Consider the following 56365-nt stretch of genomic DNA (forward strand, 5'->3'; position numbering starts at 1 on the left):
GGGATTGGGGAAGGCCCCGCAGGGACCGCCCCCGCCCCCCCCCCACTAGCCCCCCGCCCCCGCAAAATGCTCCCGCACCAAGGACTGGACGACGGCCAGGTCACGGGCCACCAACGCCTCCAGGAGAGCCGTATGCTCCGCCGCGTCGGCGACGAGGTCGGCGCGGCGCCCGGAGACGGGCCCGCTGACCAGCGGCCACTGCGACCGCCGGTGCAGATCGTCCGCCACCTGCACCAGCTGCTGGTTCCCGGAGAGGCCAAGGACGGCCCGGTGAAAGGCCCGGTCCGACTCCGCGTAGCGCGCAAGGTCTCCACCCGCCGCCGCCACCACGCTCGCCTCAGCCAGCGGCCGCAGCTCACACCACCGCGCGGCAGGCACCGTACGGGCAAGCCGCAGCATCACGGGCACCTCGATCAGCGCCCGCACCTCCGCGAGCTCCCCCAGCTCCCGGGCGCTCCGCTCGGTCACCCGGAAGCCACGGTTCGGCACGACCTCGATCGCGCCCTCGATGGCGAGCTGCTGCATCGCCTCGCGCACGGGAGTGGCGGAGACCCCGAAGCGCTCGCCGAGCACGGGCGCGGAGTACACCTCGCCGGGCGCGAGATCACCGCCGACCAGCGCGGCGCGCAACGCGTCGAGCACCTGACCGCGGACCGAGCTCCGCTGCACCGGCCTGCGCGGCGCGGGCGGCGCAGGCGGCGCGACCTGCGCGGACGGCTCGGACTCAGCCTCCGCGTGCGTGTGCTCACCGCGCGCCGAGCCCGACCGCGGCTGCTCCGGCACACGGACGGCAAGGCGGTACGCGTCATGCGCTCTGGCCTGCTCCACGAGGTCCACCCATAGTCCGCTCGGTCCGAAAGGTACGAGAGGCACCATAGGCGGACAGCACCGCAGTTGAAACCTCGATCACTTCGGGTAAGGTAAGGCTAACCTGTAATCGATCGTGATTCGGTGGTCCCCGTATGCACGTTCCCGCCTTGGCGAAGCGCGCCCCGAGCGCCCTCGCGGACGCCTACGCCCGCCTCACCGAGGTGTTCCCAGGACTGCGCGTGACCGAGCTCGGCAACGAGGAGCAGGCCCCACAGGGCGACGGCTGGGTCACCGCCGCCCGGCTCGCGGAGGGCGGGGCCGACCTCGACGCGTTTCTGGCGTGGGACGAGGCGCAGGTACTGAAGGACTACGGGCAGGCCGGGCGCCCCGACGTCATCGCAAGCTTCGGACTGCACCGGTACGCCTGGCCGGCCACGCTCCTGATCACCGTTCCGTGGTTCCTGCACCGCCGCGTCCCCCGCTACCCCGTACAGAACGTCGCCTTCCAGCGCACCCTGGGCCGGATGGCCGTCCGCGACGCGGGCTTCGCCTGCCTGCCGGGCGATCCGGCCGCGGCGCTGCCCGGCGCCCGTGTCGTACCCGACGAGGAAGCCCTGCGCGTCGAGGTGCGGGCGGCCGTCGCCGAGCACCTGGGACCGCTGCTCGACGCCTTCGGGCCCCGGATGCGGCGCCGCTCGCGCGCCCTGTGGAGCGTCGCCACGGACGAGATCGTCGAAGGTCTCTGGTACATCGCCCACCTCCTGGGCGAGGAGCAGCGCGCCACACAGGATCTTGAGCTGCTGCTGCCCGGCGCCACCAAGCCGTACGTCGGGACGGCCGGGTTCCGGGAGCTGACGGGGCCGAACGGCGAGTCCCTGCCGACCCGCGACCGCGCGAGCTGCTGCATGTTCTACACGCTGCGTCCCGAGGACACCTGTGTGACCTGCCCGCGCACCTGCGACACGGAGCGCGTCGCACGGCTCAGTGCCGCGGCCTGACCGCCCCCCAGCGCCCCACAGCGCCCCCACGGTCTCCAAAACCTCAGCCGCTTCCCCCTGAACCACCCTTTCGTGTCCGTTTAATCGAACTCAACTCGCCTTCCTGGCCGCTGAGTTCGAGCAAAACGGCGCGCGCCGCACCCCTTTGCACCCCCCAACGCGTTCTCTTGCCCCGAAACCCCTCTGAGGGCCACCGGGATTGGGTCACTATGGCGCCCGAACGCCCTACCGCGACGCAAGGACCCCAGATGAGACTGACCGACATATCGCTGGACTGGCTGCTTCCTGGCTGCGTCCTGCTCCTGGGCATGCTGGTCGCGGTGGCGGTACTCGCACGCGGCAAGCGGGCCGGACAGAAGGCCGCCGGCGCCTCCAGCGACGAATCGTGGGAGCGCAGCGAGGAGCGCCGCAGGCGCAAGGAAGCGATCTATGGATCGGCTTCGTACGTACTGCTTTTCTGCTGTGCGGCGGTCGCCGCCGCACTCTCCTTCCACGGCCTTGTCGGCTTCGGCCGGCAGAACCTGAACCTGTCCGGCGGCTGGGAGTACCTGGTCCCGTTCGGGCTCGACGGGGCGGCGATGTTCTGCTCCGTGCTCGCCGTGCGCGAGGCGAGCCACGGGGACGCGGCGCTCGGCTCGCGGCTCCTCGTGTGGACGTTCGCGGGCGCGGCCGCCTGGTTCAACTGGGTGCACGCGCCCAGGGGCCTCGGCCACGCGGGCGCCCCGCAGTTCTTCGCGGGGATGTCGCTCTCGGCGGCGGTGCTCTTCGACCGCGCACTGAAGCAGACCCGCCGTGCCGCGCTGCGTGAACAGGGCCTGGTGCCGCGGCCGTTGCCGCAGATCCGCATCGTGCGCTGGTTGCGCGCGCCCCGCGAGACCTTCGGCGCCTGGTCGCTGATGCTCCTCGAAGGCGTACGCACCCTGGACGAGGCGGTCGAGGAGGTCCGTGAGGACCGGCGCGAGAAGGAGCAGACCCGGACCCGCAGGCGGGACCGGGAGAAGCTGGAGCGCGCGCAGCTCAAGGCGATCAGCCGGGGCCACCGCGCCCTGCCGGGACGCGGCGGACGCCAGGTCGACATGCAGGCCGTGGCACCGGCCGCAGGGTCCGCGCAGGTCGGCGCGGACCCTGCCATAGCGCCGCAGGAACAGCTGGCGCTGCGCTCCCGCCCCTCCCTCCAGGCCGTCAGGAGTGGCCCTGACGCCGCCACGCCGGTGACCGTCGACCTCACGGCCGAGGACGACACACAGACGCTGCCGAGGCTCGACTCCCTGGAGCAGAAGCTCAAGGACCTTGAGCAGCAGTTCGGTTGATGCAGGGCGGGTAACGGTCGGCGGTCCGGGTCACACCGGGCCGCCGTCCAGTTCGAACCACACCACCTTCCCCACCCCGTGCGCCCGCACGCCCCAGGCGTCGGCGAGGGACTGCACGAGGACCAGGCCTCTGCCGTGCGTACCGTCGTCGGCGTTCGGTACCCGCAGCTTGGGGCGGCGCCCCACGAAGTCCCTGACCTCGACCCGCAGGCGGCCCGGCCCGACGGTCGCCGTCAGGATCGCGTCGTGATCGGTGTGCACCAGTGCGTTCGTGACCAGTTCGCTGGTCAGCAGCTCGGCTATCTCGGATCTTCCCGGTTTGCCCCAGGAGCGCAGGAGTTCACGCAGCGCCCCGCGTACCTCGGGAACCGCCCGTAGGTCTGATCGCCCCAATCTGCGCCGGAGTTGAGCCCGGTCGGACTCCCCGACCATGTCGTCGGTCGGCTCGTCCCGTGCCTTCGGCGAAGCAGCCCCGGATCGACGGGGACCACCCCCTCGTACCTGCCTTGTCATGACCCCCGCCCACAAAATGAGTCCTGTTCCTCCTTGCTCGAACGCGCTCACGGAATGCATGCCCCACCCGGTTGGCGGCACTCATGTCCATTCATCAATCAAAGGAACGGGTGCGCCCTGGCCCCACGGGGAAGTGAAGCGGTGGATCGTTCCCGCATGATCCCGGGAGATCCCGCGTGAGTCCGTCCGAGCCTGCCGAGGAGCCGCCGTGCACGACGACCGACTGCTGGTTGAGGGCCGCCTGGAGCGCGCCCTGCGGCAGTTCATCCGCCCCGCCCAGTACACGGACCGTGTGCCGCTCGCCCTCTCGGTCTGGCACGCCCCGGGCGAGCCGGTGCCCGTCGCCGAGGCGCTGAAGGCGTCGTACACGCCTTTCGAGACCGGGACGGAGTGGGGAAGTCCCTGGTCAACCAGTTGGTTCCGGCTGCGGGGGCAGGTGCCCGACGCATGGCGCGGGCGGCGCGTCGAGGTGGTCGTCGACCCCGGGTTCACCGGTGACGGGCCCGGTTTCCAGGCCGAGGGTCTGGTGTACGACGCTTCGGGTGTTCCTCTGAAGGGTGTTCACCCACGCAACCGGCACATCCCCGTGGCGGCCCCCGCGCAGGGGGGTGAACCGGTGCATCTGCTCCTGGAGGCGGCGGCCAATCCGGCCGTTCTGCGTGACTTCGAGCCGACGCCGCTCGGCGACGTACTGACCGCGGGCGATCGGCCCATCTACCGATTCGCCTCTGCCGATCTCGCCGTACTGAACGAGGAGGCCTGGCGGCTCACCCTGGACATCGAGGTCCTCTCGGAGCTGATGTACGAGCTGGATGCGGCCCGGCCGCGCCGCCACGAGATCCTGCGGGCGCTGGAGCGGGCGCTCGACGCGCTCGATCTGCACGATGTGCCGGGCACGGCCGCCGCCGCCCGCGCCGAGCTCGCCGGGGTCCTCGCGAGCCCCGCCCACGCAAGCGCGCACCGCGTGTCCGCCGCCGGGCACGCGCACATCGACTCGGCCTGGCTGTGGCCGCTGCGCGAGACGGTGCGCAAGGCGTCCCGCACTTTCGCCAATGTGACGGCGCTGGCCGAGGAGTATCCGGAGCTGGTCTTCGCCTGCTCGCAGGCCCAGCAGTACGCCTGGGTGAAGGAGCATCAGCCGCACATCTGGGAGCGCATCAAGAAGGCGGTGACGGACGGGACTTGGGCGCCGGTGGGCTCGATGTGGGTCGAGTCGGACGCCAACATGCCGGGCGGTGAGGCCCTCGCGCGGCAGATCACGCACGGGATGCGGTTCTTCCGCGAGGAGCTCGGCGTCGAGACGGAGGAGATCTGGCTGCCGGACTCCTTCGGATACACCGCCGCCTTCCCGCAGTTGGCGAAGCTGGCGGGCGTCCGCTGGTTCCTCACGCAGAAGCTGAGCTGGAACCAGTCCAACAAGATGCCGCACCACACCTTCTGGTGGGAGGGCATCGACGGCACCCGTGTCTTCACGCACTTCCCGCCGGTGGACACCTACAACTCGCAGTTCCACGGCGCCGAACTCGCCCACGCCGAGCGCAACTTCACCGAGAAGGGCCGCGCGTCCCGCTCGCTCGTGCCGTTCGGCTGGGGCGACGGCGGGGGCGGCCCCACCCGCGAGATGATGGAGCGTGCGCGGCGCCTTCGCTCCCTGGAGGGTTCGCCGCGCGTCGAGATCGAGCGCCCTTCGGCGTTCTTCGCGGCCGCCGAGGAGGAGTACGGGGAGCGGGCACCGGTCTGGTCCGGCGAGCTGTATCTGGAGCTGCACCGGGCGACGTACACCACGCAGGCGGCGACCAAGCGCGGCAACCGGCGCAGCGAACACGCCCTGCGCGAGGCCGAGTTGTGGTGCACCGCGGCCTCGCTGCGGGACCCCTCGTACGCCTACCCGTACGAGGCGCTCGACCGGCTGTGGAAGACGGTGCTGCTGCACCAGTTCCACGACATCCTGCCGGGCTCGTCGATCGCCTGGGTGCACCGTGAGGCCCGCGACACCTACGCACGGGTGCTTGCCGAGCTCGATGAGATCACCGCCGACGCGGTGCGGTCCCTCGGCGCGGGCGAGCCCGCCGTGCTCAACGCGTCGCCGTACGCCCGCAGCGAGGTCGTCACGAGCAGCGCGGGGGCCCTGGTGCACGTGAACGTCCCGGCCCTCGGCACGCAGAGCCTCGCGGTGGCGGCCGGGCACACCCGCGCTCCGGGTGCCGGTGTCACGGCTCAACTCGCCGACAGCACCATCGTGTTGGGGAACGAACATCTCCGCGTCACCATCGACACGGACGGGCTCCTGACCTCCGTAAGCGATCTCGACGCCGGCCGCGAGGTCCTCTCCCCCGGTTCGCGCGGCAACCTCCTCCAGCTGCACCCCGACCATCCCACGCACTACGACGCCTGGGACCTCGACCGGCACTACCGCAACACGCACACCGACCTCACGGACGCCGAGTCCGTCGAGCTGGTGGAGGACGGGCCGCTGCGGGTCGCCGTCCGCGTGGTGCGGGTCTTCGGGGACTCGCGCATCACGCAGGAGATCCGGCTCGCGGCGGGCAGCCGGCGTGTCGACGTGGTCACGGACGTCGACTGGCGGGAGTCGGAGAAAGTCCTCAAGGCCGCCTTCCCGCTGGACGTGCACGCCGAACGGTCCGCCGCCGAGATCCAGTTCGGGCATGTGCACCGCACGACACACGCCAACACCGGCTGGGACGCGGCCCGTTTCGAGATCTGCGCACACCGGTGGCTGCGGGTCGCCGAGGAGGCGTATGGCGTCGCGGTGCTCAACGACTCGACGTACGGCCATGATGTGACGCGCGCGCCGCACGCGGACGGGCTCGGCACCACCGTGCGGCTCACGCTGCTGCGCGCCCCGCACAGCCCGGACCCGGAGACGGATCTGGGCACGCACCGGTTCACGTACGCGCTGCTGCCCGGCGCCACGACGGGCGACGCGGTCGCGGAGGGCCTCGCCCTGAATCTGCCGCTGCGGCTGGCCGAAGCACCCGTGCTGCCGTCCCTTGTGAGCGTCGACAACCCGGCGGTGACCGTGGAGTCGGTGAAGCTCGCGGACGACGGGAGCGGTGATGTCGTGGTGCGGCTCTACGAGTCGCGGGGCGGGCGCGCGGCGGCGGCGCTCACCACGTCGTTCGCGGTGAGCGCGGCGCAGGTGACGGATCTCCTTGAACGACCGCAGGGGCCGGCCGAGACGGACAGCGCGGGCCTGGCGCTCGACCTGCGGCCGTTCCAGATTCTCACCCTGCGGCTTCGGCCCGCCTGACGGAACGTCAAGGCCGGGGCACGTTCCGCAGGTTGGAGCGCGCCATCTGGACCATGCGGCCGACGCCGCCGTCCAGGACGATCTTGCTGGCGGAGAGCGCGAAGCCGGTCACCATCTCGGAGCTGATCTTGGGCGGGATGGAGAGGGCGTTCGGGTCGGTGACGATGTCGACGAGGGCGGGGCCCTTGTGCGCGAAGGCGTCCTTCAGGGCGCCCGCGAGCTGCTTGGGCTTCTCCACGCGGACGCCGTAGGCACCGGCCGCGCGGGCCACGGCGGCGAAGTCGGGGTTGTGGTTGGCGGTGCCGAAGGACGGAAGTCCTGCCACCAGCATCTCCAACTCGACCATGCCCAGGGAGGAGTTGTTGAACAGGACGATCTTCACCGGCAGGTCGTACTGGACCAGCGTGAGGAAGTCGCCCATCAGCATGGAGAATCCGCCGTCGCCCGACATCGAGACGACCTGGCGCCTGCGGTCGGTGAACTGGGCGCCGATCGCCTGCGGCAGGGCGTTGGCCATCGAGCCATGACTGAAGGAGCCGATGATGCGGCGCTTGCCGTTCGGTGAGATGTAGCGGGCCGCCCAGACGTTGCACATGCCCGTGTCGACGGTGAACACGGCGTCGTCGGCGGCGAGTTCGTCGACGACGGACGCGACGTACTCGGGGTGGATCGGGATGTGCTTCTCGACCTTGCGCGTGTACGCCTTGATGACGCCTTCGAGGGCGTCCGCGTGCTTCTTGAGCATCTTGTCGAGGAAGCGGCGGTTCGACTTGGGGGTGACGCGCGGTGTGAGACAGCGCAGGGTCTCGCGTACGTCGCCCCAGACGGCGAGGTCCAGCTTGGAGCGGCGGCCGAGGCGCTCGGGGCGCACATCGACCTGGGCGATCTTGACGTCGTCGGGCAGGAAGGCGTTGTAGGGGAAGTCCGTGCCGAGGAGGATAAGGAGGTCGCATTCGTGGGTGGCCTCGTAGGCAGCGCCGTAGCCGAGGAGCCCGCTCATGCCGACGTCGTACGGGTTGTCGTACTGGATCCATTCCTTGCCGCGCAGGGCGTGGCCCACCGGGGACTTGATCTTCTCGGCGAACTCCATGACCTCGGCGTGCGCGCCGGCCGTGCCGCTGCCGCAGAAAAGGGTGACCTTGTCGGCTTCGTCGATCATCGCGGCGAGCTGCTCGATCTCCGCGTCGCCGGGGCGTACGGAGGGGCGCGATGTGACCAGGGCGGTCTCGATGGCCTTGTCGGGAGCGGGCTGGTCGGCGACGTCTCCCGGCAGCGTGACCACGCTGACGCCGCTCTGCCCGATCGCGTGCTGGATGGCGGTCTGGAGCAGCCGGGGCATCTGCTTCGGGTTGGAGATCATCTCGCTGTAGTGGCTGCACTCGCGGAACAGCTGGTCCGGGTGCGTCTCCTGGAAGTAGCCGAGACCGATCTCGCTCGAAGGGATGTGAGAGGCAAGGGCGAGGACCGGGGCCATGGAGCGGTGCGCGTCGTACAGGCCGTTGATCAGGTGGAGGTTGCCGGGCCCGCAGGAACCGGCGCAGGCGGCGAGGCTCCCGGTGATCTGGGCCTCGGCGCCCGCGGCGAAGGCGGCGGTCTCCTCGTGGCGCACCTGCACCCAGTCGAGTCCCTTGGTGCGCCTGATCGCGTTCACCACCGGGTTCAGGCTGTCGCCCACGACTCCGTACAGGCGCTTGACGCCCGCGCGGACGAGGATGTCGACGAACTGTTCGGCGACGTTCTGCTTGGCCATGGCTTCACGAACCCTTCAGTCCCCTTGACGCTCTTGGGGTCCATGAATTCACAGTGCGGGCGCTCACGCCTCCCAAACGGCGGCCGCGGTCCGGTCGTCGGCGTACCCCTTGACCCTGACCTGGATGTCCGCGAGGAACTCCGCGAGGCCGGGCGGACCGGCGTCCGACCACCGCTGGGTGAGGTGTCCCGCGAGGTCGGGCTCGCCGCGCAGCGGCTCGGCGAGGCCCCCGCTGCAGAGCAGCAGGGCGTCACCCGGGCGGGCGACGGAGGCGCGGAAGCGGAACGGCTCGCGGGGCGGCGGCTCAGGGGCCGGCTCATAGGGACTCGGCGGCGTGATGATCCCCATGTCCATGGTGAGGCGGTCGCCATCGGGGGTCTCCGAAGGCACCGAGCCGAAGCCGACCACCGGAGGTCCCGCCTCGCCCGCGGGGTCCGAGACCCGTGGCTCTATGTCCTGCCACTCCCCGCCGCGGAGGCGGAAGAGTCCGCCGCCGCCGACGCCGAAGAAGACACGGGTGCGGCAGTCGGGGTCGGCGGGCAGCAGCAGGCAGCGCAGGGAAGCGGCGTACTCATCGGGCTCCACGCCGAGGTCGGCGGCCTGCGCGCGGAGCTTGCCGAGGCTGCGGTCGGTGAGGCGGTGCAGGCCGCTCTTCAGGTCGCCGCGCCGGGCGGCCCTGATGTCCTCGGCGAGCCGCTGGTGACTGCGGCCCACGGCACGGCCGATCCACGCACAGGCGTCGGCGGCCGCCCGGTGGGCGCCCGGCGTGGCCCGCGCGCCGGTGGCCATGGCGACCAGGACCAGGGCGCCGTCGCCCGTCCCGAACCGGGCGGTGAGCAGCGAGTCACGGCGCGGCTCGCCCCGGTACCTGGCGGAGTCCCCGCGCACGGAGACCGCCCGCAGGGTGGCCGTGCCGTAGCGCGCGCCGTCGAGAACGGTGTCGGCGACCAGGTCCGCCAGGTCGTCGGGGTCGGCGGCGGGCAGCACGGTGGGCTCGGCGTCGTAGGTGGGCGGGCCGTCGCCCACGTAGTCGACGGCGCGTGAGGCTTCGGCGGGGGCGGGGGCGGGTGCGGACGCGGGTGGTTCCGGCGTCGTCGGCTCCGGCGTCCGCTCCGGTTCTTCGGTACGTCCAGACAGCGGCGGGCCCGCGGATTCGTCGGGCGGGCGGGGCGCCGGGACCGCGGTGGTGCGGCTCGGGGCCCCCGCGGGCGGCTTCGGTCCCGCCGGAAAGGTCACGGGACCTGCCGGAGCCGCGGGGGGTTCCCAGGGGCGGGCGGCAGGGCCAGGCCGGTCCTCGAACTGCTCGCCGAATACGCCCTGTTGGGCGGGATCGCCCGCAGTATCGGCGTCCCCAGGGGCAGTTCCCGTGGACGACGCGGACACCGCCGAGGCGAATCTGTCGTCGAGGGTGTCGGCCACCTGCGCCGGGCCCGTGTCGGGTGCGGAGTCGTCGTACAGCTGACCCCACCAGTCGTCTTCCTGGCCGGAGGCCCCGGTGTGCTGCTCCCCCTGCTGACTCATGCCCCTATTGTCCACCGCACGGGCCGTACGAAAACGGTTCATCCGGAAATTCCGGCCGTCGGGCGACGGATTGAGGGCCGCCGGGCGGGCCCACCCCCCACGGGAGGACCGCCCGGCGGTGTCTATGTGACTAACGCACGTCGTAGGCGCGGGCCACGGTCTGCGCGACGGAACTGTTGTTCGCGTCCGTCAGTTCGGTTTTCAGCCAGACCTGCTTGGGGGACGCATCGCTGTCCCCAGGGTTGACGGGCATGCATGACCGCAGGATGAACCGGCCCAAAGGCCGTATTCACCGCTGCGGTTGGTGCTGCGGTGGCGTCACCTTGGCAGAGAGGTGGCTGGTACGGGGATGATGTCCTGGGGCGGGTTTACGCCGTGGCCGTTTTCCGCCACGGAGCCGTCGGAACGGATCCTTGGGGAGGGACGTCGCCGCATGCTTGCTGCGATAGGTCTGGACGAGACACATGAGTCGGCGTACCGCGCACTGGTGGCGGTGGGGGCCGCCGACGTGCCCGATCTCGCGCGGCGGCTGACGCTGGGCGAGCCGGAGACGGTGCACGCGCTGCGCCGCCTTGAACGGCACGGCCTGGCGGCACAGGCGTCCGGAAAAGCAGGCCGGTGGGTGGCGGCCCCGCCCGCCGTGGCGCTCGGCGCGCTCCTGACGCAGCAGCGGCACGAACTGGAGAAGGCGGAGCTTGCGGCGACGCTGCTCGCCGAGGAGTACCGGGCGCAGGCCGCCGAGCCCGCGGTGCACGACCTGGTCGAGGTGGTCACCGGCGCGGGCGCCGTCGCGCAGCGCTTCCTCCAGCTGCAGCTCGGCGCGAGCGACGAGGTTTGCGCCCTGGTGACCGGCAACCCGGTCGTGGTCTCCGGCATGGAGAACGACGCGGAGGAGCAGGCGGCGGGCCGCGGCGTCGCCTACCGCGTGGTGGTCGAGCGCTCGGTCCTCGCGCTCCCCACCGGGCTGCTCGAACTGTCGACGGCGATCGGCCGCAACGAACAGGTGCGCGTCGTGGACCGCGTCCCGACCAAGCTGGTGATCGCCGACGGCTCGCTCGCGATGGTGCCGCTGACCTCGCGCACCGCGGAACCGGCCGCGCTCGTGGTGCATGCGAGCGGCCTGCTCGAATCCCTGACGGGGCTCTTCGAGGCGGTGTGGCGGGACGCGCTGCCGCTCCGGCTCGGCGAGGGCGGCCATGCGGTCACCGAGGACGCCCCGGAGGGCCCCGACGGCGCCGACCTCGAGATCCTCTCCCTGCTGCTCGCGGGCCTGACCGACGCGAGCGTGGCCAAGCAGCTCGATCTGGGCCTGCGGACGGTGCAACGGCGGGTCAAGCGCCTGATGGAGCTGACGGGCGTGACGACGCGGCTTCAGCTGGGGTGGCATGCGTACGAGCGGGGCTGGGTGGCCCGCTGACGCCTCCGGGGCTTCCGTGCGGGGCGGCCTCGACTCTCGCGACCTGCGGTTTTCTCCTGATTCCTGCACGCTTGGCAGATGGGAGTGTGGGAACTCCTGCTGGTCGCGGTGGTGCTGCTGCTCGGCCTGTGCGGAGTGCTTGTGCCCGGTGTTCCGGGGCCGTGGCTGGTGTGGGCCGCGGTCCTGTGGTGGGCGCTCAAGGACGCCTCCGCGGTCGCCTGGGGCGTCCTGGTCGGCGCGACCCTCGTCCTCCTGCTCGCCCAGGGCATCCGCTGGCTGCTGCCACCACGCCGCTTCCGGCAGAGCGGGGCGACGCGCCGTACGGCCGTGTACGCGGGCGGCGGGGCGCTCATCGGGTTCTGTGTGCTGCCGGTGATCGGAGCGATACCGGGGTTCATCGGGGGGATCTACCTCGGGGAGCGGCTGCGCCTGGGCGGGCACGGCGAGGCGGTGACGGCGACGCGGACGGCCATGCGGGCGGGCGGCTGGAGCGTCCTGACGGAGCTGTTCGCGTGTCTGCTGATCGCGGGGGCGTGGCTGGGGGCGGTGATCTGGGGCTGAGCGGCCGGGGTCGAGCGGCCGGGCCGAGTAGCCGGGCTGAGTAGCGGGCCGAGTAGCGGGCCGAGTAGCCGAAATCAGTTCACATACAGTCTTTGCATCGGATCTCTCCCGACTCATTGACGGGATGGCGCACCCTCTCTAGCTTTCAGCGAGGTAAAGCTCCGATGACTCGGGAGACGCGATGCCAAGACCGTCCAGAAGAACCGTGCTCGCCACCGGATCGGCGGTCGGCGGTGCGCTGCTCGCCGGGGGCCTGCCCGCGCAGGCCACGGCGGCAGCCCAGGCAGCGGCGGAGGTGCGCGCGCCGGGCGACCCCTGGCGGACCGCGCTCGACGACGCCGACCTCGTCTGGCAGCAGATGCCGAAGACCTGGTACGAGGGCCCCTACCTCGGCAACGGCTTCCTAGGCTCGGGAATCTACGCGGAGCCGAGTGAGGAACCGGGCACGGAGCCGGGCGCCGCGGCCTCCGCGATCCGCTTCAACATCCAGCACTCCGAGGTGCAGGACCACCGCCCCCAGTTCGGCTCGCTCTTCGGCCTCGCGCGCCTCCCCATCGGCCACTTCACCCTCGAACCCGTCGGCGCCATCACCGGCATCGACTGGCGCCTGCGGCTGCGCGACGCCGAGCTGACCGGCACCCTCACCACCGACAAGGGCACGCTGCGGATCCGCGCACAGGTGCACAACACACGCTCCGTGCTGACCGTCGAGGTCACCCCCAGCGCGGGCGAGCGCGGCTTCCGCTGGGTCTTCCACCCGGCCGAGGCGATCAGCCCGCGCGCCGCCTTCAAACCGCTGCCCGAGGGGTACGCGGGCAACCCGCCCGCCGAGGTCGCGGAGCTCGACGGCGTCTCGACCGCCGTACAGCCGCTGCTCACCGGCGGGCAGTGATTCACGGCACCCGCAGCCCCCCTTGCGGCCACGCATCGCATGCCGAGCCGACTCCCTCGGCGTCCCCCGCACCACGGACCCGTCCCTGGTGAACGGCGCTTCGGTGACGGACGGCGGCTACGGAGTCGGCATTCCGGGCCAGGATCCTCCGACTCCCGAGGTCGGCAACCTCACTTGGGCGCTGCACAACGTCTGGCTGAGCTACCGCCACACGATGGACAAGTCGATCCTGCGGGACGTCCTGTTCCCACTTCTAAGGAAGGCGATCAACTATTACTTGCACTTCCTGGAGCCGGGAGCGGACGGCAAGCTGCACCTGCCGGCGACGTATTCGCCCGAGTACGGCGGCAATTCGAAGGACTGCAACTACGACCTGATGCTGCTGAAATGGGGCTGCCGCACGCTCCTCGGCACGGCGGAACTCCTGGGCGTGGAGGACGAGTTGACCCCGCGCTGGCGGGAGGTCGGCAGCAGGCTCGCGGCGTACCCGACCGATGCGAACGGCTACATGATCGGCGCGGACATCCCCTTCGCGAAGTCGCACCGCCACTACTCCCACATGCTCGCGGTCTACCCCCTGTACGAGGTGACGGGCCGCACGGCGGACGAACGCGCCCTGATCGAGAAGTCCCTGGCCCACTGGGTCGGCTTCGAAGGGGCCCTGCAGGGCTATACGTTCACCGGGGCCGCCTCCATGTCGGCGCTGCTCGGCAAGGGTGAGGACGCGCTGAAGTACCTCGGGCAGCTGATGGCGCGCTTCATCCAGCCCAACACCATGTACAAGGAGTCGGGCCCGGTCATCGAGACCCCGCTGTCCGCGGCGCAGTCCCTGCACGACATGGTCTGCCAGTCCTGGGGTGATGTCATCCGCGTCTTCCCCGCGCTGCCTGCGGAGTGGGCGGACCTGGTCGTGCACAACTTCCGTACGCAGGGGGCTTTTCTGCTGAGCGCGGTGCGGGAGGGTGGGGCGACTCGGTGGGTCCGGCTTGTGAGTGAGGCGGGGGCGCCGTGTGTGGTGCGGCACGGGATCTCCGGGGCGGTGGAGGTGCGGGACGGGCGTGGCCGTCCCTTGCCGTACGAGGATGTGGGCGGCGGGGCGGTTCGGATCGCCCTCGGGAAGGGCGAGTCGGCCCTTGTGACGGCCAAGGGTGACCGGCCCGATCTGCGGATCGCGCCGGTCGAGCCGAATGCGGCGGCGGCGCGGTGGGGGCTTCCGGGGAACTCCTAGGCCGGGGCGGGGTACGCGTGCGAGGCTCGCGGCATGACCGAATTCAGCGAGGCCGAGCGGGCGTACCTCAAGTCGCAGCGGCTTGGGCGGATGGCGACCGTCGATGCGGCGGGGCAGCCGCAGGCGAATCCTGTCGGCTTCTTTCCACAGGACGACGGGACGATTCTGGTGGGTGGGTATGCGCTGGGGACGACGAAGAAGTGGCGCAATCTGCGGGGGAATCCGAAGGTTTCGCTGGTCGTGGACGACATTGTGAGTGTGCGGCCGTGGAAGGTGCGGGGCGTCGACATCCGCGGCGAAGCGGAACTCCTCACGGGGCCGCACGATTTGGGCCCCCACTTCAGCGAGGAACTGATCCGCATCCATCCTCGGCGGATCCATAGCTGGGGGCTGGAGGGGTAGGGGTGGGGGTTTCTTTCCCCAACCCCACCCCTACCCGAATCTTTTCCGGCTCCGCCGGCCGCGAGGTGACCGCAGATCACCGCCTCCGGCGAGTTCGTCCTCAAACGCCGGACGGGCTGAAAAGAGAACTGCGGCCGGGCTGGAAGGCCTACCGACGGGGTGGACGACCTACTGACGGGGTGGGCGGGCAACTTCGGGGCAATCGGGTGGGCGGGTGGGAAACTCGCCTGGGGCGCTGCGGGGCAATCGGGTGGGTGGGCGGGAAAGATTCGCCGCGAAGCGGCGGTCTTGGGCGGGGTTCACCCCACCCGTAGATGCCACCCCCCGTAAGACCGCCACGGCCGCCACGTGTCCGGCACCGGCTCCTCCCCCCGCAGCGCCACATCCGGATCACCCAGCGCCCGCATCCTGATGACCGCCGCGGTCTCCGGCTCAACCGGCAGCGCGAGCAGTCCCGCCTCCGCGTCATCCCGGTCCGCCCCGGCGTCCAGCCTGACCCGGCCGTCGGCCAGCGCCGCGGCCAGTACGCCCAGAGGGCCCGGCTCCCCGGCCAGCGCCCCGGGCTCGGGGAAGACATGGGTCAGCGTGCCGCACGGCGCGTCCAGCGTCTTGCCGTACCGCTGCACAAGCTCCGAGGCCCCCGCACACCCCACAAGCGCCCGCACCGCGAACTCATCGGGATCCGCCGCCCCGGGCGAGCGAAGACCGGGGCGGGCAGCGACCAGTGGGGCAAGCCGCGGGTCGGAGCCGAGGCGCTCGTCCACGGCGTACGGATCCGCGTCCAGGTCGAAGAGCCGGCGCAGCCGCTGCACCGCCGTGGTGAGATCCCGCAGGTCGGTCAGGTGCAGCCGGGTGTCGAGCCAGCCGCCGACCCCGTGGTCGCGCTCCTCCACCGCCGCGATCCCCGTCCCGTACGGCAGCCGCAGCGTACGCCGATAGGTCCGCCCGCCCGGCTCTCCGGTGACCTGCTCCACCCCGTCGACCGCCTCACCCGCCAGCAGGTCGAAGACGGCGCCCGCCTGGTAGGCCCCCCGGTAGGCCAGCCGCAGCGGAACACCGGCCGCCGGAGTCGCCCGTCCCGCGGCCCCCCTCCGCGGCGCCGCGTCCCGCAGCGCGGTCGGCGTCATCGCGTACACAGCCCGGATGGTGTCGTTGAACTGCCGCACACTGGCGAACCCCGCGGCGAACGCGATCTCCGTGATCGGCAGGCCCGTGGTCTGCAGCAACACCCTTGCGGTGTGCGCCCGTTGGGCCCGTGCGAGGGCGACGGGGCCGGCGCCCAGTTCGGCCGTCAGTTGCCGCTGCACCTGCCGGGCGCTGTAGCCGAGCCGTACCGCGAGACCGGGGACGCCCTCGCGGTCGACGACACCGTCGCCGATCATGCGCATGGCACGGCCGACGACATCCGCGCGTACGTTCCACTCGGCGGACCCGGGCACGGCGTCCGGGCGGCAGCGGCGGCAGGCCCGGAAGCCGGAGCCCTGGGCGGCGGCGGCCGTGGTGTAGTAGCGGACGTTCTGCCGTTTGGGGGTGACGGCGGGGCAGCTGGGCCGGCAGTAGATGCCGGTGGTCTCGACGGCGAAGAAGAACTCACCGTCGAAGCGGGCATCGCGGCTGCGTACCGCCTCGTACCTGGTCTCCTCATCGATATCGATCACGTCATCCAGTGTGCGGCCTCCCCGGCGACCCGGCTGGCGGGAATCGGACATCACGTTGCGCGTACCGTGCCCCGTAAGGGGCGCGGGGCTGTGACATCTGCGGCTCCGCCGCGTGGGCGCGACCAGCCCCCACCGGCCCGCAGCTCCCTCACCGCCCTCACAGCGAGGCGCTCAGCGGATACGCCCCCGCTTCGCCTCCATCGCCGCCCGCCCCTCCGCGCCCCGCATCTTCCACACGCGGCGCATGTCCGCACGGACCCGTGCGTCCGTCTTGGCGACGATCCGCTGGTTCTCGCGGATCAGCTTGCGGTAGCTGTCGAGACGGCGTTCCGGCAGTGTGCCGTCCTCCAGGGCGGCGAGCACCGCGCAGCCGGGCTCGGCGGTGTGCGCGCAGTCCTGGAAGCGGCAGTCCCGCGCCAGGTCCTCGATCTCGGAGAAGACCTGGCCGACACCCGATCCGGCGTCGTACAGGCCCACGCCGCGCAGGCCCGGCGTGTCGATGAGGACTCCGCCTCCGGGCAGCACCAGGAGGTTGCGGGTCGTGGTGGTGTGCCGGCCCTTGCCGTCCACGTCGCGGGCGGCGTTGACGTCCATGACGTCCTCGCCGACCAGCGCGTTGGCCAGCGTCGACTTGCCCGCTCCGGACTGGCCGAGCAGCACGGACGTACCGCCGGCGACGACGGCCGCGAGGATCTCGACGCCTTCGCCGGTGGCGGCGCTGACGGGGAGCACCAGGACGCCGGGGGCCGTCGTCTCCACGTCCTCGACGAGATAGGACAGGCCCGTGGCGTCCGGCACCAGGTCGGCCTTGGAGAGGACGACCACCGGCTGGGCGCCCGATTCCCAGGCCAGGGCCAGGAACCGCTCGATACGCCCGAGGTCGAGCTCGACGGCGAGCGAGACCGCGATGATCGCGTGGTCCACGTTGGCCGCGAGGATCTGACCCTCGGACCGCTTGGAGGAGGTGGAGCGCACGAAGGCGGTGCGGCGCGGAAGGAGCGTACGCACGTAGCGCGGGTCGCCGCCCTCGGGGTCGACGGCGGCCCAGTCACCGGTGCATACGACCTTCATCGGGTCGCGCGGGACGACGAACTCGGTGTCGGCGCGGACGGTTCCGTCCGCCGTGACCACGTCGCACTGACCGCGGTCGACGCGTACGACACGGCCGGGCAGCAGGCCCTGCGCCGCGTACGGGGTGAACTCGGCTTCCCAGTTCTCGTCCCAGCCGTAGGGCGCGAGAGGGTGCGAAGACGGAGAAGAAGCCTGCATGGATGCAGAGAGAGAAGACAAGGGGGACCCTTCACAGGGGTGGCCCCGGCGCACGCGCACGCTGGCGCGCGAAGGTGAAGCGGAAGGTCAGCCGGTGACCACGGAGGTGGAATGAACGGACTTCTCGATGCGGGCAGCGCCCATCTCAACGACAGCCATCGGTCACACCTCCTGGTACATACGGCGGATCAGGGCCGCGTGGAGCGGCCTCTCCGGAACGGCCCCAACGATAGGCGGGCCGCGGCGCGGGGCGCCAGCCCTTTTTCGGCGGCGCGCCACGCGACGCGACGCGCGGCGCGCCAAGCAGCGCCCTACGAGGACGGCAGCAGGAATCCGGTCGGCAGCTCGTCCCGCGGATCGACGACCAGGGTGTTGTAGCCGGTGACGTACGCCGTGCCCTCGACCTCGGGGATGACGGCGGACTTCCCATGCGCCGTGGTCGCGGCGGCGATGCGGCCGAGGAAGGTGGTGCCGAGGATGCCGTGATTGACGAGCACGGCGTTCTCGGTGAGCTCCCCGCGCGCGGCGAGGGTGGCGATGCGGGCGCTGGTGCCGCTGCCGCACGGGGAACGGTCGACCTGGCCGTCGGCGAAGACGGTGACGTTGCGTTCCTCGACGCGGCCTTCCTCCGTGGCGATCCTGTCGTGGAAGATCACGCCGTACAGGCCGTTGATCCGGGGGTCCTCCGGGTCGGCCAGGGGGTGGTTCTTGGTGACGTGGGTCTTGATCTCGGCGGCCAGGCCGATGAGTTCGGGCAGCCGGTCGCGGGAGACCTCAAGGCCGAGGGTGCGGGTGTCGACCATGGCGTAGAAGGCGCCGCCGTATGCGATGTCGGTGGTGGTCGTGCCCCGCCGGGTGGGCACCGGTACGTCCTGGGCGTGCAGGTAGGAGGCGATGTTGCGGAAGGCGACCCTCGGGTGTCCGTCCGCGGTGTCGCGGACCGTGCAGGTGACGCGGCCCGAGGGGACGTCGATGACGAGCGTGCCGTCGTCGCGCAGCGGGGTGTGGCCCGTGGTGTACGCCCAGACGGCCGCGGCGATGGAGCCGTGGCCGCAGGCCGTGCTGAAGCCCTCGCGGTGGAAGAAGACCAGGCCGAAGTCGGCGCCGTCGTCGTCGGGTTCGGTGACGAAGCAGCCGTACATGTCGGCGTGGCCGCGCGGCTCGTGGGTCAGCAGTACGCGGATGTCGTCGAGGCGGGCGACGGCGTCGTCGCGCTTGTCGAGGACGGTCGCACCGCGCGGGGGCCGGACGCCGCCGAGGACGATGCGGAAGGGCTCGCCCGCCGTGTGGTAGTCGACGGTGCTGATGAGGCGGGACGGCGCGGTCATGGCTGGCCTCTCGGACGGGCGGCTGGTGGTCGCCGGTTCAGGGTGCCTGACATGGGGTGGGGTGGGGGTGCGGAACGCCGCGATGAAGCCGTACGCCCGTCAGCACAGCACCACGCCGCACCCGTCAGCGCAGCACCACCGTCCACCTGCCCTGCACGAACACCCGGCCTTCGCAGTGCCGGCGGACCGCTCGGTCCAGAACCGCCGACTCCGCGTCGCGGCCGATCGCGGCCAGGCCGTCGGGGTTGTGGCTGTGGTCGACGTCGAACTATGAACTCGACGCCATCAGGGCACCTCCGGGGAGCCGTACTCGCTCATCGCGTCGATGAGCCAGCGCGCGAGGTAGTCGGCGAAGGAGGCCCTCGGGAAGAGGCGGTAAGTCGGTGCGCCGTCGACTTGGCCCTCGACCTGCCAGAGGAGTACGGGGACGGGGCCCACCGTGGTGGACACCGCCCGGCCGGGGCCGAACGTCCGGGGGTGAAGATCCAGCGGGCAGCCCTTCTCCAGGACCTGCCGGGCGGCCGGTCCTGTCAGCTCCAGCGTGGTGCGGTTCGCCGATACGTCCACCGCCGAGCCGGGGTCCGCGCCGAGCGCCTCCCTCAACTCGGCGGCCAGAGCGGGGCCTTCGGCCTGGGAGAGGACGAGCCACTCGTCGGGGCCGAGCCAGGCGGCCGTGTGGGCCCCGGCCGCGGTGGTGTGCCCGCACTGCCGGGGAAGCGGCGTCCCCAGGTTCTGCTCGATGCGGGCGGCCGCTTCGGATGCGGGGTCCACGCGCAGGTTCAGCATCGTGATGAACGGCCACTCGGTCAGCGCCACGCCACGGGCGCCGGTGACCGTGGCGGCGCGCATCCGCTCGTCCAGATGCGCCAGCGGGCTGCGGCGCAGGCGCGTCGGGCCGGGGGCGGCCTCGGTCAACTCAGCCATCTCGCTTGGTCCCTTCGGGGTCGTACAGCACGGAGTCGGCCACCAGGACGGGCACCAGGTCGTCGCCCACCGGGGCGAGGAGGGTCTCGCCGATCCTCGCCCGTCCGTCGGCGACGAGGGCGAGCGCGAAAGGGCGGCCGAGGGCCGGGCTGTGGTAGCTGGAGGTGACGTGGCCGAGCATCGGCACCGGACCGTCCTGCGGGGTCAACGGCGTGTCCGGCGCGATGAGTTGGCAGCCCTCGGGCAGTCGCGTCGTACGGTCGGCCGGCAGCAGGCCGACCAGTTGCCTGCGGTCGGTGCGGGCCGTGTCCGCGCGCGTGTAGGACCGGTTTCCGATGAAGTCCTTGCGCCGGGAGATCACCCAGTCCATTCCCGCGTCCTGCGGGGTGACGGTGCCGTCGGTGTCCTGCCCGACGATGATGAACCCCTTCTCGGCGCGCAGGACGTGCATGGTCTCGGTGCCGTACGGCGTGATGTCGTACGGCCTGCCGATCGCGTCCACCTCCTCCCAGACGTCCAGGCCGTACCACGCGGATACGTTGATCTCGTAGGCGAGTTCACCGGAGAAGGAGATCCGGCAGACGCGGGCCGGGATGCCGGAGGCGAGGGTGGTCTCGCGGAAGGCCATGAACGGGAAGGCCTCGTTCGACACGTCGATGTCGGGGGCGAGCCGGGCGACGACCTCGCGCGACCGGGGGCCGACGACGGCGATCGTCGACCACTGCTCGGTCACCGAGGTGCAGTGGACGTCGAGTTCGGGCCACTCGGTCTGCAGCCACTCCTCCAGCCAGTCGAGGACACCGGCGGCGCCGCCCGTGGTGGTCGTCATGAAGTAGCGGTTCTCTTCGAGGCGCAGCGTCACACCGTCGTCGAAGATCATCCCGTCGGGCTTGCACATGACGCCGTAACGGGCCATGCCGGGCTTGAGCTTCTTGAAGGCGTTGGTGTAGACGCGGTTGAGGAACTCGCCCGCGTCGGCGCCCCAGATCTCGATCTTGCCAAGGGTGGAGGCGTCCATGAACGCCACGCCTTCGCGGGCCGCACGGCACTCGCGCGCCACCGCCGCGTCCATGTCCTCCCCCGCCCCCGGGTAGTACCACGGCCGCTTCCACTGCCCGACGTCCTCGAACAGCGCCCCGTGGGCCACGTGCCAGGGGTGGATGGAGGTCGTGCGCTCCGGATCGAACAGCTCGCCGCGCTCACGCCCGGCCAGGGCGGCGAAGGCCACGGGCGTGTACGGCGCCCGGTAGGCGGTGGTGCCGATCTCCCCGGGGGACGCGCCCGCGCCGAGCGCTTCTGCGATCACCCCGATCGCGTTGACGCCGGACGTCTTGCCCTGGTCGTTGGCCGTGCCGAGCGAGGTGTAGCGCTTGACGTGCTCGACTCCCCGCATTCCGGCGCCGGTTGACCGCCACACGTCGGCGACGGTGACATCGCGCTGGAGGTCCACGAAGTGGGTGTCCCAGGCGGCGGGGTCGGAGCCGGAATCGGGCGCGGGGACCAGCCACAGGGCGCGGGTGGCGGGCCGCCCTTCCTCGGCGGGCGCCGCCGGTACCGGGACAGGGAATCCGGCGTCCGTCGCGGCCAGCGCACCGGCCCGCCGCCCTTCGGCAAGACCGCTGCCGAGGTCGTACGTCCCGCGGGCCGCGCCCACGACGTGCTGGTTGCGTACGCTGCCGTCGGGGACGAAGGCGGCCAGGTCCTCGTCCCAGCGGAGCTTGCCCTGGCGCTGGCTGTGCAGGTGCACCACCGGGCTCCAGCCGCCCGACACGGCGAGCAGGTCGCAGTCGAACGACTCGGGGGCGCCAATGAGTTGACCGCTTTCGTCGAGGGCTTGGACGGTGACGCCGGTGAGGCGCCCATCGCCCGTGGTGTCGACCACGGTGCTGCCCGCCAGGACCCGCACCCCGGTCGCGGCGGCGGCCTCGGAGGCACGGCGGGAGAGGGTGGGGCGCGCGTCGGCCACCGCGGCGATGTCGATCCCGGCGGCGTGCAGGTCGGCGACCGTGTCGTACGCGCTGTCGTTGGTCGTGGCCACCACGGCCCGCGAACCCGGGGCCACGGCATACCGGTTGAGGTAGGAGCGCGAGGCCGCGGCGAGCATCACTCCGGGGCGGTCGTTGCCCGCAAAGACGAGCGGGCGCTCGTGTGCGCCGGTCGCGAGGACCACTTGGCGGGCCCGGATGTGCCACAGCCGTTGGCGCGATACGCCTTCGGACGGTTCGGGGGCGTCGGCGCCGAGGTGGTCGGTGCGTCGCTGCAGGGCGAGTACGTAGTTGTCGTCGTAGCTGCCGAATGCCGTGGTGCGGGGCAGGAGGACGGCCTCGGGGGCGGCTTCGAGTGCCGCGCGGGCGTCGGCGACCCAGTCGAGGGCGGGCTGTGCGGCGATCGTCTCGGCGCGTCCGGAGAGCAGGGAGCCGCCGGGCTCCGGCTGGTCGTCGACGAGGATCACGCGGGCGCCGGACTCGGCGGCGGTGGCGGCCGCCGCGAGTCCCGCCGGTCCCGCGCCGACCACGAGGACGTCGGTGTGCACGTACTTCTTGTCGTAGACGGCGGGGTCGGGGGTCGGGTCGAGCCGCCCCATTCCGGACAGCGTGGTGGCGGACAGGCCGTCGTACAGCTCCACGGTCGTCGCGGGCAGCATGCCTTCGGAGCATGAACCCCCGAGCTGCACAAGGGCGTTGGGCTCCTCCACTCCCGCGGCGACGATGCCGCGCGGGCGGCCGCGATAGAGGGACGGGGCGGCCTCGACTATGCCGTTCGCAAGCATCGCGGATGCGAGGGTGTCGCCGGGGTGGCCGGTCAGCTCCCGTCCGTCGACGGTGAAGCGCAGGACGGTGCCGCGGTCGACACCGCCGCCGCCCCCGAGCCGGAAGTGCTGCTTTTCGGTCATCGCTCTCCTCCGGCGGCCGGCGCGGCGAGGTCGGGGCGCGGCTCGTCGAGACGGTAGGTGGCGAGCACCTCGTAAGTGGCCGTGTCGCGCAGGGCGTTGAACCAGCGGCGGCAGCCGTGGGCGTGCATCCAGCGTTCGGCGAAGGGACCCTTGGGGTTGTCGCGGTAGAAGACGTACTCGGCCCACTGCCGGTCGTCGAGCTCCGCGGGCTGCTCCGGGTAGGGGACGTGGGCCTGTCCCCCGTAGTGGTATTCGGTCTCGTCGCGCGGGCCGCACCACGGGCAGGTGATCAGCAGCATCGGACCCTCCTCTCAGTGGGCCACGGCGGCGGCGCCGTGTTCGTCGATCAGTGCGCCCGTGGTGAAGCGTTCGAGGGCGAAGGGGGCGTTGAGGGGGTGCGGTTCGCCGGTCGCGATGGTGTGGGCGAAGGTCCAGCCCGCGGCCGGCGTCGCCTTGAAACCGCCGGTGCCCCAGCCGCAGTTGACGTAGAGGTTCTCCACAGGTGTGGCGCCGATGATCGGCGACGCGTCGGGGGTGACGTCGACGATGCCGCCCCAGGTGCGCAGCACATGCGCGCGGGCGAAGACGGGGAACAGCTCGACGGCGGCGGCCATCTGATGCTCGATCACATGGAAGGATCCGCGCTGCCCGTAGCCGTTGTACGCGTCGACGCCCGCGCCCATCACCAACTCGCCCTTGTGCGCCTGGGAGACGTACACATGCACGTGATTCGACATGACGACGGTGGGGTGGACCGGCTCGTGCAGTTCGGAGACGAGCGCCTGCAGCGGATGGGACTGCACCGGCAGCCGGACGCCCGCCCGCTCGGCGAGGACACTGCTGTACCCGGCGGCCGCGAGCCCGACCCGCCCGGCGTGGATGCGCCCGAGGTTCGTCTCGACGCCGACGACCCGGTCGCCGTCCTTGAGGAAGCCGGTGACCTCGCAGCCCTGGATCAGGTCCACGCCCATCTCGTCGGCCCTGCGGGCGAGCGCCCAGGCGACGTGGTCGTGCTTGGCGATGCCGGCCCTCGGCTGGAAGGTGCCGCCGAGCACCGGATAGCGGGTGCGGGGCGAGACGTTGAGGATGGGGCAGACCTTGGCGACCTCGTCCGGGTCGAGCCACTCGGCGTCGACGCCGTTGAGGCGGTTGGCGTTGGCGCGGCGCACGCCTTCGCGTACGTCCTGGAGCGTGTGCGCGAGGTTGAGCACGCCGCGCTGGCTGAACAGGAAGTCGTAGTCGAGCTCTTCGGGGAGCCGCTCCCACAGCTTCAGCGCGTGTTCGTAGATCCCCGCGCTCTCGTCGAGGAGGTAGTTGGAGCGGATGATCGTGGTGTTGCGGGCCATGTTGCCGCCCGCAAGCCAGCCCTTCTCCAGTACGGCGACGTTGGTGATGCCGTGGTTCTTGGCGAGGTAGTAGGCGGTGGCCAGGCCGTGGCCGCCCGCGCCGACGATGACGACGTCGTACGACGGGCGGGGTTCGGGGGTGCGCCAGAGGAAGTCGGGGTGCTCCGGCTGCGGCTCGGCGGTCATGCCGCGGCTCCGTTCGGGCGGGGCAGGTGGGGATAGAGGGGGTACGCGGCTGCGAGCTTCTCGACCCGGGCGCGCAGCAGGCCCGCGCGCTCGTCGCCGAACCTCTCGTCCTTCAGGGCCTCGGCGATGACGTCGGCGACCTCGCGGAACTCGGTCTCGCCGAAGCCGCGGGTGGCCAGGGCCGGGGTGCCGATCCGCAGCCCCGAGGAGACCATCGGGGGGCGCGGGTCGAAGGGCACGGCGTTGCGGTTGACGGTGATGCCGATGCGGTGGAGGCGGTCCTCGGCCTGCTGTCCGTCGAGGGCCGAGTTCCGCAGGTCGACGAGGATCAGGTGGACCTCGGTGCCGCCGGTCAGGACGGTGATCCCAGCCTCGGCCACGTCGTCGGCGAGCAGCCGTCCGGCAAGGATGCGGGCCCCGTCCAGGGTGCGCCGCTGCCGCTCCTTGAACTCCTCCCCCGCCGCCACCTTGAAGGCCACCGCCTTCGCCGCGATGACATGCTCCAGGGGGCCGCCCTGCTGGCCGGGGAACACCGCGGAATTGATCTTCCTGGCCAGGGCGGCCCTGCTGAGGATCACGCCGCCGCGCGGGCCGCCAAGGGTCTTGTGCGTGGTGGTCGTGACAACGTCCGCGTACGGAACGGGACTTGGGTGCAGTCCGGCCGCGACAAGCCCGGCGAAGTGCGCCATGTCGACCATCAGGTAGGCGCCGACCTCGTCGGCGATCCGCCGGAACGCGGCGAAGTCGAGACGGCGGGAGTACGCCGACCAACCGGCGACGATCAGCTTCGGCCGGTGCTCGCGGGCGAGCTCCGCCACCTCGTCCATGTCGATCCGCAGGTCGGAGGCGCGGACGTGGTACGGGACGACGTCGTAGAGCTTGCCGGAGTAGTTGATGCGCATGCCGTGGGTGAGGTGCCCGCCGTGCGCCAGGTCCAGGCCGAGGATCGTGTCGCCGGGGTCGAGGAGGGCGAACATCGCTGCCGCGTTGGCCTGGGCGCCCGAGTGGGGCTGCACGTTCGCGGCCTCGGCGCCGAACAGTTCCTTCACCCGGTCGATGGCCAACTGCTCGATGACGTCGACGTGTTCACAGCCGCCGTAGTAGCGGCGGCCCGGGTAGCCCTCGGCGTACTTGTTGGTCAGTACGGAGCCCTGGGCCTCCAGCACGGCGGCCGGGGCGAAGTTCTCCGAGGCGATCATCTCGAGGGTCGACTGCTGACGGTGCAGCTCGGCCTCGACGGCGGCGGCGACATCCGGGTCGATGGCGGTCAGCGGGTGGGCGAGGGAAGAGGCGACTGCGGTGGTCGACGGGCCCGTCGACGGGTTGGTTGCCATCGGTGCACCATCCTGAGAGCCAGCTAATGGACAACTGATATATCAGCCTGTGCGGTAAGGTATGGGAGCTCGCGGGACGGGTCAAGGGGGCATTCGGCAAGGGGGATTCTCATGGAGCAGCTGGACACCGCGCCCAAGGGCGAGGAGTTGTCCCTTGCCGAACGCGCCTACCGCGCCATCCGTGACTGGCTCGTCATGCTCGAGATCCGTCCGGGGGCGCCGATCAACGAGGACCAGCTTGCACAGTCCCTCGGCGTCGGGCGGACCCCGGTGCGCGAGGCGCTCAAGCGGCTCCAGTACGAGCGCCTGATCACGACGTACCCCCGGCGCGGCACCTTCGCCACCGACGTCAACATCACCGACCTGGCCCACATCTCAGAGGTGCGCCAGGAGCTGGAGCCGCTGGCCGCCGCCCAGGCCGCGCGGCGCGCCACGGCCGCGGACCGGGCGACCCTGACGGCACTCCGGCGGGAGCTGGCCGGCGTGGACTCACGCCCCCACGCCCCGGACGAACTGATGCGCCTCGACCTCCAGGTCCACCGCGCGATCTACGCCGCCACGCACAACCCGTACCTGGAAGACACCCTGGTCCGCCACGACAACCTGGCCACGCGCATCTGGTGCCTGTTCATCGACCGGCTGCCCGGCATGACGGGGCACGTCGTGGAGCACGACCCCTTGCTGAAGGCGATCGTCGACGGCGACCCGGACCAGGCGGCGCGGCTGACCCGCAGCCACGTCGAGGGCTTCGAGCGGGCTATTCGCGAGGCCATCTGAGGCCGAGGCCATGTGAGGCGGAGGCCATGTGAGGCGGAGGCCATGTGAGGCGGAGCGCCGCCTTGTCGGTTCTCCGGGCGCGCTGAACCCGCCGTTCCCGCCCGAGCCGCAGTCGGTCACCGAGCGGCCTCCTCCCGAGGCCGCTCGGTCTCCGCCGCCGCCCGCGCCCGGCGCACCGCTGCCGCCGGCGTCGGCGCCAGCGTCCTGCGGAGGTTCGTCCGCAGCGTCGACGCCGCGTCGAGCACATAGTTCTGCCGGACCTTCCAGGGGCTCTTGTCGCCCTGCCGGGGGAAGGCGTCGATCGACCGCTGGACGTATCCGGAGGCCAGGTCGAGCAGCGGGCGTTCGTTCAGGGCGCCCGTCGGTGTCGGCTCCACCGCCGCGTAGTCGTTCTCCCGCATGTGGTTGAGGACCTTGCACACCAGACGGGACGTGAGGTCGGCGCGCAGTGTCCAGGAGGCGTTGGTGTAGCCGATGCACACCGCGAAGTTGGGTACGCCGGTCAGCATCGCGCCGCGCCACACGAACTGGCGCTTCAGCTCGACCGGTTGGCCGTCGACGCTGGGTGAGATGCCGCCGAACGCGAGCAGTTGGAGTCCCGTGGCCGTCACGACGACGTCGGCCTCCAGGACACGGCCGGACTTCAGGCGGATGCCCTCGGGCACGAAGCGGTCGATGTGGTCGGTGACGATCTCGGCCGCGCCCGTCTTGAGGACCTTGAACAGATCGGCGTCGGGCACCGCGCACAGCCGCTGGTCCCACGGGTCGTACGCCGGGGTCAGATGGTCGGCGACCAGCCGGTCGTCCTTGACGATGCGCTTGTTGAGGCCGGTGAGCACGCGCCGTGCCGCCTTCGGGCTGCGGCGGCAGAACTGGTAGAGGCCGATGGCGAAGAGGATGTTCTTCGTCCGTACGACCCGGTGGGCCGCGCCCGCGGGCAGTACGGCACGGATGCCGTCGGCAAGGCGGTCCCGCGAGGGCAGCGAGCCGATCCAGGTCGGGGAGCGCTGCAGCATGGTGACGTGCGCGGCGCTCTGTGCCATCGCGGGCACCAGCGTGACGGCGGTGGCACCGCTGCCGATGACCACGACCCGCTTGTCGGCGTGGTCGAGGTCCTCGGGCCAGAACTGCGGGTGCACGACCGCCCCGGAGAACGAGTCGACGCCCTCGAACTCGGGGGTATGCCCTTGGTCGTAGTTGTAGTAGCCCGCGCAGGAGTAAAGAAAATCGCAGGTGACGGTGGCCGGGGTGCGGTGGCCGTCCTCGTCCGTGCGCTCCAGCGTCACGGTCCAGCGCGCCGTCTCGCTCGACCAGTCGGCGGCGACGACCTTGGTGCCGTAACGGATCCGGCGGTCGATGCCGAACTCCGCGGCGGTCTCCCTGATGTAGCTCAGGATGGACCCGCCGTCGGCGAGCACCTTCGCGTCGCGCCAGGGCTTGAAGGCATAGCCCAGCGTGAACATGTCGGAGTCCGAGCGCACGCCCGGATAGCGGAACAGGTCCCACGTCCCGCCCATGGACTGCCGCGCCTCGATGATCGCGTACGAGCGCTCCGGGCACTCGGTCTGCAGCCGGTAGGCGGCGCCGACACCGGAGAGGCCCGCGCCCACGATGACGACGTCGATGTGCTCGGCCGGTGCCCCGGAGCCTGCGGTGCCGGAGCTTGGGGAGCTGGAGTCTGCGCTTTGCGTCATGGTCCTCAGTGTCCGGAAGCACACCCGCCAGGAATTGACCCGGGACGACAGATCTTTGACCCTGTACGACATGTCCGTGATCAGATCGGCGGGGCTGCGGGGCTTCCGTGCCACGGTGGCGGAGCTGGGCGGTGACGCCGAGGCCTATGCCCGGCAGGCGGGCTGCCCGACGGCCGCGCTCGACACGGACGATCTGCTCGTCCCCGAAGAGGCGATGGCCACGGTGCTCGAGCTGGCCGCCGCCGATCTCGGCTGCCCGGATCTGGGCCTGCGGATCGCCGCCCGGCAGGACCTGGGCATGCTCGGCGCCCTCGCCCTCGCCATCCAGAACTCCGCGACCCTCGGGGACGCCCTGGAGTGCACCACGCGCTACCTCTTCGTGCACGCGCGCTCGCTGAGCCTCAGCCTGGAGCCCGATCCGTACGGCACTCCGGGCGTGGCGGCGCTGCGGTACGGCGTGCGCGACGGCGTTCTCCAGGGCGCCGAGGCGCCGCCCCAGGGCATCGACCTCTCCCTCGGCTTCATGCACCGGGCGATCGGCTATCTCGTCGGTCACCCTTACGGGCTCGGCTCCGTAGAGCTGCCGCACCCCCTGCCGGCCCCCCTCTCCACGTACGAGGACTTCTTCGGCGTACCCGTGAAGGGGAACCGCCCGGCGGCGCTGCTCCGTGTGCCGCTGAGCCTGGCCGACCGGTCGCTCGGCGGCTCCAACGCCGAGCTGCGCCGCCTCGCGCTCGCCTATCTCGACGAGCAGTCGCTCAGGGAGCGCACGGACGTGGTCGGCCGTGTCCGCGCCGTCGTCGCGCGCTCGCTGGGCACCGCGCCGCCCGAGATCGACACCGTCGCCCGGCTCCTCAAGGTCCACCCGCGGACCCTGCAGCGGCGGCTGCGCGACGAGGGCACGACGTTCGCCGGGATCATCGACACGGAACGCCGCGGCGCCGCCCGCCGCTACCTGACGACAACCGACCTCCCGCTGGGCCAGATCGCCCTGCTGCTCGGCCTCTCCGAACAGTCGGCCCTCAACCGCTGCTGCCGCCGCTGGTGGGGGGCGACGCCGCGGGCGGTGCGGCAAGGGGACGTGGCGGGGGTTTGAGGGCGAGCAGTCGCGTACGGAAGAGGTCGAGGACCTCGTCGAGCGCGGCCCTGGTCGGCTGGCCCGGTTCGTCGATGAGGTGCTCGGTCAGGACGGAGTGCGGCGGCAGGACGCCATCGGGGTTGGCGTCGCTGTCGTCGATCTCGACGGCGGTGAACGCGTCGCCCAGCTGCTCGCGCAGGAAGGCGAAACGGTCGCCCGGAACCAGCCGGTCGCCGCGGAAGCGCATCCCGAGCACCCGGAGGCCGTCCCGCTCGCAGCGGCCCTTCACCACGGCGAGCTCGTCGGCGGAGATGTCGATGCCGCAGGCACGGCGGGAGTTGACGGCGAGCGGCAGCGAGGGCTGCGAGAGGACCGGGGCGAGCAGCCGTTCGTCGGTGGCCATCGCCAGGGCGAAGCCGCCGGTGAGGCACATGCCGACGGCGCCGACCCCGGGGCCGCCGCACCGCTCGTGCTCGTGCGCGGCGAGGGCGCGCAGCCAGCTGGCCACGCGTGAGCTGCGGCCGGTGGCGAGCAGGGTGAACTCCCGGCTCACACAGACCTTCAGGGTGGTCGACGCCGTGTAGAGCCCTGCCTTCAGCTGCCCGTGGGTCTTGGGGTCGGGGTCGAACCCGGGTTTCCCGAACAGCACGGGGAGCACGGCCGTGCAGCCGACGGCGGCCACCTGCTCGGCGAACGCGAGGACCTTGGGCGTGATGCCGGGTATCTCCGCCATCACGATGACGGCGGGTCCTTCCCCGCGCCGCAGAACCCTGCGGGTGGTGCCCTCGTGCGTGAAGAGACCCCGGGTGAATCCCGTGAGGTCATGGTCGGCCATGCGATACGCCCTTCCAACTCGGCTCCGGCCAGGGGTTGTTGCCGTACAACGGCTACCTCGGCCCGCTTCCGGGCGCCATGATGCCGGAGTGACACTCAGTCCGGCCGCGGCGGCGATCATCGGGATGAGCCTGGGCGCTCTCGCCTCCTTCTCCGGGGCGTGGTTCACCCAGCGCGCGACGGACCGGCGCGAGCGTGAGAGCCGCGTCTGGTCCAGGCGCATGGATGTCTACGAGGAGGCCATGGTCGTCGTGCGCCGACTTGGTGGCCTGCGCGGGGAGTTGGGCAGGACCGGGGACTGGCCGGACGGCACCGGTGCGGCGCTGACCGACGCCGATGTCCTGGCGGCGCGGCTCGAGATCTACGCCTCGGTCCCGGTCCTCAAGGCGCACTTGGCCACGTTCCGGGCGATGCGGGCGTGGATAGCGGCCTGGGAGGAGTGGGACAACCAGGAGGGCGGCTATGCCCGAATGGCCGAATCCGACGAGCTGTGGCGGGAATTCATCCGGCACGTGAAGGAATCAGAGAAGTCGGACCATGAGTTCCTGAGCATTCTGCGCAAGGAGGTGCACGGGAAAAGATCTCCGCAACTCGGGCCCTGAGACGAGTTGTTGCGCGATTACTCCCGGCCCGGAGGCGTGAGTGGCTATCATTGCATGTTCCACGCGCAATTGCGCGATTCGTTCTTGGGATCGGACGGGGGGACGAACCCATGACGCACCCCACACACTTGATCCAAATACTCCGGGGAAACCGTCGTATCGCATCCGGCGTGCGCCTGACCAAGTATTTCGCCCTGACTGCCGCGCACTGCCTCGGAGACGACCGCAAGGCGCGGCTGCGACCGGTGGTGGTCCGGCTGGCGTGCGGCAGGCGCCTGGCCGGTGAGGTGAAGGACTGCGACCCCCTCACCGACATGGCCCTCGTGAAGATCATCTTCGGCAAGGGTGAGAAAGTGCCGCTGCCCGGCATCAACTTCGACGCGGCGCGACGGGGCGAACCGTGGCGGGCGGCGCACCGGCCGCCGGGCAACGGCGTCGAGCTGCGGGGAACCGTGAGCGACGTTTCGGTCATCTATCAGAGCACGCACGACGACCAGGCCGTCAGCTGCCATCTGCTCCGGCAGGACGGTTCGTGCGGCAACGTGAAGAAGTTCGTGGGCAGCCCCGTCGACCGGGAGGAGCTCGATCCCGACCGCCCTTCGGTCGTCCTCGGCCTCATCGTCGCGCGGCCCGCCGCCACGGAAGCCCCGCAGGACACGCTCTTCGCCGGTGTGATCGACGAGGCGGTGCGGCGGTTCGACTCCTTCAGGTTCCGTCCCGAGCCCGCACGGCCGCTCTCCGAGTCCGAGCGGATCTATACGGTCCTCCAGGATCCGCAGGCGGAAGCGGCAGCCCGCAAGGACCACACGGTGCGGGAAGGCCTGAAGAAGGCCGGCGTGTCCAGCTACGTGAACCTGCGCTGGAACCACCGGCCTTGACGAGGAAGCCGCGCAGGCGGGCGGCCCCTGGAGGGGACATGACGACCATCAACAGCATCAGTGATGCGCTGAAGGCGGCGGAGCGTGCACTCGAGGCGCAGGGGGACGCCCGCGCGGACCTCAAGGAATCACTCGCGGGCTACGTGAAACGCCTCACGAGTCCGGACGGGCCGCACGCGCTCCTCTGGGACTCCGCCCGACAGCACATCAATCTCGCCCAGCTGCTCCTCGCGCTCGGCATGACGGAGCGCTCGCTGTCCCTCGCCGACGTGACGCTGCGTCATATGGAGATCGTCGAAGCGGACAGGGAGATGTTCGCCCCCGACACCTGGAACGAACTGGGCTCGCTGCTCGCGGAGCACGACGATCTCGACCGGGCCCGCATGGTCCTCATGTACGCGCTGAACCGGGCACAGCGCAGGGCCGCGCCCGAACTCGGCAGGATCCTCGCCAACTTGAGCGCGGCGAGCCTGCGGGCCGGGCATCCGGAGGACGCGGCGGTCTGGGCGCAGAAGGCGGTCGCCGTACTGGGGCGGTCCTACGGCGCCGACCCGGAGGCCCGCCTGACCGCCGACTGGGTGCGCGTGGAGGCGGCATCGAACCGCCGGGACATCGCCGAACTCAGGCGCGCCATACCCGACTTCGCCGAATCAGTGGACTGGTTCATCACCAGCCTCAAGGGCGACGACGATCCCAAGGCCATCGCCGCCCGGTCCGCACTGGCCGAGGCGAGGTTCCGGGTGGCGATGGCCGAGCAGAACGACGAGCAGGCCGAGGAGCAGCTCGGCGAGCTGGAGATCGCCCACCTGCGGGCGGTCGCGCTGCTCGGCTCGGAACACCAGCAGACGCTGATCGCCCAGGCGGCCCTCGCCGCCGCGGAGTACGAGGCGGCCGAGGGCACGGACCTCTGCACGTCGCGCAGGCAGCAGGCCGTGGCCCTGCTCGACGACGCCACCGCCAAGGCCGCGAGGACCCTGGGCAGTGACCACTCCCAGACGCTCGAACTGCGCGCCGCGCTCGCGGACATGCGGGGCGACTCGGCCCCGTCCGACGAACTCCCGTACGCCATCGAACGCGTCTACACACCTGAGGAGAGCTCGGCCCGCAACATGACCAAGGGGAAGGCGATAAGGCGCGAGCGCAACATGATCAGGCTGGTCGCGCACGCGGGTGCGTCCTTCTTCCTGAAGGACCTGCGGCGATTCCATCCCCAGCTGATCCATGCCCTGAACCAGGGCAGCTACTTCTACGCCATCATCAGCAGCCCCTGGAACTCCCTCGCCATGTTCACCAAGCATGACGCGACGGCGGAGCGGCCCAACTCCGACAACATCGTCGACATCGTCGTGGCGAGCGATTACTACGACAAGACGTTTCTTCCGGTACTCGACTCCTACCGCTCGCTGGAGCAGACATATCCCGGTCAGGTCGAGTTGCGCATCACCCACATCGACATCCCCGGATCGACGCTTCTGACGACGCACAAGGGATTCTTCGAGCCGTACATCACTTCCAACCCGGAACGCCGGACCCGGCGCAAATTCAATGTGTTCGAGGTGGAGTTCCACAGGGACAGCAGGTATTACGCCGACAGCCGGGCCGAGTTCGAGGTCCAGTGGGAGCTGGCGAGCACGCTGATCCAATTCCAGGCAAACGAGGATCAGCACAAGATGGCGCTGCGGGACGCCGTGCGCGCGCAGTCCCTCGACTACCTCAAGTCGATGCGGGAGTAGCCGGCAGAGGCGTCACGGAAGATGGAGAGCGCCGCCCCTGACGCTGCGCAGCACCCCCGCCGATCCCACGAACACCGCGTCCGGCAGCGCGTCCAGATGCCAGAACTCCCAGCGCACACACCGCTCGGGCTCTCTGACCCGGGGCTCACCGGCGAAGTCCAGGATCTCCACGCCGATCTGCATGTGGTGATTGGCCGCCGGGTCGGGATCGGTGACACACGCGACGCGGGTGCCGATCGCGCGCAGCCCCGTCTCCTCCTCGAGCTCCCGGCAGGCGGCACCGGCCAGCGACTCGCCCACTTCGAGATGGCCGCCGGGCAGCCCCCATGTGCCGTGTCCGAAGGTGTTGGCCCGCAGCCCGAGCAGCACGCGGCCGCCCGCCCGGACGATGGCCTGGACCCCTACGCGTACCTGTGTCGTCATGGCGGCCCTCTCACTCGTCCGGGTAAGTGCCGGTGAAATTCTCGATGTTCTTGGATCCCTCGACCGCGGCCGGCAGCTCTTCGGAGGTCTCCGCGAGCCGGTCGAAGAAGTTGCCCATCCGCCGCTCGCCGCACTCGTCGATGACGACGACCTCGCAGTCGGGATCGATGAAGAAGTAACTGCCCTTACGGGTGCGGTTGCGGTACACGCGCAGGGCGACACCGCGCTCACGGGCGGCGTCCTCGCACCGGTGGACCACGTCCTCGAACTCCTCGTCGCCGAGGGAGAGCCAGTCCCGGTTGTCCGCACCGTAATTGGTCTCGGACATCTGGTACACCTTCCACACGTCGGGCAGGCTGGAGTCCTCAATCAGATTCAGGACGCCGGGCGCCCCCGCGATGTTCAACCTGGTCACGACCGTGCCGAGCTTCACCTGGACATGCCGGTGATTCCTGCGCACCTCGCCGAGCAGGCCGAGCACCCGCTCCCGGTGCGGCGCGACGCCCGTGCGCAGCGCCCGGTGCTCGTGGGCATCGGCGGACTCAAGGGGCAGCGCGATCCAGGAGAGGCTGGGCAGCACCCGCTCCATCGCCCGCAGCGGGGCAAGGCCGTTGGTGCTCAGGACGACCTTCGGCGATGCGCCGTACGCGTCGGGTTCGCGCAGCGTCGCGGCGAGCTCGTCGAGATAGGGGAGCAAGGTCGGTTCACCCCCGGAGATGACGACGCCGCGCACGCCCCCGTCCTTCAGCGCGGCCGCGACCTTGAGCGCGTCACCCCGGGACATGGAGGGGACCTCATGCCGCGGACCAAAGCAGAAGGGACAATTGAGGTTGCATCGCCCAATGGGTCGCATATCGACGAAGGCGGGGATGTGCATGGAGGGACTGTAGCGATTCCGTGGGGCACGCGCCCTTCCACCTCACGGGTCGCGGACGAGACGAACTGACGAACACCTGCCCGCCCTGCGCGCCCATCAAGCCCTCCTCCGGACCGCACACCCCCGTGACGCGCCCGTACGCCTGGGCGTGCGCCAGGAGGTGCGGACGCAAGAAGGTTGAGCGGACGGAGCGATTCCGGCCAGTCGCAGCCGCCGAAACCCCTCCCATCTGGCCTGTCTTGCGGTGTACGAACTAGATGCCCCAGGCATCTAATGGGATCCGGAAAAGGGAGCCTCTCCGCTTGTGAGGTACATCCATGACGGACTCAGCCGCAGCCACACCCATCTCCTTCCCCCAAGACCGCACCTGCCCCTACCACCCGCCCGAGGCCTACGAACCGCTGCGCGAGGAGCGGCCGCTCTCCCGGGTCACCTTCTTCGACGGGCGTTCCGTCTGGGCGGTCACCGGACAGCACGTCGCCCGCGCACTGCTCGCCGATCCACGGCTCTCCACCGACCGCGAGAACGAGGCGTTCCCCGCGCCGACCGAACGCTTCGCCCAGGTCCGCAACCGCCGCGTCGCCCTGCTCGGCGTCGACGACCCCGTGCACAACGCCCAGCGCCGCATGCTGATCCCCAGCTTCTCGGTCAAGCGCGTCGCCGCGCTGCGGCCCCGGATCCAGGAGATCGTCGACCGGCTCCTGGGCGCCATGGCCGAACAGGGGCCGCCGGCCGAGCTGGTCGGCGCGTTCGCGCTGCCGATGCCGTCCATGGTGATCTGCGCCCTGCTCGGGGTGCCCTACGAGGACCACGACTTCTTCGAGGAGCAGTCCCGGCGGCTGCTGCGCGGCCCGCACGCCGATGACGTACAGCGGGCACGGGACGAACTCGACGCCTACTTCGACGACTTGATCGAGCACAAGCGGCGCACACCGGGCGACGGCCTGCTCGACGAGCTGGTCCAGCGGCAGCTGGCAGCGGGCGCCGTGGACCGCGGCGAGCTGCTCAGCCTGGCGACGCTGCTGCTCGTCGCGGGGCACGAGACCACGGCGAACATGATCTCCCTCGGTACGTTCACACTCCTCCAGCACCCGGAGAAGCTCGCCGAACTCCGCGCCGAGCAGGCCCTGGTGCCGGCCGCCGTCGAGGAGCTGCTGCGCTTCCTGTCCATCGCGGACGGGATGCTGCGGGTCGCGAAGGAGGACATCGACGTCGCGGGCCACACCATCCGCGCGCACGACGGCGTCGTCTTCTCCACCTCCCTCATCAACCGCGACACCGCGGCCTACGACACCCCGGAGGAACTCGACTTCCGCCGCACGAGCCGCCACCACCTCGCCTTCGGCTTCGGCGTGCACCAGTGTCTGGGCCAGAATCTGGCCCGCGCCGAGCTGGAGATCGCCCTGCGGAGCCTCTTCGAGCGCATGCCGGAGCTGCGCCTCGCGGTGCCCGCGGCGGAGATTCCCTTCAAGCCGGGCGACACCATCCAGGGGATGCTGGAACTCCCCGTGACGTGGTGACCGACAGGAGATACGGGAGATGAGCATGCGGGTCCATGTGGACAAGGAACGGTGCGTTGGCGCGGGCATGTGCGCGCTCACCGCGCCGAGCGTCTTCACCCAGGACGACGACGGCCTGAGCGAGGTGCTGCCAGGACGCGAGGACGGCGGCGGCGACCCCCTGGTGCGTGAGGCGGTCCGGGCGTGCCCGGTGGGGGCCGTCACCGTCGAGGACTAGCTAGCGCAGCGTCACCGTAAAGCTGCGCCCGTACGCGTGCCGGGTCCGCACGTCGATGCGGGTTCCGCCCGGCACGCGGCGCACGCGTACGCCGTCGTCGGCCGTGACCTCCCGCAGCGAGCGGCCGCGGAGCAGGACGCTCACCGTGTCCCGGCCCATGGTCGGGTCGGACACGGCGACCGTGGTCTCGGCGCCGCGCCCGGTGCGCCGCACCAGCACGGAGGAGGGGCCGTCGAGCCGTACGCCGGCGGCCTCGTGGCGCCCTGCGGTGAAGCTGTTCGCGGCCGTCAGGCCGAGGCCCGTGTGCGTGACGGCCTGCAGCCGCACCGTGTTCGCGAGGACCTTCAGCGGCCGCCCCGAGCCGTACGACCGCAGCGCCGCATCGGCCGCGTTCGGCACCAATGCGTAGGCCAGGCGCGCTGGTTGGGCACCGGCCGCGCCGTCCACCGTCACGCCCAGGACGTTGCGCGTCACGGGCGTGTCCGGGTTCGCGGTGCGCACGACCCGGCGGCTCCGGGTGACCCGGTCGAGGGCGACCCGTACCTTCGGGGTGTCCAGGAAGACGTAGCCGACGGCGGTGCGCTGTGTGGCGTTGGCGTACCGCAGCCAGGACAGGTCGCCCGTGCCCGCGCCGGTCCATGGGCGGCCGTCACGCAGCATCCCCGTGACGGACACCTGGTCGTCCGGCGCCGCGGTGCGTGCGTCGACCGTCGTCGTCACGGCACGTCCCGCTTCGTCGCCGACCCCCGCGGCGAGCACCACGATCTCCTCGTCGAGCAGGAACCAGGATTTCGTCGCCGTCGCGTTGCGGTACACCACGAAGTCATCGGGCAGCAGCTCCCGGTCCCGGTGGGCGACATCGCTCGACTGCACCATCGCAACCGCCCCGTACGCCCCGAGCACGGCGCCGCCGGAGTGCCCTTCGGTGCCGCGCGGGAAGTAGACGTACTTGTTCTGCGACTCGGAGGACGAAGTGAAGTTCAGCGGGTGGCCGGGGTTGTCGTAGTACGGCTTCCCGTACAGCTCGGGGACGGTGCGGCGCCGCTCGACGGGCGCGGTGACACCGGCGAGGCCGTACGGCGAGACCGTGGTGAAGTAGTCGACGCCGTACGCCTGGGTCTGGTCCTGCCCGGAGAGATAGAGGTAGTGCGCGCCGTCGCCCTGGAACCACGGCATGAGGTTCTCGCCGCTCATGTACTCGTACTTGCTGATCCGGTCGGAGCTGCGCGCAAGCGCGAAGGCGTAACCCGGCCTGCGGTGCACGGTCTTGTCCATGGCGTTGAAGGCGACGCTGCGCGCCGCGGGGTTGAGGTCGGCGGGCGGCACCGAGGCGTCGCCGATGATGTCGGCGTAGCGGACGATGCTGACCGGGGAGACGAAGCCGGTGGGGTTGAGGGCGATGCGCGAGGTCGCCCGGACGTGCTTGACGTAGCTCTTCAGGGCGGTGGCGTCCGCGCCGGTGGAGAGGGAGGAGAGGTCGACGACGGCCTCGACGACGACCGCGACATCCATATAGCCGCCGTCAGGACGCGACACCGCGCGTCCCTTGACGATCTCCATCATCCAGCCCTCGAAGATGAGCGGCGCGAAGCCGTCGCGCACCCACTTCTGGACGGTCGGCACCAGCTCATCGCCCTGCGCGAAGCCCGTGCCGTCGAGGATCTTGAGCGTCTGCACGACCCGGGTGAGCAGGCTTTTGCCGTACGAACCCGTGTACGCGACGGAGGCGTGCTGGATGAAGGAGCCGTCGGCGTAGTAACCGTCCGTGACCCCGTGGTTCAGGTGGTACGGGTCGATGGTGACGAAGACCGTCAGCTGGTCGGTGAGCGCCTTGCGGATGCGGACGTCGCCGCCGTCGGGCAGCAGCGCGCCCTGGAGGATCCGGTTGGTGGTGATGTCGGCGAGGTTGGCGCCGGTGTGGAAGCGCGAGTCGAGGTTCACGTCCCCGTCGATGCCGTTGCGCAGGTAGGCGTCCATCGAGGCGACGTACGTGGCGATGAGGCCGGGCCTGTGGGTCCGCACCTCGTCGACCAGGAGCGCGAGGGTCTTGCTGATGTGCTGGGAGATGCCGATCTCCCAGTGGAACCAGTTGCCGTAGTAGCCCTTGGACTGGTCGCCGTAGTAGCGCTCGTGGAGCCAGCCGAGTCCGTCGATGACGCGGCGCTGCACGGCCGTGTTCCCGTAGAGGTCGGAGGGGGTGCCCGGGGCGCGGGTCGCGAGGGCGATCTCGTACAGCCGTTTGAATGCCGTGTTGAGGTTGGTCTCGTCGGTGCCGAGCACGAGACCGGCGAACAGCTCGCCGTCGGCCGCGTCGTCCATCGACTTCAGGTTCGTCCGCGCGGTCTTGTCCACGGCGGCGAGCTTGGCGGCCGTCTCGGGGCGGGCGTTGGACTCGGCGGTGCCGGCGAAGACCGCCACGGTGTTGGCGATGAGCCGGGCACTGTCCTCGGCGGCTTCGGCGGCGGAAACCGGCACTGAGGGGATCACCGCCAGGAGACCGGCCGCCGAGAGGGCGGACAACAGGCGTCTGCGGGTGATCTCCATGGCGACCTCCGCCGGTGTGTTGGCGATCTGGCGTTCTGGCGGGCGGAGTCAAGCAGATGCCATGAACGGCGACAAGAGGCCGTGCCGCGCCGCACGGACCCGCCGGTCCGCCGCGCAGCGACTAGGCTCGGCATATGACGTCCGAACAGCACACATCAGGGCAGTACGCCGTCGTGGCTGTCGCGTCGTCCGCCGGCGGCATCCAGGGTCTTGGCGCGCTCCTGGGCGCGCTCGGCCCCGGTCTGCCGGTGCCGGTGCTCGTGGTCCAGCACCTCGACCCACGCCACCGGACGCTCCTTGCGGAGGTGCTCTCCCGGCGCACGGAACTCGACGTCAAGCTGGCCGAGGACCACGAGAGCATCCGCCCGGGGACGGTGTATCTGGCACCGCCCGACCGGCACCTCCTCGTGGGCCCCGAGGGCGTCCTTTCCCTCTCGGACAGCGAGCTCGTGCACTTCGTGCGCCCCTCCGCCGACCTGCTCTTCGAGTCGGTGGCCGGCGCGTACGGATCGCGGGCCATCGCCTGTGTGCTGACCGGCACCGGTGTGGACGGCGCCATGGGCGTGGACGCGGTCAAGTCGCGCGGCGGCACCGTGATCGCCGAGGATCCCGAGACCGCGCAGTTCGCGGGGATGCCGTCGGCGGCGGTCGGCACGGGCTCCGTCGACTTCGTACTCCGTCTAGAGGAAATCGCCGCGGCCGTCCGCGGACTCGTCGAGAGCAAGAGGCAGTGATGAGCAAGTCGTCCGGCGCCGGGAGCGGGGCAGCGCCCGAGCAGAGCACCGGCACCGAGCAAGGGGCCGGCGGCAAGCGCGGGCCGGTGCCCGAAGTCGCCGTCGACCAGGGCCTGGAGGACCTGCTCGGCTTCATCCGCGACGCCCGGGGCTTCGACTTCACCGGCTACAAGCGGTCCACCCTTGGCCGCCGCATCCGCAAGCGGATGGACGACGTCGGCGCGCAGGACTACGCCGACTACCGCGACCTCCTTGAGACCGACACCGTCGAGTTCCGCACGCTCTTCAACACGATCCTGATCAACGTCACCTCGGTGTTCCGCGACCCGGACGCCTGGGAGCTCCTGCAGCGTGAGGTGGTCCCCCAGCTGATCGCCGATCTGGGGCCCGACGAGGAGATCCGGGTGTGGAGCGCGGGCTGCTCCAGCGGCGAGGAGGCTTACTCGCTCGCCATCATGTTCGCCGAGGCGCTCGGCATCGAGGAGAGCCTGAACCGCGTCAAGATCTACGCCACGGACGTCGACGAGGAGGCGCTGCGCGACGCTCGCTCGGGTCAGTACCCGGCGAAGAACCTCGAATCGCTCCCCGTCGAGCTGCGCGACAAGTACTTCGAGCGGCACGGCGGTCAGTACGTCTTCCGCCCGGATCTGCGGCGCCGGGTGATCTTCGGCCGGCACGACATCACCCGGGACGCCCCGATCTCCCGCCTTGACCTGCTCGTCTGCCGCAACACCCTGATGTACTTCAACGTCGAGGCGCAGACCCAGATCGTCGACCGCTTCCACTTCGCGCTGCGCGAGGGCCGCTATCTCTTCCTCGGCAAGGCCGAGATGCTGCTGAGCGACGGCGAGCGGTTCGAGGCGCTCAGCATCCGCCAGCGCATCTTCCGGCGCCGTCCCGGCGGCAGCACCCCGCCGTACCCCGCGATCCCCATGAAGATGCGCCCCGGCATGGGCGCCGAGATGCAGGCCGTCTCGCGGACCCGCCAGCTGCGCGACCTGATCCTCGACGCCGCTCCGGGCGCCGCCGTCGCCCTGGACGAGGACGGCCTCGTCGTCATGATCAACAACGAGGCCCGGGGCCAGTTCGGCCTCACGACCCATGACATCGGCCGCCCCTTCCAGGATCTGGAGCTTTCCTACCGGCCCACCGAACTGCGCTCCCTGATCGACCAGGCCACCCATGAGCGCCGGACGCTGCGGGTGAACGGGGCGGAGCGGCGCATGGGCAGTGAGGTGCAGTACTTCGACATCGTCATCCAGCCCATCTCCGGAGGCCAGGGACTGCCGGTCGCCACCAACATCACCTTCACGGACGTCACGCTGGCGACCCAGCTCAAGGCGGAGGTCAAGCGGGTGCGCGAGGACCTGGAGACCGCGTACGAGGAACTCCAGTCCACCAACGAGGAGTTGGAGACGACCAACGAGGAACTCCAGTCGAGCATCGAGGAGCTGGAGACCACCAACGAAGAACTCCAGTCGACGAACGAGGAGCTGGAGACCACCAACGAAGAGCTCCGGTCCGGCAACGAGGAACTGGAGACCATGAACGACGAGATGCGGCTGCGCTCCACGGATCTGGACGAGGCCCGCGCCTTCCTCGAGGGCGTGGTCAGCAGCATCGCGGCGGGCGTGGTGGTCCTCTCCTCCGACAGCCGGGTCAGGAGCTGGAACCGCGGCGCGATCGACCTGTGGGGGCTGCGGGCCGACGAGGTCCTCGACGAGGAGTTCTTCGCGCTGGACTTCGGGCTGCCCACCGACGGTCTGCGCCAGATCGTCCAGGAGTGCATCGCGTCGGGGAAGCGGGCGGGCCCGGTCGTCGTCCCCGCCGTGAACCGCATCGGCAGAACCATCGACTGCTCGGTGATCTGCTCTCCGTTCGACGGGCACAACGGAGGTGTCGTGCTCCTCATGGAAGACGTCGCCGAGTCGGGCGGCGGCTGACCCCGCGAGCCGTATTCTGGTGAACATGAAGGCCATGGAAGGCAGTTCGCCGTCCGCGGACGGCCAGGCCGAAGCCGCCTGGCAGCGTGCCGTTCGGGCCGCCGACCGCGCCGCGCGCGAGACGGCGACCGCCGAGCGCCATGACCGGCGCTTCCTGGAGACCGGCCGGGTGTTCCACTCGGAGATGGCCGCACGGCACCGCGCGGTAGCCGAGCGGCATCTGACCACGGCCCGCCTCCAGGAGTCCTACGCCCGCCGGGTGCGGGAGTGGGCGAACGGCCACGGCCCCGGGCGCCGGGAGGCCAAGAGTGTCGGCCGCCCCTTGTTCATGGCCGGAGTCGCGGAGGCCTGCGGCACCCTCAGCGCCGCGCTCACGCTGATGGGCGACGATCTGAGCCAGCTCGCGGTCGCCGCATCGGACCGGCCTTCGCGCGGCGCCCAGGATCTGGAGTACGTCCTGACCGCGGGCCCCGGGCGTGAAGCGGCCCGCGCCGGCAGCGCGGTGTATGTGTCGGGCGCCGCCATAGAGGAGCGCTGGCCCGGCTACGGCTCGGGGCTCGCCGCCTTGGGCCTGAGCTCGGTGGCCGCACTGCCGCTGACGGTTCCGCCGCGCTGCATCGGCGCGCTGACCGTCTTCGACCCCCCGTCGGCACTCGCCGGGTCGGGGGCGCTGTGCGAGGTCGCCGCGGCCCTGACCGCGGGGGTGCTCCTCGGCCCCGACGCGGATCCCGGCCTTTACGGCGGCGCCGACATCCGGGCCGCGGTGCACCAGGCGGCGGGCGCCCTGTCCGAGCAGACGGGCGGCTCGATCGGTGACGCCCTCGCGCTCATCAAGGCGCGGGCCTTCGCCCTGGGCGAGTCCCCCGAGTCGGTGGCGCACCGCTTCCTGTCCGGGAAGCTGAAGCTCCACTAGCCCTCCAGCCCTCCAGCCCTCGCCTCAGGGCATGTTCACCGGTTGATAGCGTCGCTCTCCTGATCATGTACACGGGGAGGGAGAGCGCCATGCCCAAGCTGCGTGACGTCCGCAGGCGTACGTGGCTGCTTGTCGCCGGGGTGACGGTGCTCGCCGTCGCCGCGGGCACCGGGATCGCGGTGTCGCGGTCGGTGGCACACACCGAGCAACTGGCCGCGGACAAGGAGCGGTTGGCGAAGGCGTGCGCGGGCCTGCTGCCCGAAGGTGTGGGCCACCTGCTGCCGGACGACACCGCGGGTGAGCTGCGCGAGTACGGCACGATGTTGCGGCCGGGGCAGCCCAGCAGGTCGCTGCTCGACTGCACCGTGCGGTGGGGCGAGGAGGAGCCGGTGGTCCGGGTGCGGGCCGAGGCCCTGCTCGGCCCGGCCGATGCGCCCGGCGGCGGGTTCGCGCTGCCGCTGCCGAGCAGCGCGCTCGGCGGCTCCGCCGGCTCTGAGGGCATCGGCCCCGAGCAGGTGTCGGCGACCCTCCTGGCGTCCTGCCCGAAGGGGCTCACCGGGCGGGTCCGGCCGTCGAAGGACCTGCTGGTGTCCGTGGATGTGCCCTCGTCGGCCGACAGCTCCATCGACGTACCGAAGAGCGATCGGCTCCTCGCGTCCCGTACGGCGGTGCGCGCCGCCGACTGGGTGAGCCGCGAACAGGGTTGCGGCGGGCAGCCGTTGAAGGCGGGCAGGAGCGCCGACGGCTCCGCGCTCTGCGACTGGTTCTCGCCCAAGGCGCTGAAGTTCACGCCGGGCCGCTGGCGGTTCGACGGCAACGACACGACGTACAGCGAGCGCGCGGGCTCCTGTGCCGGCCAGTGGGACGACACCGCGGGCCTGGCCGGGGAGCGGAAGGTCAAGGCCGCGAGCGCGGAGAGCTGGTCGGGGGTCGTCGGGACGGGCGCGTACGAGCGGCATGGCGACTCCGGTGATGTGCCGGGCGGCAACGAGAGCACCCACAAGCCCGACGCCGACGGGCAGTTGAGGATCGAGTCGTCGGGCGACGACCCGCGGCTCGCGCTCTGGGCACGGTCGGCGTGCGACGCCGGGCCGACCTACCACCGTGTCTCGGTGGTGCCCGCCTTCAACTTCCGGTACGAGGACACGGTCGTCCTCGACAAGAAGGACCGGCGGCGGCTCTCCGCACAGGCGCGTGCCGTGCTCGACCGCTATCTGGCGGCGGAGGACGGCTGGCCGCGGCGTACGCACTGCCGGAACACCAAGATCATGGGAGAGGTGGAGGAGTGGCAGGGCTGACCTGGCGGTCCGGCGCGGGACGGAAGCTGACCGCAGCGGCCGGGGCGGTGCTCGCCCTCGCGCTGCTCGCGGGCGGCTGGTTCTGGTTCGGCGGGGGCTACGACCGCTGGGCGACGCAGCGGCAGATCGACGGGGCCTGCGACGGTGTGCTGCCCTCCGCCGAGGTGCGTGACGTGCTCGGCGAGGGGCCATACGACGACGGCCCCGACACCGACAACCGCACGGAGGGCGAACTCGCCGACGCCTCGCTGCGGGTGGAGTGCTCGCTGCTGCGCAAGGTCGAAGTGGGCACGGGCAAGCCAACGCGGCACGGCTCGCTCGAGGTCAGTGTGCGCGCGGTGCCGGAGCGGCGTGCGAAGGACGACGACGGTCCCGCCGCGCGGCAGCAGCGGCGCGAGGACTACCTCGGGCAGGACGGCGGGGTGTATCCGAACGTGGGCGGCGTGCTGCCGCCTGCCGCGCTCGGCCAGGGGTGGAACAGCACCTTCGCCGCCGGCGACGGATTCTCCGGCGCCGGCGCCACCACCTCGGTCCTGCTCGACTGCGCGCGTGGCCGCGGCGGACTGCTCGTCACGGTCAGGGCCGAGGACGAGGGGGCCGGCGCCGAGGACCCTGCGGTGCGTACCGCGTTCGCCCGGACGGCCACCGCCACGGCCGCGAACGCCTCCGCCCACTGGGGCTGCGACGCCGACCTGGGCAAGCGTCCGCGTACGGTGCCGCTCGACGTGAACGAGGACGAGAGCGTGCCGCTGGCCGATGCCACCGCGTCCTGCGAGGGCGTTCCGGGGCGTGGCTCAGCCGTCTCGCGGGCCTGGGAGGGCGCGCGGCGCGGGACGCCCGTCGAGATGTGCGTCGTCGGCGCCGGGCCGGTGGACGCGGAAGGGCGGCCGGTGCCCCGGACGTCGTCGGACATCAGCGGCCAGTACCGCCTCAGCGCCTTCTACGGCCCGTACGCGCAGGACGAGCGGTACGGCTACCTGGAACGCCACGACTACCTGGAGCCGGACCGGATGCTGGGCGTGGCCCCGGCCGGGCCCCTCGTGTTCGGCGGGTACTGGGCGAGCGCGGAGTGTGAGAAGGGCGGCGAGCGGGCCCTGTTCACGGTCGAGCCGCCGGGCTCCGGATCCCACTCGTACGGCAGCGACAAGCAGGACAAGCCCACCGCCGCCGACCGTGCCTACGAGCGCGCCGCCCTGAAGGCGTTCGCCAAGCGCTCGGCGAAGGCGCACGGCTGCAAGGCCCCCGTGCAGCCGTGAGCCGACCTCGCTGACCTCTGTCAGCCCTGCCGGGTCCCGCCGCGCTCCGCGATGTGCGGCGGGACCCCGATGCCCGGGGCGAGCGCCGGGTCCGGCACCGGGGTGCCCCAACTGGCCGTCAGGGGAAGGTTTCCGGCCCAGACGCCGAGCGCGGCGTCCGGTCCTTCGCCGTCGTCCGGCGGGCCCACGCTCGTCTTGACGGACGCCTCCTCCAGCGAGAGGGCGAGCAGGGTCGTCGCGGCGAGTTCCTTGCGGCTCGGGCGCCGCGCGTAGTCCCACTGGCCGGGCGTCGCGTGCTCGGTCAGCAGCCGCAGGCCCCGCAGCTTCTGCTCCGGTTCTGTGACCTTGCGCGGTACGCCGTAGATCATCGCGCTGCGGTAGTTCACACCGTGCTCGAAGACCGAGCGGGCCAGGATCAGGCCGTCGACATGGGTCACGGTCACACAGATCTCGGCGTCCGGGTCGGCGGCCATGCTGCGGCTCGCGACCGAGCCGTGCAGATACAGATGGGTGTCGTCGCGGCCGTACACGGTGGGGACCACCATGGGGTGGCCGTCGACGACGACGCCCAGGTGGCAGACGAATCCCGCGTCGAGGATCGCTTCGAGCTCCGCACGCTCGAGGCCGCCCTGCTCGCGCAGCCTGCTGTGGCGGGTGCGGCCGGTCTGCGGGAGCCGGGCGGGCAGGGTCGCGGGCGGGGACGGCTGGCTGGTGGTCATACTCGGGGAGGCTACCGATATCGCGCCCGTAGTGCCATGCCTCAGATGATTTCCACTGAGCGAGCAACTGCATTCGACGAAATCCGCACCCAGCGCGTCATTCGTCCAAATAGCTCGCCGAGAATCCAACAACCCCCGCCGTGTGAGTGTTGTGAGGCCCCGCCTCGCCGCTGTCTGATGGAAACCATGGATCTCCCCTATTACGAGGACGTATCCCCCGGTTCCGGCTGCCTCCCGCCCCGCGCGTGGTACGCGCGGTCGGACGCCGCCTCCCTCTCCCTGAACGGCAGTTGGCGCTTCCGTCTCGCCGCCACCGCCGGTGACACCGACGACTCCTTCGCCTCCGACGGGTACGACGCCGCCTCCTGGGACGACATCGCCGTGCCCGGCACCTGGGCGCTCCAGGGCCATGGCACCCCCGCCTACACCAACGTGAACTATCCCTTCCCGGTCGACCCGCCCCGCGTGCCGACCGAGAACCCCACCGGCGACCACCTGCGCGTCTTCGACCTGCCGGACGACTGGCCCGCGGACGGCGGGAGCGTGCTCCGCTTCGACGGTGTCGAGTCCTGCGCCCGCGTCTGGCTGAACGGCACGGACATCGGCGAGTTCAAGGGGTCCCGGCTGCCGCACGAGTTCGCCGTGGGACAACTGCTGCGCCGTGCCGGCAACGTCCTCGCGGTCCGGGTCCACCAGTGGTCGTCCGGTTCCTACCTGGAGGACCAGGACCAGTGGTGGCTGCCGGGCATCTTCCGCGACGTGACGCTGCTGCACCGCCCCGAGGGCTGCGCGCTCGACTTCTTCACCCATGCCTCGTACGACCATCGCGCGGGGACGGGCACGCTGCGGGTCGCGTCCGACGTGGCGGGGCGGGTCACCGTGCCCGAGCTGGGCATCGACGTCGCGACCGGCGACACGGTGACGGTGGCCGTCGAGCCGTGGACGGCCGAGACGCCCCGCCTGTACGACGGGGTGCTCACCACGGCGGGCGAGCGGATCCCGCTGCGGATCGGCTTCCGCACGGTCGCCGTCGAGGACGGTGTCATCAAGGTCAACGGCCGCCGCATCCTCTTCCGGGGCGTGAACCGGCACGAGTTCCACCCGGAGACGGGCCGCACCCTCGACCACGCCACGATGCGCAGCGACGTCCTCCTGATGAAGCAGCACAACATCAACGCGGTCCGCACCAGCCACTATCCGCCGCACCCGGCCTTCCTCGACCTCTGCGACGAGCTGGGCCTGTGGGTCATCGACGAGTGCGATCTGGAGACCCACGGCTTCACCGTCCAGGACTGGCGCGCCAACCCCGTCGACGACGACCGCTGGACGCCCGCCCTCCTGGACCGGGCGGCCCGCATGGTCGAGCGCGACAAGAACCACGCCTCGGTGATCATCTGGTCCCTTGGCAACGAGTGCGGCACGGGCCGCGGCCTGACCGCGATGGCCCGCTGGATCCGCGAGCGGGACGCCGACCGCCTGATCCACTACGAGGGCGACCGGTCCTGCGCGGACACCGACATGTACTCACGCATGTACGCCGATCACGCCGAGGTCGAGCGGATCGGCCGCGGGGAGGACGACGACGGACCGGCCGCACGCCGTCAACTGCCCTTCATCCTCTGCGAGTACGGGCACGCGATGGGCAACGGCCCCGGCGGCCTGAGCGAGTACCAGAAGCTCTTCGAGGCGCACGAGCGCAACCAGGGCGGCTTCATCTGGGAGTGGATCGACCACGGCATCGCACACCCGGAGTTCGGCTTCGCCTACGGCGGCGACTTCGGCGAGGAACTGCACGACGGGAACTTCGTCTGCGACGGGCTGCTCTTCCCCGACCGGACGCCGTCGCCGGGCCTGACGGACTACAAGGCGGTCATCCAGCCGGTGCGTTTCGCGTACGACGGGGCGGCGGGGACGGTGCGGATCACCAATCTGCACGACTTCGCCGACCTCTCCCACCTGGGCTTCGAGTGGACGTACGTGAGCGACGACGACGCGGCGGGCGAGAGCGGCGAACTGGCCGTGCCGAAGGACCTCGCGGCGGGCGAATCCGTCGAACTCAAGCTGCCGGACGTGCCGTTGGCGTCCCGTGACATCGAGACACGGCTGCACCTCACGGCCGCGGTGTCGGTGGAGACGAACTGGACGAAGCTCGATCACGTCGTCGCGCGGGCCGACTTCCCCGTCGTGCCGCGCCCCGTCACCCGCCCGGCGACCGGAGCACGCCCCACGCCCGACACGGGCCCCGTCACGCTCGGCCGCGTCATCCTCGGCCCCGGCACCTTCGACGCCCGCACCGGCGAGCTGCACACCCTCGGCTCCATCCCGCTGCGGGCCGCCCCGCGTCTGGACGTCTGGCGTGCCCCCACCGACAACGACGACGGAGCCTCCTGGCAGTCCGACCGGCGCAACGGCGTGCTCTGGCGCGGGCTCGGCCTGCACCGCATGCAACACCGCCTGGACTCCGTCGAGTTGACCGACGACGCGCTCACCGTCCGCACCCGCGTGGCGCCCGCCGCGCGCGACATCGGCCTGCGCACCGTGTACCGCTGGACGTCCGACGGCTCCCGGCTGCGGCTCACGGTCTCCGTGGCGCCCGAGGGCGAGTGGCCGGTGCCGCTGCCCCGGCTCGGCGTCCGGCTCGGCCTTCCCGCCGCGTACGGGTACGCGCACTGGTTCGGCGGCGGGCCCGGCGAGGCGTATCCGGACACGGCGGCGGCCTCCGTCATCGGCAGGCACTTCATGCCGGTCGACCGGATGCAGACCCCCTACGTCCGCCCGCAGGAGAACGGCGCCCGCGCGGACGTCCGCTGGGCCGAGCTGCGGACCGCCTTCGCCGGCGACGGCGTACGCGTCGATGGCGATCCGGCGTTCTGGTTCACGGCGCGGCGCTGGACGACGGAGCAGCTGGACGCGGCCAGGTACCGCACGGATCTCGTCGCCGGCGACACCGTGTGGGTCCATCTCGACCACGGCCAGCAAGGCATCGGTTCGCAGTCCTGCGGGCCCGGCGTGCTGCCCCCGCACGAACTCCACGCCGCTCCCGCGGAGTTCGCCTTCACCTTCACCGGGGTATCCGGGTGACTCAGCACTAGACTGGAGTCAACGACGAACCACGTGCCGCCTTGGGGGGAGGGAGCACCCCTTGTCACAACCGCGGCTGGGCCGCGGCCCGTTGCGGCCACCGGCCACACCTCCTCCCCCGCCGGACGACTCCCGCCCCAGCCGCTTCGTGGGCTGGCTGGGCGGCTTCGGCTGCGCGGCCGCGGGGTACGCGGTGTTCCAGTCCCTGGTGGGCGTGTTGCCGGAGGCGATATCCGGCGACACGGCCCGCTATGGCATCGCGGCGGTCAGCGGCATCGGGACGGGCGTCGCCGCCTGGCTCGCGGCGGCGCTGATCCGGGCCAGGGCCGGGGCGGACACCACCATCCGCGTCCCTGAACCCCGTACTCCCGCCGCCGTCGCGCCCGCCCCCGGACCGCTGCCGCACCTGATGGCGGCCACCCACAGGACGCTCACCGCCGAGCTCGCCGACTTCGACGACCCGGAGCGCGGCCGCCTCACCGGCTGGGCGCACGCGCTCGACGAGCCGACCCTGCCGGTGCGGCCCACGCCGACCGGCACCGCGTACGGCCTGCACATCGCGCTCGAACTCGGCCTGCCCGACGGCCGGTTGCGCACGTCCGAGCTGGTGGAGACCCTGTGGCGGCTGCGCCTCGCGGACGGCGGCTGGGCGGCCCGCTCACAGGGCTCCACACCGCGCCCCGAGGTGACCGCGCTTGTGCTCGGTGCGCTCGCGCGGGCGGGCGCGGACCCGGTGCGGCTCGCGGCGGAGGCGACGCAGTGCGCGGCGCGCTTCACCGAGGAGCTGGAGCCCTCGGGGCTCGGCAGGACCCATGTCGTGACGACGATGCTGCGCGGCCTGCTGCGGGCGGCGCCGGACTCGCCCGCCCCGGCGCGGCTGCGGGCCGAGCTGGTCGACCGGACGATCACCGACCCCGACCGCGAGCACCGGCGCTGCTGGGGCCCGGCCCTGCGCGCCCCCGTCACGCGCCCGTCCTCCGTGCACACCGCCCAGGCGGTGGTCGCGCTCGACCGCGCGGCACGGGTGCTCGGCGAGGACAGCAACACACGGGCCGCCCGCGAGGACGGCATCCGCTGGCTGCTCGCCTGCCCGACGCCGGACCACGAGGACTGCGCCGACCTGCGCAACACCCAGGAGGAGGTGCGCCGCCCGCACCCCGTCGACTCCTGGCGCCAAGAGGTCCTCGCCGTACGGCACTTCACCGCCGCCTGGATGGTGCGGGCGCTGCTCACGCCGGACGCCTGGGAGATCGCCGCGGACGAGGGCCGCGAGGAGGCATGGCGTTCGCTGCTCTCCGGTGCGGTGGGCGCGGTGTGGCGGCAGCAGGACGACGGGATCTGGAACTGGGACGGGTTCGATCTCGGCCGCCCGATGTGGATGACCTATCAAGGCCTTTCGGCGCTGCGGGCACATGCCGTATGGATGTATCAGCCGGGTAGGTGATCCCCCGGCGCGCTCGCGACCAGGGGGAGGGTGACCGCATGGGTGGTCGGCATGTGCACGGGGCCCGGCGGCTGCTCGAAGGGACCCTGGAGGGGCTGCCCGAGGAGGACCTGGTGCGGGCGGCACGCACGGTCGTCGCCCGGCTCGGCGCACCCGAGCGGCTCCCGGCCCTGGTGCGCGAGCTGGCGACGGGCGTCGGCGACCCCGCGGGGTGCGCGCTCCTCTCGTACCGCCATGTGCTCGGCTTCGACAAGCTGCTCTTGGTCGACGGCGGTCCCCGGCACATGCTGCGTGCCCACATCTGGCATCCGGGCACCCGCGCGACGGGCCGCGAGGACATCCACAACCACCGTTCCCCGCTTGCCTCTTACGTGGTGCGGGGCACCCTCGGCATGGAGCTGTACGAGCCGGTGGAGGACGCGGGCGGCGGCGGGCTCGCGGCGTCCTGGTACCGCGAGTCCCTGTCGGACGAGGAGGGCCACTGGCTCCTGGAACCGGCCGGCCCCGCGCGGCTGCGGCTCACGCAGAACGCCGAGTACGCGGCGGGCAGCGGCTACAGCCTTCCGTCGTACGCGCTGCACCGGGCGTGGTGCGCTGCGCCGGAGACGACGGTGACGCTGTTCCTGGAGACCGGGTCGGGGCGGCGTACCTACACGGACGTGTTCGCCGAGGCCGAGGCGGAGGCCGACGCGGGCGGCCGCGCGGAGGCGGTCGCCAAACGGCCGATGGAGGTCAAGGAGTATCTGGCGGAACTGGAGTCGCTGGCGGCCCTGATCAGCCGGTAGGAGGGCTCAGCGCCAGGAGCTGAACGCCGTCGCGCTGAACGCCTGCTCCACGATGTCCCGGTTGTAGTCGTCGATCTCGACCGTGCCGATGTCGGCGGGCGCGAGCCAGCGGTACTCCTGATCGGGCAGCGGAAGGGACACGTCGAAAGTGAGCGGCCTGACAAGGAAGTTGTCCTGCCAGTTCTTCACCTCGTGCCCGCGATAGCGGCTGACGAAGGACGACTCGCCGACCTTGCGCAGCACCTCGCCGAGCAGCCCGGTCTCCTCCTTGAGCTCCCGCAGCACACCCGCGCCCGGACTCTCGTCCGGATCGAGCTTCCCGCAGGGAACGCCCCACACCCGAGGCAGGAAACGCTCCGTCTCGCTGCGCCGCACGAGCAGCACACGGCCTCGGTGGGCCACGACGGCAGCCGCCAGTCGGTTGTCGCTCGGCAAGTCCATGGCTCCCACCGTAGCGAGGATTCGCGGACCGGGACAGTCAGCCAAGGGGCTCCCGCTCCCCCTGATCGAGGCGGTACGGCGGATACACGTCCGTGAGCAGCAGGCCGTACGCCATGACGCGCGCGACCCAGCGGTGCAGACCGATGTTGAGGTCGTACATGCCCCTCGGGTAGCGGCCCGTGAAGAGCAGCGAGACGCCGGCGTAGAAGGCGAGGAGCCCGGCGAGCCCGCCGTTGAAGCGGTAGCCGCCCGACATCAGCGCGGCCACCAGGAGCTGGGGCAGGACGAGCAGCCAGCTCTTGACGAGGACCAGACCGCGGGAGAGGTGCTCGGGGTACGCGATGTCCAGGTGGGCCGGATAGTCGGGGACGTCCCGCAGCGTGAAGGGCGGATAGCGGTCGGTGCCGAGCGATCCGTACGCGTAGTACTCGACGCGCCAACTCCAGCGCAGCACACCGACGTTGAAGTCGAACAGCGCCCGTGGATAGCCGCCGGTGATCAGAACCGCGAAGAACGCGACGACGGTGACCAGCAAGAACCCGATCCAGAGGAAGAGCAGCACGACGTAGTGCGGTATCGCGAGCAGCCACTTCACCAGCCAGAGCCAGCGGGACAGCGCGGGGGCGTAATCGGCCTCCAGGCGTACGGGGCTGAGCGGGTACTTGCTGGGTGCGGTCGCCGTGGGCATGGCGCACATGTCGGTCATCTCCCGTGTCGGCCCGTACGTGCCTTCTCTGCACATGTACGACCGTGAGCGGGCGGCGGCAAGGAGTGGCGCGGCGTCCGTTTCCTTCAAGACCGGGGCCGGGGCCGCTGCCTACGCTGCGAGGCATGAACACGAACATCACACCCCGCTTCGATCTCGTCGGCCTCGTCGTCTCGGACATGGCCGCCGCCCTTGAATTCTACCGCCGCCTCGGCCTCGACTTCCCGGCCGGATCCGACCGCCAACCGCATGTGGAGGCGGCACTGCCGGGCGGTCTGCGGATCGCCTTCGACACGGAGGACACCATCCGCTCGTTCGTCCAGGACTGGGAGCCGCCGCAGGGCGCGAGCCGCATCGGTCTCGCCTTCCACTGCGAGACACCCGAGGGCGTCGACGCCGCCTACGCGGAGCTGACCGGGGCGGGATATCGCAGTGAGCTCAAGCCGTTCGACGCGGTGTGGGGGCAGCGGTACGCCACCGTTCTGGACCCGGACGGCAATGGCGTGGACCTGTTCGCTCCGCTGGGTTCGCGGTGATGGATCCGCGCGCCCGGTGGGGGCTTGTCGCGCAGTTCCCCGCGCCCCTTAACGGGCGCGCAACCGTCCGCGCAGTAGTTCGCCCAGCGGCATTCCCGTCAACTCCTTGACGTCGCGGGCCAGATGGGCCTGGTCGGCGAAGCCGGCGACGGCGGCGGTCTGCGCGTACGGCATTCCTTCCCAGGCCAGGGCGAGTGCGCGCTGCAGTCGCAGCACCCGGCCGAGGGTCTTGGGGCCGTAGCCGAACGCGGCGAGTGAACGCCGGTGCAGGAGGCGGGTGTTGACGCCCGCCTCGGCGGCGGTCGCCGCGATGCTCTGCCCCGCCTCAAGGGCCTTGACGACGTACGTGATCAGCGGGTCGGGCGGCTCCGCGCGGCCCGCGCGCTCCAGGGCGAGGGACTCAAGGGCGACCACCGGGTCCCGGGCCGCGTCCATCCGCTCGGTCAGCCTGCGCGCCTCGGCGGACGGCCACAGGTCGGTCAACTCGACGCGCCGGTCGCGTAGTTCGTGCGCGGGGACGCCGAGGAAGGCGGGGGCGGTGCCGGGGTAGAAGCGGATGCCGACGTAACGGTCGGCGGCCGACTCCGGGCCCGGGTGGTACGCGCGGGTGTCAGGGCCCGCGACCAGGAGTCTGCCGCCGGACCAGAGGAGGTCCATGCAGCCGTCGGGCAGGACGGGCCGCACGCTGTGGGCGTCGCCGGCGCCGGTGCGGGTCCACAGCACCGCACCCGCCACGCGGGACGGCCGCTCGGCGTAATACACCATGCCTGCCACGCTACGCCGCTCGTGACCGGTGTTCCTGGGGGCTGACCCCGTACACCCGCTTGAAGGCGCTGGACAGGGCGAACGCGCTGCCGTACCCGACGCGGCGGGCGATCGCGGCGATCGTCTGCTCGCCGTCCCGCAGCAGATCGGCGGCGAGCGCGAGCCGCCAGCCCGTCAGATACGCCATCGGCGGCTCGCCCACGAGCTCGGTGAACCGCCGGGCGAGCGCGGCGCGCGAGACCCCCGCCTTCGCGGCGAGCGCGGCGATGGTCCAAGGGTGCGCCGGGTCGTCCTGGAGCAGCCGGATCGCCTGCCCCACGACCGGATCGCCCATCGCCTTGTACCAGGCGGGGGCCGCCGCCTCCGGCCGCGAGAACCAGGCGCGCAGCGAGGCGATCATCAGCAGGTCGAGCAGCCGGTCGAGGACGACGTCCTGGCCCGGCTCGTCCTTGGCGATCTCGTCGGCGAGCAGCGGGGTGAGCGGGCAGTCCCACACGTCGGTGGGCAGCACGAGCAGCGGGGGCAGCGCGTCGAGGAGCCGTCCGGTGATCTCGCCACGCGCCTGATAGGTCCCGATCAGCATCTCGACGGGGCTGTCGAGCGACTGCCCCCAGGCCCGCAGACCCAGATCCTTGTACTGCCCGAACGGGGCGCCGCCCAGCGGCACGCAGCGCTCGCCCGGCTGGATCTCGGCGAGCGGTCGCGTCGCCGGGTCGTCGGCGCAGGTGTAGTGGTCGGGGCCGCGGGCGATGGCGACGTCGCCGGGACGGATCAGCTGGGGCGCGGCCCCGTCCTCGGGCACGATCCAGGCATTGCCACGGACCATGATCATTACCGAGAGCGGCGCTTCGTCCGCGATGCGGACCGACCAGGGCGGTTCGAAGCACGCCCGGATCATGAAGGCTCCCCGCGCGCGCGGGCCCTCCAGCAAGCCTGCGAGTACGTCCATACGGGAAGCGTAGACGCACGCGTATGGGGGTGAGCCCCTGACGGATGGTTCCTTGTGGCGCGCGGCAGTTCACTGAAGTCATGACAGAGAACGCGTTGAACACGCAGCAGTTGGACACGCAGAACAAGACGGTGTTGGTCACGGGCGCTTCCGGCAAGACCGGGCGCCGGGTCGCGGAGGCCGCCGAGGCGGCCGGGTTCACGGTGCGGGCCGCTTCGCGGTCGGGCGCGGTGCGCTTCGACTGGTACGACCCCACGACGTGGGAGGAGGCGCTGCGGGGCGCCGACGCGGCGTACCTCGCGTACCAGCCGGACGTGGGGGCGCCCGGCGCGGGCGACGCGGTGGGAGCGCTGGCCCGGCAGGCGGTGGCGCTCGGTGTACGCCGGATCGTGCTGCTCTCGGCACGGGGCGAGGAGCAGGCGGAGCCGGCCGAGCGGGCGGTGCGGGAGTCCGGCGCGCAGTGGACGGTCGTGCGGGCCAGCTGGTTCGCCCAGAACCTCAGCGAGGGTCCGCTCCTCGACGGGATGCGGGCCGGGGAGCTGGTGTTCCCTGCCGGGGAGGTGCTCGAACCGTTCATCGACACGCGGGACATCGCGGATGTGGTGGTGGCGGTGCTGGGCGCGGCGGACGACCGCTACACGGGGCAGGTGGTGGAGGTGTCCGGGGGACGCTTGCTGTCGTTCCGGGACGCGGTGGCGGAGATTTCGGCGGCTGCGGGGCGGGAGATTCGGTACGTGCCGGTTTCCGCCCGGGAGTACGGGGGTGCTCTCACGGAGTACGGGGTGCCGGCGGAGGAGGCGGAATTCCTGATCGAACTCTTCGAGACGAATCTGGATGGGCGCAATGCGCACCTCTCCGAGGGGGTGCAGCGGATTCTGGGGCGCGCCCCGCGTGACTTCGCGGATTTCGCCAGGGAGCACGCGGAACTGGGCATCTGGAAGGCGTGACTCTTCCCCAACCCCACCCCTACCCGAATCCTTTCCGGCTCCGCCGGCCGCGAGGTGACCGCAGATCACCGGCTCCGCCGAGTTCGTCCTCAAACGCCGGACGGGCTGAAGGGTGGGCGGGCAACTGCGGAGATTCGGGTGGGCGGGCGGGAAAGCTTTCGCCGCGAAGCGGCGGTACGGCGGCGCAGCCGACGACGGCGGGTGGGCAGACCGGGCCGCTGCGGGGCAATCGGGTGGGTGGGCGGGAAAGATTCGCCGCGTAGCGGGGGTCTGGGGCGGAGCCCCAGTGCCGAGCCACCCCTACTCCGGCGGCGGCTCCTCCTCGCCCCCGTTCCGCTTCGCATGCGTCCGCAGCCGCGACGACACATCATCCGGCGGAAGGAACTTCGACCAGCGCTCGGGGAACTCGGACGGCATGTCCGGGTCGTCCGGGTCCTGGGAGGCCTCCCGCGCGGCCGCCGCGCGGGCCACCACCTCCGCCGCCCGCGCCTCCCGGATCCGCTCGTTCGCGGCCCGCGCCGCCGCCGTGGCGACGGACGGCCACACCCGGTCGATCGCCGCGTTCACGGCGGCGCCCACAAGCACCGCGAACGCCGAGACGCCGATCCACAGCAGCACCGCCACCGGCGCCGCCAACGAGCCGTAGATCGTGGGGCCTTCGACCGTGCTGGTCAGGTAGATGCGGAGAAGGAAGCTGCCGAGGACCCACATGCCGAGGGCGATCAGCGCGCCCGGCATGTCCTCCACCCAGGGCGAGCGCACCGGCACGGACACGTGGTACAGCGTCGTGAGGAAGATGATCGACAGGAGTATCACCACCGGCCAGTACACGATCTGCACCACCGTCGTGGAGCCCGGCACCAGTTGGACCACCGCGTCGGGCCCCGCCACCATCAGCGGCAGCGCCACCGAGCCGATCAGCAGCGCCACGATGAAGAGCCCGAAGGCAAGCAGCCGGGTCTTGACGATGCCGCGCGCGCCGTCGAGGCCGTACATGACCGTGATCGTGTCGATGAAGACGTTCACCGCGCGCGAGCCCGACCACAGGGCGAACAGAAAG

At 71.4% G+C, this 56365-nt stretch carries 50 protein-coding genes (1 of these 50 cut by a window edge); 26 read left to right on the forward strand and 24 right to left on the reverse strand.

All coding sequences use genetic code 11. From position 1 onward, the window contains the following. Positions 1–45: 45 nt before the first annotated feature. Entirely contained in the window at positions 46–828 is a 783-nt protein-coding gene (locus AB0G47_RS10435; RefSeq protein ID WP_360766628.1) for a GntR family transcriptional regulator, read from the reverse strand. Positions 829–962: 134 nt separating this feature from the next. On the opposite strand from AB0G47_RS10435, the gene AB0G47_RS10440 reads away from it, so the two are divergent. Both AB0G47_RS10440 and AB0G47_RS10445 read left to right on the forward strand, forming a co-directional pair. Beyond that, the gene (locus tag AB0G47_RS10440) at positions 963–1808 is read left to right on the forward strand and encodes a (2Fe-2S)-binding protein (RefSeq protein WP_360766631.1); all 846 of its coding nucleotides are present in this window, start codon (positions 963–965) and stop codon (positions 1806–1808) included. Positions 1809–2056: 248 nt separating this feature from the next. Further along, positions 2057–3118 carry a DUF2637 domain-containing protein gene (locus tag AB0G47_RS10445; protein ID WP_360766634.1) on the forward strand — a complete coding sequence of 354 codons (1062 nt, stop codon included), beginning with the start codon at positions 2057–2059 and terminating at the stop codon, positions 3116–3118. 30 nt (positions 3119–3148) lie between these two features. Here the strand turns inward: AB0G47_RS10445 and AB0G47_RS10450 are convergent, their stop codons facing one another. Next, positions 3149–3550: an ATP-binding protein gene (locus AB0G47_RS10450; protein WP_360766877.1), complete on the reverse strand. Its 402-nt coding sequence runs from the start codon at positions 3548–3550 to the stop codon at positions 3149–3151. A 289-nt stretch (positions 3551–3839) separates the two neighbouring features. Between AB0G47_RS10450 and AB0G47_RS10455 the strand changes: the two genes are divergently transcribed. Next, complete coding sequence (locus tag AB0G47_RS10455; RefSeq protein ID WP_360766637.1) at positions 3840–6902, forward strand: glycoside hydrolase family 38 C-terminal domain-containing protein; 3063 nt, start codon at positions 3840–3842, stop codon at positions 6900–6902. A 7-nt stretch (positions 6903–6909) separates the two neighbouring features. Here AB0G47_RS10455 and AB0G47_RS10460 read toward each other — a convergent pair whose 3' ends face one another. The 3 genes from AB0G47_RS10460 to AB0G47_RS10470 all read right to left on the reverse strand — a co-directional run bounded on the left by AB0G47_RS10460 (position 6910) and on the right by AB0G47_RS10470 (position 10426). Then, positions 6910–8652, reverse strand: a complete 1743-nt coding sequence (locus AB0G47_RS10460; RefSeq protein WP_360766639.1) for a pyruvate dehydrogenase — start codon at positions 8650–8652, stop codon at positions 6910–6912. A 63-nt stretch (positions 8653–8715) separates the two neighbouring features. After that, a complete protein-coding gene (locus tag AB0G47_RS10465) occupies positions 8716–10173 on the reverse strand; it encodes a protein phosphatase 2C domain-containing protein (RefSeq protein WP_360766642.1) in 1458 nt (485 codons plus the stop codon). Positions 10174–10303: 130 nt separating this feature from the next. After that, positions 10304–10426, reverse strand: a complete 123-nt coding sequence (locus AB0G47_RS10470; protein ID WP_360766645.1) for a hypothetical protein — start codon at positions 10424–10426, stop codon at positions 10304–10306. 180 nt (positions 10427–10606) lie between these two features. Here AB0G47_RS10470 and AB0G47_RS10475 point away from each other — a divergent pair, with 180 nt between their 5' ends. From AB0G47_RS10475 to AB0G47_RS10495, 5 genes are all read left to right on the forward strand, one after another. Beyond that, a complete protein-coding gene (locus AB0G47_RS10475) occupies positions 10607–11590 on the forward strand; it encodes a helix-turn-helix transcriptional regulator (protein WP_360766648.1) in 984 nt (327 codons plus the stop codon). A gap of 78 nt (positions 11591–11668) precedes the next feature. Continuing rightward, on the forward strand, positions 11669–12151 hold the full coding sequence (locus AB0G47_RS10480) for a DUF456 domain-containing protein (RefSeq protein ID WP_360766651.1): 483 nt from the start codon (positions 11669–11671) through the stop codon (positions 12149–12151). A gap of 181 nt (positions 12152–12332) precedes the next feature. Beyond that, complete coding sequence (locus tag AB0G47_RS10485; protein WP_360766654.1) at positions 12333–13043, forward strand: hypothetical protein; 711 nt, start codon at positions 12333–12335, stop codon at positions 13041–13043. Between the two features lie 22 nt (positions 13044–13065). After that, on the forward strand, positions 13066–14271 hold the full coding sequence (locus AB0G47_RS10490) for a hypothetical protein (protein WP_360766657.1): 1206 nt from the start codon (positions 13066–13068) through the stop codon (positions 14269–14271). Positions 14272–14304: 33 nt separating this feature from the next. Continuing rightward, positions 14305–14673: a PPOX class F420-dependent oxidoreductase gene (locus AB0G47_RS10495; RefSeq protein ID WP_360766660.1), complete on the forward strand. Its 369-nt coding sequence runs from the start codon at positions 14305–14307 to the stop codon at positions 14671–14673. A gap of 299 nt (positions 14674–14972) precedes the next feature. Here AB0G47_RS10495 and AB0G47_RS10500 read toward each other — a convergent pair whose 3' ends face one another. The 3 genes from AB0G47_RS10500 to AB0G47_RS10510 form a co-directional block, all read right to left on the reverse strand. Continuing rightward, a complete protein-coding gene (locus tag AB0G47_RS10500) occupies positions 14973–16382 on the reverse strand; it encodes an AlkA N-terminal domain-containing protein (protein WP_360766662.1) in 1410 nt (469 codons plus the stop codon). Positions 16383–16502: 120 nt separating this feature from the next. Then, positions 16503–17600, reverse strand: a complete 1098-nt coding sequence (rsgA, locus tag AB0G47_RS10505; RefSeq protein WP_360766665.1) for a ribosome small subunit-dependent GTPase A — start codon at positions 17598–17600, stop codon at positions 16503–16505. 311 nt (positions 17601–17911) lie between these two features. Continuing rightward, positions 17912–18928, reverse strand: a complete 1017-nt coding sequence (locus AB0G47_RS10510) for a proline racemase family protein (protein WP_360766668.1) — start codon at positions 18926–18928, stop codon at positions 17912–17914. Between AB0G47_RS10510 and AB0G47_RS10515 the strand changes: the two genes are divergently transcribed. Next, on the forward strand, positions 18927–19202 hold the full coding sequence (locus tag AB0G47_RS10515) for a hypothetical protein (protein WP_360766671.1): 276 nt from the start codon (positions 18927–18929) through the stop codon (positions 19200–19202). The genes AB0G47_RS10510 and AB0G47_RS10515 overlap by 2 nt on opposite strands. 11 nt (positions 19203–19213) lie before the next feature. On the opposite strand, the gene AB0G47_RS10520 is transcribed toward AB0G47_RS10515, so the two are convergent. The 5 genes from AB0G47_RS10520 to glyA are packed head-to-tail and all read right to left on the reverse strand — an operon-like array spanning position 19214 to position 25611. After that, complete coding sequence (locus tag AB0G47_RS10520; protein WP_360766674.1) at positions 19214–19852, reverse strand: sarcosine oxidase subunit gamma family protein; 639 nt, start codon at positions 19850–19852, stop codon at positions 19214–19216. Next, on the reverse strand, positions 19845–22745 hold the full coding sequence (locus AB0G47_RS10525) for a sarcosine oxidase subunit alpha family protein (protein WP_360766677.1): 2901 nt from the start codon (positions 22743–22745) through the stop codon (positions 19845–19847). Before AB0G47_RS10525 ends, AB0G47_RS10520 begins: the two co-directional genes overlap by 8 nt. Beyond that, positions 22742–23044, reverse strand: a complete 303-nt coding sequence (locus AB0G47_RS10530; protein ID WP_360766680.1) for a sarcosine oxidase subunit delta — start codon at positions 23042–23044, stop codon at positions 22742–22744. Before AB0G47_RS10530 ends, AB0G47_RS10525 begins: the two co-directional genes overlap by 4 nt. Positions 23045–23056: 12 nt before the next feature. After that, entirely contained in the window at positions 23057–24277 is a 1221-nt protein-coding gene (locus tag AB0G47_RS10535; protein WP_360766683.1) for a sarcosine oxidase subunit beta family protein, read from the reverse strand. Continuing rightward, positions 24274–25611 carry a serine hydroxymethyltransferase gene (gene glyA / locus AB0G47_RS10540; protein WP_360766686.1) on the reverse strand — a complete coding sequence of 446 codons (1338 nt, stop codon included), beginning with the start codon at positions 25609–25611 and terminating at the stop codon, positions 24274–24276. The genes AB0G47_RS10535 and glyA overlap by 4 nt, the downstream gene beginning before the upstream one ends. 111 nt (positions 25612–25722) lie before the next feature. On the opposite strand from glyA, the gene AB0G47_RS10545 reads away from it, so the two are divergent. Continuing rightward, positions 25723–26388: a GntR family transcriptional regulator gene (locus AB0G47_RS10545; protein WP_360766689.1), complete on the forward strand. Its 666-nt coding sequence runs from the start codon at positions 25723–25725 to the stop codon at positions 26386–26388. A gap of 116 nt (positions 26389–26504) precedes the next feature. On the opposite strand, the gene AB0G47_RS10550 is transcribed toward AB0G47_RS10545, so the two are convergent. Further along, positions 26505–28082 carry an NAD(P)/FAD-dependent oxidoreductase gene (locus tag AB0G47_RS10550; protein WP_360766692.1) on the reverse strand — a complete coding sequence of 526 codons (1578 nt, stop codon included), beginning with the start codon at positions 28080–28082 and terminating at the stop codon, positions 26505–26507. Positions 28083–28152: 70 nt separating this feature from the next. Between AB0G47_RS10550 and AB0G47_RS10555 the strand changes: the two genes are divergently transcribed. Beyond that, positions 28153–29178, forward strand: a complete 1026-nt coding sequence (locus AB0G47_RS10555) for an AraC family transcriptional regulator (protein WP_360766694.1) — start codon at positions 28153–28155, stop codon at positions 29176–29178. Here AB0G47_RS10555 and AB0G47_RS10560 read toward each other — a convergent pair. Then, positions 29105–29995 carry a dienelactone hydrolase family protein gene (locus AB0G47_RS10560; RefSeq protein WP_360766697.1) on the reverse strand — a complete coding sequence of 297 codons (891 nt, stop codon included), beginning with the start codon at positions 29993–29995 and terminating at the stop codon, positions 29105–29107. The two genes, AB0G47_RS10555 and AB0G47_RS10560, sit on opposite strands and share 74 nt — an antisense overlap. An 88-nt stretch (positions 29996–30083) precedes the next feature. Here AB0G47_RS10560 and AB0G47_RS10565 point away from each other — a divergent pair, with 88 nt between their 5' ends. The 3 genes from AB0G47_RS10565 to AB0G47_RS10575 all read left to right on the forward strand — a co-directional run bounded on the left by AB0G47_RS10565 (position 30084) and on the right by AB0G47_RS10575 (position 33207). After that, positions 30084–30596 (forward strand): hypothetical protein, encoded by a 513-nt coding sequence (locus AB0G47_RS10565; protein WP_360766700.1) that lies wholly within the window; start codon positions 30084–30086, stop codon positions 30594–30596. A gap of 170 nt (positions 30597–30766) precedes the next feature. Beyond that, positions 30767–31474 (forward strand): serine protease, encoded by a 708-nt coding sequence (locus AB0G47_RS10570; RefSeq protein WP_360766703.1) that lies wholly within the window; start codon positions 30767–30769, stop codon positions 31472–31474. A 38-nt stretch (positions 31475–31512) separates the two neighbouring features. After that, a complete protein-coding gene (locus AB0G47_RS10575) occupies positions 31513–33207 on the forward strand; it encodes a hypothetical protein (RefSeq protein ID WP_360766706.1) in 1695 nt (564 codons plus the stop codon). A gap of 12 nt (positions 33208–33219) precedes the next feature. On the opposite strand, the gene AB0G47_RS10580 is transcribed toward AB0G47_RS10575, so the two are convergent. Together AB0G47_RS10580 and AB0G47_RS10585 are read right to left on the reverse strand one after the other, a co-directional pair. Continuing rightward, positions 33220–33630 (reverse strand): NUDIX domain-containing protein, encoded by a 411-nt coding sequence (locus tag AB0G47_RS10580; RefSeq protein ID WP_266871671.1) that lies wholly within the window; start codon positions 33628–33630, stop codon positions 33220–33222. Between the two features lie 10 nt (positions 33631–33640). Further along, positions 33641–34507 carry a radical SAM protein gene (locus AB0G47_RS10585; protein ID WP_360766710.1) on the reverse strand — a complete coding sequence of 289 codons (867 nt, stop codon included), beginning with the start codon at positions 34505–34507 and terminating at the stop codon, positions 33641–33643. 317 nt (positions 34508–34824) lie between these two features. Between AB0G47_RS10585 and AB0G47_RS10590 the strand changes: the two genes are divergently transcribed. Next, the gene (locus AB0G47_RS10590) at positions 34825–36027 is read left to right on the forward strand and encodes a cytochrome P450 (protein WP_360766713.1); all 1203 of its coding nucleotides are present in this window, start codon (positions 34825–34827) and stop codon (positions 36025–36027) included. Positions 36028–36052: 25 nt separating this feature from the next. Then, positions 36053–36244, forward strand: coding sequence for a ferredoxin (locus tag AB0G47_RS10595; RefSeq protein ID WP_360766880.1), 192 nt, complete (start codon positions 36053–36055; stop codon positions 36242–36244). On the opposite strand, the gene AB0G47_RS10600 is transcribed toward AB0G47_RS10595, so the two are convergent. Continuing rightward, on the reverse strand, positions 36245–38788 hold the full coding sequence (locus tag AB0G47_RS10600; protein ID WP_360766715.1) for a polysaccharide lyase family 8 super-sandwich domain-containing protein: 2544 nt from the start codon (positions 38786–38788) through the stop codon (positions 36245–36247). A 134-nt stretch (positions 38789–38922) separates the two neighbouring features. Here AB0G47_RS10600 and AB0G47_RS10605 point away from each other — a divergent pair, with 134 nt between their 5' ends. The 5 genes from AB0G47_RS10605 to AB0G47_RS10625 all read left to right on the forward strand — a co-directional run bounded on the left by AB0G47_RS10605 (position 38923) and on the right by AB0G47_RS10625 (position 44932). Beyond that, positions 38923–39522 (forward strand): chemotaxis protein CheB, encoded by a 600-nt coding sequence (locus tag AB0G47_RS10605; protein ID WP_360766718.1) that lies wholly within the window; start codon positions 38923–38925, stop codon positions 39520–39522. Then, the gene (locus AB0G47_RS10610) at positions 39522–41465 is read left to right on the forward strand and encodes a CheR family methyltransferase (protein WP_360766721.1); all 1944 of its coding nucleotides are present in this window, start codon (positions 39522–39524) and stop codon (positions 41463–41465) included. Before AB0G47_RS10605 ends, AB0G47_RS10610 begins: the two co-directional genes overlap by 1 nt. A gap of 25 nt (positions 41466–41490) precedes the next feature. Continuing rightward, positions 41491–42378 (forward strand): GAF domain-containing protein, encoded by an 888-nt coding sequence (locus AB0G47_RS10615; RefSeq protein WP_360766724.1) that lies wholly within the window; start codon positions 41491–41493, stop codon positions 42376–42378. 89 nt (positions 42379–42467) lie between these two features. Next, positions 42468–43676 carry a hypothetical protein gene (locus AB0G47_RS10620; RefSeq protein WP_360766726.1) on the forward strand — a complete coding sequence of 403 codons (1209 nt, stop codon included), beginning with the start codon at positions 42468–42470 and terminating at the stop codon, positions 43674–43676. Next, positions 43664–44932 carry a hypothetical protein gene (locus tag AB0G47_RS10625; protein ID WP_360766729.1) on the forward strand — a complete coding sequence of 423 codons (1269 nt, stop codon included), beginning with the start codon at positions 43664–43666 and terminating at the stop codon, positions 44930–44932. Before AB0G47_RS10620 ends, AB0G47_RS10625 begins: the two co-directional genes overlap by 13 nt. 20 nt (positions 44933–44952) lie before the next feature. Here AB0G47_RS10625 and AB0G47_RS10630 read toward each other — a convergent pair whose 3' ends face one another. After that, on the reverse strand, positions 44953–45651 hold the full coding sequence (locus tag AB0G47_RS10630; protein ID WP_360766732.1) for a pyridoxamine 5'-phosphate oxidase family protein: 699 nt from the start codon (positions 45649–45651) through the stop codon (positions 44953–44955). A gap of 186 nt (positions 45652–45837) precedes the next feature. Between AB0G47_RS10630 and AB0G47_RS10635 the strand changes: the two genes are divergently transcribed. From AB0G47_RS10635 to AB0G47_RS10645, 3 genes are all read left to right on the forward strand, one after another. Then, the gene (locus AB0G47_RS10635) at positions 45838–48732 is read left to right on the forward strand and encodes a glycoside hydrolase family 2 TIM barrel-domain containing protein (RefSeq protein ID WP_360766735.1); all 2895 of its coding nucleotides are present in this window, start codon (positions 45838–45840) and stop codon (positions 48730–48732) included. Positions 48733–48793: 61 nt separating this feature from the next. Beyond that, positions 48794–50176 (forward strand): hypothetical protein, encoded by a 1383-nt coding sequence (locus AB0G47_RS10640; RefSeq protein WP_360766738.1) that lies wholly within the window; start codon positions 48794–48796, stop codon positions 50174–50176. A 38-nt stretch (positions 50177–50214) separates the two neighbouring features. Further along, a complete protein-coding gene (locus tag AB0G47_RS10645) occupies positions 50215–50961 on the forward strand; it encodes a hypothetical protein (protein WP_360766741.1) in 747 nt (248 codons plus the stop codon). 6 nt (positions 50962–50967) lie between these two features. Here AB0G47_RS10645 and AB0G47_RS10650 read toward each other — a convergent pair whose 3' ends face one another. Next, complete coding sequence (locus AB0G47_RS10650; protein ID WP_360766744.1) at positions 50968–51402, reverse strand: NUDIX hydrolase; 435 nt, start codon at positions 51400–51402, stop codon at positions 50968–50970. A 37-nt stretch (positions 51403–51439) separates the two neighbouring features. Next, positions 51440–52099, reverse strand: coding sequence for a DUF4389 domain-containing protein (locus AB0G47_RS10655; protein ID WP_360766747.1), 660 nt, complete (start codon positions 52097–52099; stop codon positions 51440–51442). Between the two features lie 146 nt (positions 52100–52245). Between AB0G47_RS10655 and AB0G47_RS10660 the strand changes: the two genes are divergently transcribed. Continuing rightward, positions 52246–52644, forward strand: a complete 399-nt coding sequence (locus tag AB0G47_RS10660; protein WP_360766883.1) for a VOC family protein — start codon at positions 52246–52248, stop codon at positions 52642–52644. A 48-nt stretch (positions 52645–52692) separates the two neighbouring features. Here the strand turns inward: AB0G47_RS10660 and AB0G47_RS10665 are convergent, their stop codons facing one another. Further along, complete coding sequence (locus AB0G47_RS10665; protein WP_360766750.1) at positions 52693–53409, reverse strand: helix-turn-helix domain-containing protein; 717 nt, start codon at positions 53407–53409, stop codon at positions 52693–52695. Positions 53410–53419: 10 nt separating this feature from the next. Then, on the reverse strand, positions 53420–54358 hold the full coding sequence (locus tag AB0G47_RS10670) for an AraC family transcriptional regulator (RefSeq protein ID WP_360766753.1): 939 nt from the start codon (positions 54356–54358) through the stop codon (positions 53420–53422). 80 nt (positions 54359–54438) lie between these two features. Here AB0G47_RS10670 and AB0G47_RS10675 point away from each other — a divergent pair, with 80 nt between their 5' ends. Beyond that, positions 54439–55305 (forward strand): NAD(P)H-binding protein, encoded by an 867-nt coding sequence (locus tag AB0G47_RS10675; RefSeq protein ID WP_360766756.1) that lies wholly within the window; start codon positions 54439–54441, stop codon positions 55303–55305. 300 nt (positions 55306–55605) lie between these two features. On the opposite strand, the gene AB0G47_RS10680 is transcribed toward AB0G47_RS10675, so the two are convergent. Continuing rightward, a protein-coding gene (locus tag AB0G47_RS10680; RefSeq protein ID WP_360766759.1) for a YihY/virulence factor BrkB family protein crosses the window boundary here: on the reverse strand, positions 55606–56365 show its 3' portion. The gene runs 383 nt beyond the window's last position; the window shows 760 of its 1143 coding nt (coding positions 384–1143); its start codon lies beyond the right edge, outside the window — the gene reads right to left on this strand; its stop codon occupies positions 55606–55608.

This window comes from Streptomyces sp. NPDC021622, from assembly GCF_040640795.1.
GTDB lineage: Bacteria > Actinomycetota > Actinomycetes > Streptomycetales > Streptomycetaceae > Streptomyces.

Excerpts from the sequence above, each read along its gene's own strand:
- AB0G47_RS10515 (WP_360766671.1), top strand. The coding sequence starts at position 18,927 with ATGGCTGGCCTCTCGGACGGGCGGCTGGTGGTCGCCGGTTCAGGGTGC.
- AB0G47_RS10600 (WP_360766715.1), bottom strand. The coding sequence starts at position 38,788 with ATGGAGATCACCCGCAGACGCCTGTTGTCCGCCCTCTCGGCGGCCGGT.
- AB0G47_RS10670 (WP_360766753.1), bottom strand. The coding sequence starts at position 54,358 with ATGGACGTACTCGCAGGCTTGCTGGAGGGCCCGCGCGCGCGGGGAGCC.
- AB0G47_RS10475 (WP_360766648.1), top strand. The coding sequence starts at position 10,607 with ATGCTTGCTGCGATAGGTCTGGACGAGACACATGAGTCGGCGTACCGC.
- AB0G47_RS10465 (WP_360766642.1), bottom strand. The coding sequence starts at position 10,173 with ATGAGTCAGCAGGGGGAGCAGCACACCGGGGCCTCCGGCCAGGAAGAC.
- AB0G47_RS10575 (WP_360766706.1), top strand. The coding sequence starts at position 31,513 with ATGACGACCATCAACAGCATCAGTGATGCGCTGAAGGCGGCGGAGCGT.
- AB0G47_RS10555 (WP_360766694.1), top strand. The coding sequence starts at position 28,153 with ATGTCCGTGATCAGATCGGCGGGGCTGCGGGGCTTCCGTGCCACGGTG.
- AB0G47_RS10645 (WP_360766741.1), top strand. The coding sequence starts at position 50,215 with ATGGGTGGTCGGCATGTGCACGGGGCCCGGCGGCTGCTCGAAGGGACC.
- AB0G47_RS10545 (WP_360766689.1), top strand. The coding sequence starts at position 25,723 with ATGGAGCAGCTGGACACCGCGCCCAAGGGCGAGGAGTTGTCCCTTGCC.
- AB0G47_RS10535 (WP_360766683.1), bottom strand. The coding sequence starts at position 24,277 with ATGACCGCCGAGCCGCAGCCGGAGCACCCCGACTTCCTCTGGCGCACC.
- AB0G47_RS10560 (WP_360766697.1), bottom strand. The coding sequence starts at position 29,995 with ATGGCCGACCATGACCTCACGGGATTCACCCGGGGTCTCTTCACGCAC.
- AB0G47_RS10485 (WP_360766654.1), top strand. The coding sequence starts at position 12,333 with ATGCCAAGACCGTCCAGAAGAACCGTGCTCGCCACCGGATCGGCGGTC.
- AB0G47_RS10655 (WP_360766747.1), bottom strand. The coding sequence starts at position 52,099 with ATGTGCGCCATGCCCACGGCGACCGCACCCAGCAAGTACCCGCTCAGC.
- glyA (WP_360766686.1), bottom strand. The coding sequence starts at position 25,611 with ATGGCAACCAACCCGTCGACGGGCCCGTCGACCACCGCAGTCGCCTCT.
- AB0G47_RS10530 (WP_360766680.1), bottom strand. The coding sequence starts at position 23,044 with ATGCTGCTGATCACCTGCCCGTGGTGCGGCCCGCGCGACGAGACCGAA.
- AB0G47_RS10445 (WP_360766634.1), top strand. The coding sequence starts at position 2,057 with ATGAGACTGACCGACATATCGCTGGACTGGCTGCTTCCTGGCTGCGTC.
- AB0G47_RS10605 (WP_360766718.1), top strand. The coding sequence starts at position 38,923 with ATGACGTCCGAACAGCACACATCAGGGCAGTACGCCGTCGTGGCTGTC.
- AB0G47_RS10470 (WP_360766645.1), bottom strand. The coding sequence starts at position 10,426 with ATGCCCGTCAACCCTGGGGACAGCGATGCGTCCCCCAAGCAGGTCTGG.
- AB0G47_RS10450 (WP_360766877.1), bottom strand. The coding sequence starts at position 3,550 with ATGGTCGGGGAGTCCGACCGGGCTCAACTCCGGCGCAGATTGGGGCGA.
- AB0G47_RS10630 (WP_360766732.1), bottom strand. The coding sequence starts at position 45,651 with ATGACCACCAGCCAGCCGTCCCCGCCCGCGACCCTGCCCGCCCGGCTC.
- AB0G47_RS10500 (WP_360766662.1), bottom strand. The coding sequence starts at position 16,382 with ATGTCCGATTCCCGCCAGCCGGGTCGCCGGGGAGGCCGCACACTGGAT.
- AB0G47_RS10510 (WP_360766668.1), bottom strand. The coding sequence starts at position 18,928 with ATGACCGCGCCGTCCCGCCTCATCAGCACCGTCGACTACCACACGGCG.
- AB0G47_RS10650 (WP_360766744.1), bottom strand. The coding sequence starts at position 51,402 with ATGGACTTGCCGAGCGACAACCGACTGGCGGCTGCCGTCGTGGCCCAC.
- AB0G47_RS10480 (WP_360766651.1), top strand. The coding sequence starts at position 11,669 with ATGGGAGTGTGGGAACTCCTGCTGGTCGCGGTGGTGCTGCTGCTCGGC.
- AB0G47_RS10580 (WP_266871671.1), bottom strand. The coding sequence starts at position 33,630 with ATGACGACACAGGTACGCGTAGGGGTCCAGGCCATCGTCCGGGCGGGC.
- AB0G47_RS10675 (WP_360766756.1), top strand. The coding sequence starts at position 54,439 with ATGACAGAGAACGCGTTGAACACGCAGCAGTTGGACACGCAGAACAAG.
- AB0G47_RS10615 (WP_360766724.1), top strand. The coding sequence starts at position 41,491 with ATGAAGGCCATGGAAGGCAGTTCGCCGTCCGCGGACGGCCAGGCCGAA.
- AB0G47_RS10665 (WP_360766750.1), bottom strand. The coding sequence starts at position 53,409 with ATGGTGTATTACGCCGAGCGGCCGTCCCGCGTGGCGGGTGCGGTGCTG.
- AB0G47_RS10610 (WP_360766721.1), top strand. The coding sequence starts at position 39,522 with ATGAGCAAGTCGTCCGGCGCCGGGAGCGGGGCAGCGCCCGAGCAGAGC.
- AB0G47_RS10590 (WP_360766713.1), top strand. The coding sequence starts at position 34,825 with ATGACGGACTCAGCCGCAGCCACACCCATCTCCTTCCCCCAAGACCGC.
- AB0G47_RS10585 (WP_360766710.1), bottom strand. The coding sequence starts at position 34,507 with ATGCACATCCCCGCCTTCGTCGATATGCGACCCATTGGGCGATGCAAC.
- AB0G47_RS10635 (WP_360766735.1), top strand. The coding sequence starts at position 45,838 with ATGGATCTCCCCTATTACGAGGACGTATCCCCCGGTTCCGGCTGCCTC.
- AB0G47_RS10550 (WP_360766692.1), bottom strand. The coding sequence starts at position 28,082 with ATGACGCAAAGCGCAGACTCCAGCTCCCCAAGCTCCGGCACCGCAGGC.
- AB0G47_RS10460 (WP_360766639.1), bottom strand. The coding sequence starts at position 8,652 with ATGGCCAAGCAGAACGTCGCCGAACAGTTCGTCGACATCCTCGTCCGC.
- AB0G47_RS10620 (WP_360766726.1), top strand. The coding sequence starts at position 42,468 with ATGCCCAAGCTGCGTGACGTCCGCAGGCGTACGTGGCTGCTTGTCGCC.
- AB0G47_RS10440 (WP_360766631.1), top strand. The coding sequence starts at position 963 with ATGCACGTTCCCGCCTTGGCGAAGCGCGCCCCGAGCGCCCTCGCGGAC.
- AB0G47_RS10495 (WP_360766660.1), top strand. The coding sequence starts at position 14,305 with ATGACCGAATTCAGCGAGGCCGAGCGGGCGTACCTCAAGTCGCAGCGG.
- AB0G47_RS10520 (WP_360766674.1), bottom strand. The coding sequence starts at position 19,852 with ATGGCTGAGTTGACCGAGGCCGCCCCCGGCCCGACGCGCCTGCGCCGC.
- AB0G47_RS10595 (WP_360766880.1), top strand. The coding sequence starts at position 36,053 with ATGCGGGTCCATGTGGACAAGGAACGGTGCGTTGGCGCGGGCATGTGC.
- rsgA (WP_360766665.1), bottom strand. The coding sequence starts at position 17,600 with ATGCAGGCTTCTTCTCCGTCTTCGCACCCTCTCGCGCCCTACGGCTGG.
- AB0G47_RS10525 (WP_360766677.1), bottom strand. The coding sequence starts at position 22,745 with ATGACCGAAAAGCAGCACTTCCGGCTCGGGGGCGGCGGCGGTGTCGAC.